50 protein-coding genes and 1 tRNA gene (1 of these 51 running past the window's edge) are annotated in these 57,671 nt (G+C 58.2%); 34 read left to right on the forward strand and 17 right to left on the reverse strand.

What is annotated here, in order from left to right; translation table 11 throughout:
• The first annotated feature begins 835 nt into the window (after nucleotides 1–835).
• The 14 genes from HMPREF2547_RS00015 (at nucleotide 836) to HMPREF2547_RS00080 (ending at nucleotide 16,028) form a co-directional block, all read left to right on the forward strand.
• Nucleotides 836–1,843: a siderophore ABC transporter substrate-binding protein gene (locus HMPREF2547_RS00015; protein WP_070546200.1), complete on the forward strand. Its 1,008-nt coding sequence runs from the start codon at nucleotides 836–838 to the stop codon at nucleotides 1,841–1,843.
• A 39-nt stretch (nucleotides 1,844–1,882) separates the two neighbouring features.
• Nucleotides 1,883–2,830, forward strand: a complete 948-nt coding sequence (locus HMPREF2547_RS00020; protein ID WP_070604323.1) for an ABC transporter permease — start codon at nucleotides 1,883–1,885, stop codon at nucleotides 2,828–2,830.
• A complete protein-coding gene (locus HMPREF2547_RS00025; RefSeq protein ID WP_070604325.1) occupies nucleotides 2,823–3,866 on the forward strand; it encodes an iron chelate uptake ABC transporter family permease subunit in 1,044 nt (347 codons plus the stop codon). The genes HMPREF2547_RS00020 and HMPREF2547_RS00025 overlap by 8 nt, the downstream gene beginning before the upstream one ends.
• Nucleotides 3,863–4,621 carry an iron ABC transporter ATP-binding protein gene (locus HMPREF2547_RS00030; protein ID WP_070604326.1) on the forward strand — a complete coding sequence of 253 codons (759 nt, stop codon included), beginning with the start codon at nucleotides 3,863–3,865 and terminating at the stop codon, nucleotides 4,619–4,621. Before HMPREF2547_RS00025 ends, HMPREF2547_RS00030 begins: the two co-directional genes overlap by 4 nt.
• A 44-nt stretch (nucleotides 4,622–4,665) precedes the next feature.
• The gene (locus HMPREF2547_RS00035) at nucleotides 4,666–5,562 is read left to right on the forward strand and encodes an RNase H family protein (RefSeq protein ID WP_070604329.1); all 897 of its coding nucleotides are present in this window, start codon (nucleotides 4,666–4,668) and stop codon (nucleotides 5,560–5,562) included.
• Nucleotides 5,563–5,656: 94 nt separating this feature from the next.
• Nucleotides 5,657–6,814, forward strand: coding sequence for a hypothetical protein (locus tag HMPREF2547_RS00040; RefSeq protein ID WP_370548640.1), 1,158 nt, complete (start codon nucleotides 5,657–5,659; stop codon nucleotides 6,812–6,814).
• Between the two features lie 120 nt (nucleotides 6,815–6,934).
• Entirely contained in the window at nucleotides 6,935–7,975 is a 1,041-nt protein-coding gene (locus HMPREF2547_RS00045; protein WP_049193446.1) for an HAD-IIA family hydrolase, read from the forward strand.
• Nucleotides 7,976–7,981: 6 nt separating this feature from the next.
• A complete protein-coding gene (locus HMPREF2547_RS00050; protein WP_070604331.1) occupies nucleotides 7,982–8,245 on the forward strand; it encodes a hypothetical protein in 264 nt (87 codons plus the stop codon).
• Nucleotides 8,246–8,250: 5 nt separating this feature from the next.
• Nucleotides 8,251–9,090: a TlyA family RNA methyltransferase gene (locus HMPREF2547_RS00055; RefSeq protein WP_070604380.1), complete on the forward strand. Its 840-nt coding sequence runs from the start codon at nucleotides 8,251–8,253 to the stop codon at nucleotides 9,088–9,090.
• Entirely contained in the window at nucleotides 9,083–10,069 is a 987-nt protein-coding gene (locus tag HMPREF2547_RS00060; RefSeq protein WP_141744314.1) for an NAD kinase, read from the forward strand. Before HMPREF2547_RS00055 ends, HMPREF2547_RS00060 begins: the two co-directional genes overlap by 8 nt.
• Before the next feature lie 58 nt (nucleotides 10,070–10,127).
• Nucleotides 10,128–11,867, forward strand: coding sequence for a DNA repair protein RecN (gene recN, locus HMPREF2547_RS00065; protein ID WP_070604333.1), 1,740 nt, complete (start codon nucleotides 10,128–10,130; stop codon nucleotides 11,865–11,867).
• 25 nt (nucleotides 11,868–11,892) lie between these two features.
• Complete coding sequence (steA, locus tag HMPREF2547_RS00070) at nucleotides 11,893–13,077, forward strand: putative cytokinetic ring protein SteA (RefSeq protein WP_070604335.1); 1,185 nt, start codon at nucleotides 11,893–11,895, stop codon at nucleotides 13,075–13,077.
• A gap of 89 nt (nucleotides 13,078–13,166) precedes the next feature.
• Complete coding sequence (locus HMPREF2547_RS00075) at nucleotides 13,167–14,153, forward strand: copper transporter (RefSeq protein WP_070604336.1); 987 nt, start codon at nucleotides 13,167–13,169, stop codon at nucleotides 14,151–14,153.
• Nucleotides 14,154–14,249: 96 nt separating this feature from the next.
• Complete coding sequence (locus HMPREF2547_RS00080) at nucleotides 14,250–16,028, forward strand: GmrSD restriction endonuclease domain-containing protein (RefSeq protein ID WP_070604338.1); 1,779 nt, start codon at nucleotides 14,250–14,252, stop codon at nucleotides 16,026–16,028.
• A 628-nt stretch (nucleotides 16,029–16,656) separates the two neighbouring features.
• Here the strand turns inward: HMPREF2547_RS00080 and HMPREF2547_RS00085 are convergent.
• From HMPREF2547_RS00085 to HMPREF2547_RS10930, 6 genes are all read right to left on the reverse strand, one after another.
• Nucleotides 16,657–18,573 (reverse strand): Z1 domain-containing protein, encoded by a 1,917-nt coding sequence (locus HMPREF2547_RS00085; RefSeq protein WP_070604340.1) that lies wholly within the window; start codon nucleotides 18,571–18,573, stop codon nucleotides 16,657–16,659.
• An 18-nt stretch (nucleotides 18,574–18,591) separates the two neighbouring features.
• Nucleotides 18,592–19,635 carry a restriction endonuclease PLD domain-containing protein gene (locus HMPREF2547_RS00090; protein WP_070604342.1) on the reverse strand — a complete coding sequence of 348 codons (1,044 nt, stop codon included), beginning with the start codon at nucleotides 19,633–19,635 and terminating at the stop codon, nucleotides 18,592–18,594.
• Nucleotides 19,636–19,642: 7 nt separating this feature from the next.
• A complete protein-coding gene (locus HMPREF2547_RS00095) occupies nucleotides 19,643–20,734 on the reverse strand; it encodes a DNA cytosine methyltransferase (RefSeq protein WP_070604344.1) in 1,092 nt (363 codons plus the stop codon).
• A 308-nt stretch (nucleotides 20,735–21,042) separates the two neighbouring features.
• On the reverse strand, nucleotides 21,043–21,996 hold the full coding sequence (locus HMPREF2547_RS00100) for an alcohol dehydrogenase catalytic domain-containing protein (RefSeq protein ID WP_246819578.1): 954 nt from the start codon (nucleotides 21,994–21,996) through the stop codon (nucleotides 21,043–21,045).
• 159 nt (nucleotides 21,997–22,155) lie between these two features.
• On the reverse strand, nucleotides 22,156–22,428 hold the full coding sequence (locus HMPREF2547_RS10925) for an HAD family hydrolase (protein WP_353797132.1): 273 nt from the start codon (nucleotides 22,426–22,428) through the stop codon (nucleotides 22,156–22,158).
• A gap of 9 nt (nucleotides 22,429–22,437) precedes the next feature.
• Nucleotides 22,438–22,620: an HAD family hydrolase gene (locus HMPREF2547_RS10930; protein WP_070604349.1), complete on the reverse strand. Its 183-nt coding sequence runs from the start codon at nucleotides 22,618–22,620 to the stop codon at nucleotides 22,438–22,440.
• 265 nt (nucleotides 22,621–22,885) lie between these two features.
• On the opposite strand from HMPREF2547_RS10930, the gene HMPREF2547_RS00115 reads away from it, so the two are divergent.
• On the forward strand, nucleotides 22,886–23,509 hold the full coding sequence (locus tag HMPREF2547_RS00115; protein ID WP_141744315.1) for a hypothetical protein: 624 nt from the start codon (nucleotides 22,886–22,888) through the stop codon (nucleotides 23,507–23,509).
• A gap of 179 nt (nucleotides 23,510–23,688) precedes the next feature.
• On the opposite strand, the gene HMPREF2547_RS00120 is transcribed toward HMPREF2547_RS00115, so the two are convergent.
• The 3 genes from HMPREF2547_RS00120 to HMPREF2547_RS00130 form a co-directional block, all read right to left on the reverse strand.
• Nucleotides 23,689–25,323: a TROVE domain-containing protein gene (locus HMPREF2547_RS00120; RefSeq protein WP_070604352.1), complete on the reverse strand. Its 1,635-nt coding sequence runs from the start codon at nucleotides 25,321–25,323 to the stop codon at nucleotides 23,689–23,691.
• 193 nt (nucleotides 25,324–25,516) lie between these two features.
• Nucleotides 25,517–26,311 carry a hypothetical protein gene (locus tag HMPREF2547_RS00125; protein ID WP_141744316.1) on the reverse strand — a complete coding sequence of 265 codons (795 nt, stop codon included), beginning with the start codon at nucleotides 26,309–26,311 and terminating at the stop codon, nucleotides 25,517–25,519.
• A 601-nt stretch (nucleotides 26,312–26,912) separates the two neighbouring features.
• The gene (locus HMPREF2547_RS00130) at nucleotides 26,913–27,641 is read right to left on the reverse strand and encodes a hypothetical protein (RefSeq protein ID WP_141744317.1); all 729 of its coding nucleotides are present in this window, start codon (nucleotides 27,639–27,641) and stop codon (nucleotides 26,913–26,915) included.
• Between the two features lie 588 nt (nucleotides 27,642–28,229).
• Here HMPREF2547_RS00130 and HMPREF2547_RS00135 point away from each other — a divergent pair.
• Nucleotides 28,230–29,345, forward strand: a complete 1,116-nt coding sequence (locus HMPREF2547_RS00135; protein ID WP_070604358.1) for an esterase/lipase family protein — start codon at nucleotides 28,230–28,232, stop codon at nucleotides 29,343–29,345.
• Nucleotides 29,346–29,400: 55 nt separating this feature from the next.
• Here HMPREF2547_RS00135 and HMPREF2547_RS00140 read toward each other — a convergent pair whose 3' ends face one another.
• Nucleotides 29,401–30,141: an LURP-one-related/scramblase family protein gene (locus tag HMPREF2547_RS00140; RefSeq protein WP_070604360.1), complete on the reverse strand. Its 741-nt coding sequence runs from the start codon at nucleotides 30,139–30,141 to the stop codon at nucleotides 29,401–29,403.
• A 43-nt stretch (nucleotides 30,142–30,184) separates the two neighbouring features.
• Entirely contained in the window at nucleotides 30,185–30,703 is a 519-nt protein-coding gene (locus HMPREF2547_RS00145; protein ID WP_070604382.1) for a type 1 glutamine amidotransferase domain-containing protein, read from the reverse strand.
• A 267-nt stretch (nucleotides 30,704–30,970) separates the two neighbouring features.
• Between HMPREF2547_RS00145 and HMPREF2547_RS00150 the strand changes: the two genes are divergently transcribed.
• The 13 genes from HMPREF2547_RS00150 (at nucleotide 30,971) to HMPREF2547_RS00210 (ending at nucleotide 45,484) form a co-directional block, all read left to right on the forward strand.
• Nucleotides 30,971–32,602, forward strand: coding sequence for a CTP synthase (locus tag HMPREF2547_RS00150; protein WP_070604363.1), 1,632 nt, complete (start codon nucleotides 30,971–30,973; stop codon nucleotides 32,600–32,602).
• Nucleotides 32,603–32,650: 48 nt separating this feature from the next.
• Nucleotides 32,651–33,304, forward strand: a complete 654-nt coding sequence (locus tag HMPREF2547_RS00155) for an NUDIX domain-containing protein (RefSeq protein ID WP_070604365.1) — start codon at nucleotides 32,651–32,653, stop codon at nucleotides 33,302–33,304.
• On the forward strand, nucleotides 33,301–34,239 hold the full coding sequence (locus HMPREF2547_RS00160; RefSeq protein ID WP_070604367.1) for a site-specific tyrosine recombinase XerD: 939 nt from the start codon (nucleotides 33,301–33,303) through the stop codon (nucleotides 34,237–34,239). Before HMPREF2547_RS00155 ends, HMPREF2547_RS00160 begins: the two co-directional genes overlap by 4 nt.
• 64 nt (nucleotides 34,240–34,303) lie before the next feature.
• Nucleotides 34,304–35,179 (forward strand): ParA family protein, encoded by an 876-nt coding sequence (locus tag HMPREF2547_RS00165; protein WP_070604369.1) that lies wholly within the window; start codon nucleotides 34,304–34,306, stop codon nucleotides 35,177–35,179.
• Nucleotides 35,180–35,182: 3 nt separating this feature from the next.
• Entirely contained in the window at nucleotides 35,183–36,025 is an 843-nt protein-coding gene (locus tag HMPREF2547_RS00170) for a segregation and condensation protein A (protein WP_172954612.1), read from the forward strand.
• Nucleotides 36,026–36,178: 153 nt separating this feature from the next.
• Complete coding sequence (gene scpB / locus HMPREF2547_RS00175) at nucleotides 36,179–36,793, forward strand: SMC-Scp complex subunit ScpB (RefSeq protein ID WP_049189939.1); 615 nt, start codon at nucleotides 36,179–36,181, stop codon at nucleotides 36,791–36,793.
• Nucleotides 36,794–37,208: 415 nt separating this feature from the next.
• Nucleotides 37,209–38,369, forward strand: a complete 1,161-nt coding sequence (locus HMPREF2547_RS00180) for a PDDEXK family nuclease (RefSeq protein ID WP_141744318.1) — start codon at nucleotides 37,209–37,211, stop codon at nucleotides 38,367–38,369.
• A gap of 209 nt (nucleotides 38,370–38,578) precedes the next feature.
• On the forward strand, nucleotides 38,579–39,901 hold the full coding sequence (locus HMPREF2547_RS00185) for an adenosylmethionine--8-amino-7-oxononanoate transaminase (protein WP_070604384.1): 1,323 nt from the start codon (nucleotides 38,579–38,581) through the stop codon (nucleotides 39,899–39,901).
• Between the two features lie 26 nt (nucleotides 39,902–39,927).
• The gene (bioD, locus tag HMPREF2547_RS00190; RefSeq protein WP_070429687.1) at nucleotides 39,928–40,617 is read left to right on the forward strand and encodes a dethiobiotin synthase; all 690 of its coding nucleotides are present in this window, start codon (nucleotides 39,928–39,930) and stop codon (nucleotides 40,615–40,617) included.
• A 342-nt stretch (nucleotides 40,618–40,959) separates the two neighbouring features.
• Nucleotides 40,960–41,811 (forward strand): pseudouridine synthase, encoded by an 852-nt coding sequence (locus tag HMPREF2547_RS00195; protein WP_049193586.1) that lies wholly within the window; start codon nucleotides 40,960–40,962, stop codon nucleotides 41,809–41,811.
• Nucleotides 41,812–41,862: 51 nt separating this feature from the next.
• On the forward strand, nucleotides 41,863–44,160 hold the full coding sequence (der, locus tag HMPREF2547_RS00200; protein WP_070604386.1) for a bifunctional cytidylate kinase/GTPase Der: 2,298 nt from the start codon (nucleotides 41,863–41,865) through the stop codon (nucleotides 44,158–44,160).
• A 156-nt stretch (nucleotides 44,161–44,316) separates the two neighbouring features.
• Nucleotides 44,317–45,324 carry a PASTA domain-containing protein gene (locus HMPREF2547_RS00205; protein WP_070546174.1) on the forward strand — a complete coding sequence of 336 codons (1,008 nt, stop codon included), beginning with the start codon at nucleotides 44,317–44,319 and terminating at the stop codon, nucleotides 45,322–45,324.
• Between the two features lie 86 nt (nucleotides 45,325–45,410).
• Nucleotides 45,411–45,484 (forward strand) — tRNA-Pro (locus tag HMPREF2547_RS00210).
• Between the two features lie 98 nt (nucleotides 45,485–45,582).
• Here the strand turns inward: HMPREF2547_RS00210 and rraA are convergent.
• Nucleotides 45,583–46,056, reverse strand: a complete 474-nt coding sequence (gene rraA / locus HMPREF2547_RS00215; protein WP_016422839.1) for a ribonuclease E activity regulator RraA — start codon at nucleotides 46,054–46,056, stop codon at nucleotides 45,583–45,585.
• 189 nt (nucleotides 46,057–46,245) lie between these two features.
• On the opposite strand from rraA, the gene secA2 reads away from it, so the two are divergent.
• From secA2 to HMPREF2547_RS00240, 5 genes are all read left to right on the forward strand, one after another.
• Nucleotides 46,246–48,525: an accessory Sec system translocase SecA2 gene (secA2, locus tag HMPREF2547_RS00220; protein WP_070604373.1), complete on the forward strand. Its 2,280-nt coding sequence runs from the start codon at nucleotides 46,246–46,248 to the stop codon at nucleotides 48,523–48,525.
• A 238-nt stretch (nucleotides 48,526–48,763) separates the two neighbouring features.
• Nucleotides 48,764–49,189, forward strand: a complete 426-nt coding sequence (odhI, locus tag HMPREF2547_RS00225) for an oxoglutarate dehydrogenase inhibitor Odhl (RefSeq protein ID WP_016422837.1) — start codon at nucleotides 48,764–48,766, stop codon at nucleotides 49,187–49,189.
• Between the two features lie 70 nt (nucleotides 49,190–49,259).
• Nucleotides 49,260–50,018 carry a transcriptional regulator FtsR gene (locus HMPREF2547_RS00230; RefSeq protein ID WP_016422836.1) on the forward strand — a complete coding sequence of 253 codons (759 nt, stop codon included), beginning with the start codon at nucleotides 49,260–49,262 and terminating at the stop codon, nucleotides 50,016–50,018.
• A gap of 45 nt (nucleotides 50,019–50,063) precedes the next feature.
• Entirely contained in the window at nucleotides 50,064–50,663 is a 600-nt protein-coding gene (locus HMPREF2547_RS00235; RefSeq protein ID WP_048734014.1) for a bifunctional nuclease family protein, read from the forward strand.
• Between the two features lie 388 nt (nucleotides 50,664–51,051).
• The gene (locus HMPREF2547_RS00240; RefSeq protein WP_172620271.1) at nucleotides 51,052–51,555 is read left to right on the forward strand and encodes a MerR family transcriptional regulator; all 504 of its coding nucleotides are present in this window, start codon (nucleotides 51,052–51,054) and stop codon (nucleotides 51,553–51,555) included.
• Nucleotides 51,556–51,700: 145 nt separating this feature from the next.
• On the opposite strand, the gene HMPREF2547_RS00245 is transcribed toward HMPREF2547_RS00240, so the two are convergent.
• From HMPREF2547_RS00245 to HMPREF2547_RS00265, 5 genes are all read right to left on the reverse strand, one after another.
• Entirely contained in the window at nucleotides 51,701–53,299 is a 1,599-nt protein-coding gene (locus HMPREF2547_RS00245; RefSeq protein ID WP_069359511.1) for a vWA domain-containing protein, read from the reverse strand.
• A gap of 97 nt (nucleotides 53,300–53,396) precedes the next feature.
• Nucleotides 53,397–54,314: a 3-methyladenine DNA glycosylase gene (locus tag HMPREF2547_RS00250; protein WP_069359512.1), complete on the reverse strand. Its 918-nt coding sequence runs from the start codon at nucleotides 54,312–54,314 to the stop codon at nucleotides 53,397–53,399.
• On the reverse strand, nucleotides 54,311–55,525 hold the full coding sequence (locus HMPREF2547_RS00255) for a hemolysin family protein (protein ID WP_048734025.1): 1,215 nt from the start codon (nucleotides 55,523–55,525) through the stop codon (nucleotides 54,311–54,313). The genes HMPREF2547_RS00250 and HMPREF2547_RS00255 overlap by 4 nt, the downstream gene beginning before the upstream one ends.
• Nucleotides 55,522–56,907, reverse strand: a complete 1,386-nt coding sequence (locus tag HMPREF2547_RS00260) for a hemolysin family protein (RefSeq protein WP_016422831.1) — start codon at nucleotides 56,905–56,907, stop codon at nucleotides 55,522–55,524. Before HMPREF2547_RS00260 ends, HMPREF2547_RS00255 begins: the two co-directional genes overlap by 4 nt.
• A 3-nt stretch (nucleotides 56,908–56,910) precedes the next feature.
• A protein-coding gene (locus HMPREF2547_RS00265; protein ID WP_222865657.1) for a DEAD/DEAH box helicase crosses the window boundary here: on the reverse strand, nucleotides 56,911–57,671 show its 3' portion. 574 nt of this gene lie beyond the right edge of the window; 761 of the gene's 1,335 nt are visible here — the last part of the coding sequence; the start codon falls outside the window, past its right edge — the gene reads right to left on this strand; its stop codon occupies nucleotides 56,911–56,913.

A 57,671-nucleotide genomic window follows, 5' to 3' on the forward strand; every position in this document is an offset into this window, starting at 1 on the left:
CGCCGGCATAATAATCTTGTTTGTGGGTCGTGGTAGCCAGTTCCCGTGTGGGGTGGGCTGCTGCGGCCCACTTTTTGTTACCCACGAGTAAACGGGATTAAATAGGGGTTGGTCTGCTCGGTAGCGGAAGGCGGGCTTACCGGTGTCTTGAGGCTTAAGGGGGCAAAGGGTGTCCGGGTTAATGGACACAGGCGTGTCCGCTTAGAGGATCGCCCGGTTGGCACCTTTCGCTGCTTACCCCAATGTGAGTTACTGACTGCCTTTATGGCTGTCATTGGCGGGTGAATGCGGGGTTAGTTCCTGGGTCTATGGCAGCGGCTGTGGGCTAATTAAAGTTACTGACTGCGTTTATGACAGAAATAGCGCGAAAGATCGCTTGAGAGTGTCATAAACTCATACAGTTTCACGTTTGCAGCCCGTATTTATGCCTGCAGCCTGTACTCACACGTATAGCCTCCAATCGCGTGTACAGCCCGTATTCAAGCGCAGCCCATTCTCGCAAGCAAAGCTCGCAAGCTCATTGTCAACTAGGCCCAACTACGCCCAGCGAGACCCAAACATACGTCGATAGTGCACATGTTACCTTCCGTAGGGCACAAGTTACCCCCGTTAGCGAACGCTGCAATTGTGCCTTTACCAGCACAAATTAGCCAACGCTAAGCCAAGTTCGAAATATGCCCTAAATATTGCGTAATTTCATAACGTATTTACTTGTTAAATAGGGAACCCTAAGCTAATGTTTCACAGGTAATGATTACCTAAGTAAGTGATTGGGTAACGGCGTCTAAGTGGCGTTTGTTTAACAATCCTACTGTGACCGAAGGGATGCCTTTAAGTGGCGCGTTCTAACTCCGGCCGTATTCGCAATATCGTAGTTGCATCTGTTGCGAGCCTTGGACTTGTTCTTGGTGCTTGTTCTACTGATGCCGGTAACGAGGATAAGTCTGCAGCTGCAGGCAACGGGTCTACTATTACCGTTACTGATAATCATGGTGAGCAGACCGTACCTGCCGAGATTGACTCTGTTGTGGCCACGGATAACCGTTCCTTCGAGATGCTCGATCAGTGGGGTATTAAGCTGGCTGCAGCTCCTAAACCGATTATCCCGTTCACGGTTTCCGACTACAAGGACAATCCTGACGTTCAGGACATCGGCAATCACCGCGAGCCGAATCTCGAAATTGTTGCTGCTGCTGACCCGGACCTGATTGTGAACGGTCAGCGTTTCGGTCAGTACTACGATGACCTGAAGAAGCTCGCTCCGAACTCCGCGATTGTGGAGTTTGAGCCGCGCGAGGGCAAGCCGCTGGACGAGGAGCTCAAGCGCCACGCTAAGGGCCTGGGCACCATCTTCGGTAAGGAGAAGGAAGCCGATCAGCTCATCGCAGACTTTGACAAGGCTCTGGAGCGCGCTCGCAAGGCTTACAACCCGGACGTGAAGGTCATGGCGCTGAACTCGTCGGGCGGCACCCTCGGTTACATTGCTCCGACTGTTGGTCGTACCTTCGGCCCGCTGTTCGACCTGATTGGCATGAAGCCGGCGCTGGAGGTCGACAAGGCCAGCGATGACCACCAGGGTGATGAGATTTCCGCCGAGTCCATCGCTGAGGCAAACCCGGACTTCATCATGGTGCTTGACCGCGATGCTGGCACCTCTGTCCGCGGTACCGATGAGTACCGTTCGGCACAGTCTGTGGTCGAGGAAGCCGCTCCGCTGAAGAACGTGAAGGCAGTCAAGGAGGGCAAGATCTACTACGCCCCAGAGGACACTTACACCAACGAGTCCATCATCACGTACACGGAGATTCTGAACGGGCTTGCCGACGCCTTCGAGCAGGCCTAATAGTTCCCTGACCAGTCACAGGAGTACCTCACCAACTCTATGCAGAAGTTACTGGATTCCCGGCTAGCCATCGGGATTGCCTTTGTGGCAGTCCTGGTGGCTATGTCGCTGTTTGTAGGCCAATACGACATCCTGGGCGCCGACGACGGCTGGGAGATGTTCGCCACTACGCGTATTCCGCGCACCATTGCACTGGTGCTCTCGGGTGCCGCGATGGCGATGTGTGGCTTGGTCATGCAGCTACTTACGCGCAACAAGTTTGTCGAACCCACCACCACGGGAACCACGGAGTGGGCTGGTCTCGGCCTGATTTTCGTGATGTATTTCTTTCCTTCGGCCTCGATACTTGGCCGGATGGGCGGGGCAATCATCTTCGCTTTCATCGGCACGGCAGTGTTCTTCCTGTTCTTGCGCCGTGTCGCTTTGAAGTCAAGTCTGGTTGTGCCCATCGTGGGCATCATGTTGGGTGCGGTAGTCAGTTCGATTTCGACTTTCTTTGCGTTGCAGACGGACATGCTGCAGTCGCTAGGCGTGTGGTTCGCAGGCTCTTTTACTGCCATTTATAAAGGGCAGTACGAATTCCTGTGGCTGGTCGTCATCGTGGTTGCAATCGTCTTCGTATTTAGCGATCGGTTAACGGTTGCGGGGCTTGGTGAGGACATTGCCACCAACGTCGGTCTGAACTACAAGCGAATCGTGTTCCTGGGCACCGGCCTGATTGCCATTGCAACGGGCCTGGTTACGGTAGTGGTGGGCAATCTGCCCTTCCTGGGCCTCGTTGTCCCCAACATTGTCTCCATGTTCCGTGGCGATGATCTGCGCTCCAATCTGCCCTGGGTATGCCTGGTGGGCATTGCCATTGTGACGGTCGCGGACTTGATTGGCCGCGTCATTATCGCCCCGTTCGAGATCCCGGTATCGGTAATTCTCGGCATCCTGGGTGCTGCCATTTTCGTCTATCTGATTGTGGAGCGGCGTCGTGCTTAATCTCAGTTCAACTACAGCTAGAACCAACCAAGTTGGCCCGCAAACGACGTCGTTTAGCACGGCCGCCGCTGCGCGCAGGTACTGGATTATCATTGCTGCGCTGGCGGGCCTGGCGGTGTTGTTTACGGCGGGCCTGCTTGCGTGGGACAACCCGTTGCCGTTCGGTACGGATGGTTTTTGGCTGATTGCGCGCCGGCGTCTTGATGCCGTAATTGCCATGATCGTGGTTGCCTGCTGCCATGCCGTCGCGACGGTGGCGTTCCAGTCGATTGCGAATAACCGAATTATTACGCCGTCGATTATGGGTTTTGAGGCGCTGTACGTGGCTATCAGTACCGCTGCAGTGTACTTCTTCGGTGCGACCGGCCTGATGAAAGCTGGCTCGGTTGGCGCGTTTGTGCTGCAGCTCGCGCTGATGGTGGGGCTGTCGCTGGTGCTGTATGCGTGGCTGCTGACCGGGCAGGGCGCGGATATGCACAGCATGCTGCTGGTGGGCATTGTCATCGGTGGCGGACTGGCTTCGCTGTCGACGTTCATGCAGCGCATGCTCACGCCTTCGGATTTTGACCTGCTGACGGCGCGGCTGTTCGGCTCTGTCAACAACGCTGACCCGGAGTTTTTCCCGGTGGCGATTCCGCTCGTGATAGGGGCGATCGTGGTGATCGCGTTGCATTCGCGGGCCCTCAACGTCATGTCGCTCGGCCGCGAAGTCGCGACGAATCTGGGTGTGAACTACCAGGTTCGGTCCATCACTGTGCTGGTCGCGGTGTCGGTGCTGATGGCAGTATCGACGGCTATGGTCGGCCCGATGACATTCCTCGGTTTCCTGGTCGCGACCATTGCGTACCAGGCTGCGGATACCTATGACCACCGCTTTGTGCTGCCGATGGCGGCGCTGATTGGCTACGTCACGCTGGCCAGTGCGTATTTCATCCTCAATCACGTTTTCTATGCCCAGGGCGTGGTGTCCATCATTATCGAGCTGGTTGGCGGTTCGATCTTCCTCTACGTCGTTTTGAAGAAGGGACGGCTATGATTCTCCTCGACAGTGTAAGCAAGAGCTATACCAGCGAGGTGTCAATTGGCCCCGTTGACCTGGAAATTCCAACCAACGCAATCACGGCTCTGATCGGCCCGAACGGCGCGGGCAAGTCCACGCTCTTGACTATGATTGGCCGCCTCCTTGCCGTCGATTCCGGTGACATCAACGTCGGTCCATACAACGTGGGCAAGACCAAGTCGAAGGATCTGGCGAAGGTGCTGTCGATTCTGCGCCAGGACAACCACTTCGTCACGCGTCTCACCGTGCGCCAGCTGGTCAGTTTCGGCCGCTTCCCGCACAGCCAGGGGCGCCTGACCGCTGAGGACGAGCGCATCATCTCCCAGTACATCGAGTTCCTCAATCTTGAGGCGCTCCAGGGCCGCTACCTCGACGAGCTCTCCGGTGGGCAGCGTCAGCGCGCGTATGTCGCAATGGTGCTCTGTCAGGAGACGGATTACGTGCTTCTCGACGAGCCGTTGAACAATCTGGATATTTCTCACTCGGTCGACATCATGTCGTACCTGCGCACTGCAGTGCGCGAGTTGGGTCGCACCATGGTGGTGGTGTTGCATGACATCAATTTCGCGGCTCGCTACGCCGATTACATCTGTGCGGTCAAAGACGGCCAGATTGTAGAGCACGGCCCAACCGCAGAGCTGATGCGTTCGGAGGTTCTGAGCCCGATCTTCAACACTCAGATTGACATCGTCCAGGGCCCGCACGGCCCGGTCGCCTGCTACGGCTCTTAAGGCAATTCCTGGCCGGTCCCACGCAGCCGATACAATCTAGCCTCATGACTATTACTGCTGCCGTTGACGGTTCCGCCTTGCACAACCCCGGACCTGCCGGGTGGTGCTGGTATATCGACGACAGCTGCTGGGCCGCCGGCGGATGGAAAGAGGGAACCAATAACCGCGGGGAGCTCACCGCTCTTGCCGAGCTGCTCCGCGCCACCGCGCACATCCCCGACGAGCCGCTTTTCGTACTGTGTGATTCGCAGTATGTGATTAACTCCGTCACTAAGTGGATGCCGGGATGGAAGCGCAAGGGCTGGAAGAAGCGCGACGGTAAACCTGTCCTCAACGTCGACATTTTGCAGGACATCGACCAGCTGCTCGTTGGCCGCAATATTCACCTCGAGTGGGTTAAGGGGCACTCCGGCCACGACATGAACGAGGCCGCTGATCAGCGCGCCCGCGCCGCCGCCACTGCGTATCAGAAGGGCACCGCCGTACCCGAGGGGCCAGGGTTCGCTGGCGCGGGTAGTCGCGCGCAGACGAATGCGGCGCCGACAAAAACCGCGCCCGCCGCGCCTAGTTCCGAGCCCAAGACGCCCAAGGCTGCAACCTTCGAGCAGGAAGGCCTCTTTGACCTCGCCGTCGACACCACCGTGACACCCGAAGACGCCGCCAAGGAAGCGCTCACCATTTTCCGCCGCGCCGCACATCGCGCTGAGCAGGGTAATGCCCGCGCACTCAAGGCATTGCTTGACGACGCCCTGGGCGCCAACCTCGCCGTGCCAGACGGGCTTTCGGATGCCGAGCATGAGCTCCGCGTCGAGGGAACCACCGCCACCGCGCAGTTCACCACTGACGACTGGGTGGGCCTGGTTGTCTGGGATTTGTCGGAGGCAGTGGGGAAGGCCACAGGTTCCGCACGTTTGCTGGGCTGGAATGTGGGCAGGTCTTAGCAGTAGTATGAAAGTTTGGTCTTTTAGGTAGACCACCAGGCAATCCGAGGTTACTGGTAGCCTGAAAACACATAAATTCTTTTACTCATTACATATAAGGAGCTCCGACTTCATGGCTGAGCACGAAGGTCCTCGTTCCGGCGAAGGCCGAGGAAATCGCGGAAACCGCGGGTCTAACCGTTCCCATGGTCGTGGCGAGGGCGGCTTTAACGGGCGCAACCGCAACGATCGTCGTGGACAGGGTGGTGGCCCAGGTGGTCGTGGCCGTGGTGGTCACGGTGGTCATGGCGGTAACCGCGATTCCCGTGGTTCGCGGGGCTTCCGTCGTGATGATCGCGATGATCGTGACTTTAACCGCGGCGACCACAATGAGCGCGGTGGCCGTGGCGGTCGTGGTTACAATCGCGATGACCGCAATGATCGTCGCGGCCCGGGCGGGCGCGGTGGCCAGGGAGGTCGCAACTTCGACCGTCGTGGTGGCAAGCCACGTCGCTCCAACCGTGGTGGCCGCTTCCAGGATGAGAAGCGTACGCACCGCACCGGCCCGCAGCGCCCAGGCTTCCGCGAGGAGCGCATTGAGGCCCGTAAGAACGAGCCGAAGCTGCCAGATGACATTCGCGCAGACGAGCTCGACCCGAGCGTGCGCCAGGATCTGAAGAGCCTGGCTAAGGACAACGCCGACAAGGTTGCTCGTCACATGATTATGTCCGCAATCCTGATGGCTGAAGACCCGCAGCGTGCCCTGGAGCACGCCCGCGCAGCGAAGGACCGCGCTGGTCGCGTCGGTGTCGTTCGTGAGACCGCTGGTGTTGCCGCTTACCACGCAGGTGAGTGGAAGGAAGCTTTGGCGGAGCTGCGTGCGGCTCGCCGCATCTCCGGTGGCCCGGGCATGCTCGCGGTCATGGCGGACTGTGAGCGCGGCCTCGGCCGCCCAGAGAAGGCCATCGAGCTGGCTCGCTCCGAGGAAGCCAAGCAGCTGGACAACGAGTCCAAGACTGAGCTGGCTATCGTCGCCGCCGGTGCTCGCCGAGATATGGGCCAGATCGATGAGGCTCTGGTTGAGCTGGAGACCCAGGATCTGAACCCGGACCGCGAGGACTTCGAAGCAGCTCGTCTGTTCTACGCCTACGCTGATGCGCTGGTGGAGGCCGGTCGTAAAGATGATGCCAAGGTGTGGTTTACCCGCTGCGCCAAGATCGATGTGGACCAGATGCTCGATGCTCGTGAGCGCATCGAAGAGCTGAGCAAGTAATCAGCCCAGCTGCCGGCTCGCAACATCAGCCACCGCTAACGCACCGCTGGCGCAATCGGGCTGCGCATCTACAATTCGTCGTAAAGCGTTCCTATTTCGTAAAAGGAGAAATGAACCCCCATGGCTTCTGTCGCTTCTTCCTATGATGCCGCTCTGCTGGATCTGGATGGCACGATTTACGAGGGTGGCGCGGCGATTCCGAACGCGCTGGAGGGGCTGACTGAGGCGGCGCTGCCGATGGTGTTTATTACCAACAATGCCTCGCGCGCGCCGCAGACGGTGGCGGATCAGCTCAATGGGCTGGGCTATGACGTTCACGCGGACGATGTGATGACGTCGGCGCAGGCGGCCATTGAGATGGCGGCGGAGGTCATTGAGCCGGGCTCGAACGTTTTTGTGTTGGGTGCGGAGTCGTTTAAGCAGTTGGCTCGTGAGGCGGGGTACAACCTCGTGGATTCCGCTGATGACAACCCTGCGGCGGTGTTCCAGGGGCTCAACCGTGAGATGACGTGGAAGCAGATGTCGGAGGCGGCGCTGGCGGTGTCGCGAGGTGCGCGCTTCCTGGTGTCGAATTTGGATACGACGCTGCCGTCGGAGCGCGGTTTCCTGGTTGGTAATGGTTCGGTCGCTGCGGCGATTTCTACGACCACGGGCGTGGCGCCGCTGTCGGCGGGTAAGCCGAAGCCGCCGATGTTTATTAAGGCGGCGGAGCGTGTGGGCGCGAAGAATCCGCTGGCGATTGGGGATCGCCTCGACACCGACATCGCGGGCGGAAATGCGGCAAAGATGGACACGTTTATGGTGGTCACAGGCGTTTCCACGCATATGGATGTCGTTGCGGCGCCGCCTGAGCACCGCCCGACGCTCATCGGTGCTGACATGACTGCGCTGAATCGTGAGCTGGATCAGGCACGTCCGGCTCCGCAGGCTGGTTTCACCGCGCGTTACGACGACGCGGAGGCCGGTGTCATCGTTCTTTCTGGCGGTGACATGGAAGATCTTCGGTTGGTGAACCCGGCGGAGGCCGCGGTGGCGGCTCTGCTGACGGTCGTAGATGTGGTGTGGAACTCTGAGGCTGGTCGTGCTGGCGCAGTCGAGGTCGCGCAGGTCCGCGCGGAGGGCCCGGCTGCTGAGGCGGCGCTGGCTGCCTGGCGGAAGTGATAGCCGATGAGTGAGGTTGCACCGAAGCCGGGGCAGGGCGCTGGTCCTGTGCCGGGGCCGAAACCCGGCCCTGCATCTGTACCGAGCCCTGCGCCTAGCCCGGCGGCGATGCCCGGCGCGCGTGAGGTAACTCCGGAGGACGTCCGCGAGCAGGTGGCGGCCGCACTGTCAGCACCTGCCCCGACGCCGCAGGAGAGAGTCGCGCAGTTTGAGCGGGCGCATGAGATTTTGTATGAGGCCCTGGGCTCGTCACGCAGGGAAGGAAAGTGAACGCGGTGGCAAAGAAAGCTCCTAAGCGCAGGCTCGATGCGGAGTTGGTGCGAAGGAAGATTGCTCGCTCCCGTGAAGCGGCAGTGGACATGATTAAAGCCGGCCGAGTAGAGGTCGGTGGTTTTGTCGCCTCTAAGCCGGCGACTGCGGTGACAGGGGACGTGTCCATTCGCGTCAGTGGTCTGGAAGAAGACGAGAACTGGGCGTCGCGCGGAGCACACAAGCTGCTCGGCGCGCTGGAAGCTTTCGAACCGCAAGGGCTGGACTTGAAGGGCCGGAAAGTGCTGGATGCCGGTGCCTCCACGGGGGGTTTCACCGATGTGTGCCTGCGCCGCGATGTCGACACCGTCTACGCCGTCGATGTCGGCTACGGTCAGCTGATTTGGCGCTTGCAGGATGACCCGCGGGTGGTTGTGCTCGACCGAACTAATGTCCGCACGCTGACCCCCGAGATTCTCGGCGGCACAGCCGATGTCATGGTCGGCGACCTGTCCTTTATTTCTTTGAAGCTGGTGCTGCCAGCGATTGTCTCCTGCCTCGACGAGGGCGCTGACCTGCTGCCGATGGTCAAGCCGCAGTTCGAGGTGGGTAAGGAGCGCCTTGGCTCCGGTGGAGTCGTGCGCAGCGATGCACTGCGTCAGGGAGTTGTCCAGGAAGTCGCCGAGTACGCCCGCACGCTGGGGTTGTCCTTCCGCGCGGCTGTGGCCAGCCCACTGCCGGGTCCTAGTGGCAACGTGGAGTTCTTCCTGTGGCTGGTGAAAGACGGCGGTGCCAGCGACATTGGGGACGAGACTATGGCTGCGGCTATTGCCAAGGCCGTCGAGGAGGGGCCGCACAATGACTAGCTCAACGACCAGCTCACCGACCAGCGCGAAGACTCACTCACGGGATAGCAAGCCCAAGACCAGCGCCGGCAAGCGCGAGATTCTGCTGGTCCCGCACACCGGCCGTAGCGCCAACCTGGAAATGGCCGCTGAGGCTGCCGAGCTGCTTGAGGCCGCGGGTATCGACATCCGCGTGCTGGCTGGTAAGAACCCGGAGGCACTGGCCGCGCACCCGACGCTCGGCAAGTACCCGCGCTACTGGCATTCCCCGCAGGCGGCGTCGGGATGCGAACTCGTCCTCGTCCTCGGCGGCGACGGCACCTTCCTGCGTGCCGCAGACATTGCACACTCCGCTGACCTGCCGGTGCTCGGCATCAACATGGGGCATGTGGGCTTCCTCGCCGAGTGGGAGCAGGAGTCTATGACGGAGGCGATTAGTCGCGTCATCAAGCGTTCCTGGCGTATCGAAGACCGCATGACCATCCGCGCCACCGTCCGTGACACCACCGGCCGCGTGATCGGCTCCGGGTGGGCGCTGAACGAAGTCAGCATCGAAAACGTCAACCGCCGTGGCGTGCTGGATGTCATCTTGGAAGTCGATGGCCGTCCGGTGAGTTCCTACGGCTGCGATGGTGTACTGATTTCCACGCCGACCGGCTCCACCGCGTACGCCTTTTCCGCAGGAGGCCCCGTACTCTGGCCAGAGCTCGACGCCATGCTGGTCGTGCCCAACAACGCCCACGCGTTGTTCTCTCGCCCGCTGGTGATCTCCCCGCATTCGACCATTGCCATTGAGACCAACCACGACACCGCCGAGGCGGTCGCGGGGCTCGACGGCTTCCGCAACATCACCATGCCGCCGGGCAGCCGCATCGAAATCGAGCGCGGCGCGCAACCGGTGCGCTGGGTGCGTCTGGACGATCAGCCGTTCGCCGATCGTCTGGTGCACAAGTTCCGCTTGCCGACGTCCGGGTGGCGCGGCCCCGCCGAAGCCCAATAGCCCCTAAACACGGCAAACGAGACCCCACACTTCAAGGGAAGGACTGATTGCAGGCGCCATGCTGACTGAGATTTCCATCCGCGACCTCGGCGTTATCCCGGACGCGACGCTTGAATTCAGCCCAGGCCTGACCGTACTGACAGGTGAAACCGGTGCGGGTAAGACCATGGTGGTCACCAGTCTCAAGTTGCTCTGTGGCGCGCGTGCCGACGCCGGCCGCGTGCGCACCGGCGCAGACAAGGCGTTGGTGGAAGGTCGCGTGTCCACCGAGCACCTCTCGGAGGAAGAGTCAGCGACCATCGATGCTGTGGTTTCTGAACTCGGCGGCGAACGCGATGAGAATGACGAGTACCTGCTTGCCCGTCAGGTCTCCGCGAAGGGCCGCTCCCGGGCGTGGGTTGGAGGCCGCAGTGCCTCGGCTGCGGCGTTGGCGGATGTCTCCACCCGTCTGGTTGCCATTCATGGCCAGAATGATCAGCTGCGCTTGCAAAGCGCTGATGAGCAGCGTGCGGCCATCGACCGCATGGATGCCGACACCATCGCACCAACGCTGGAAACCTACCGGCAGCAGCGTGCACACTGGCGCGCCCTGGCCAAAGAACTGGAAGAGAAGACCTCCAAGCGCCGCGAACTGGCCATGCGTGCCGACCAGCTCAGCTTCGCCATCGAAGAAATCGATGCGGTCTCACCCGAGCCGGACGAAGACCAGGACCTGGCCTCCCAGATCCGCCGCATGCAGGATCTGGATGGTCTCCGCGACGCTGCAGCCGTGGCGCTTGCCTCCATTGATGGTGCCGCTGCCGTGAGCACGACCGGCATGGATGCCGCCACCGAGGACTCCGGCGCAGCCGAACTCCTCGGCGCCGCCGCGAACGAGCTCGCCGCCGCAGACGACGATGAACTCACCGAGTTTTCCAACCAGCTCAATGAACTGACCAGCCAGCTCTCTGAGATCTCCGCTGGCCTCGGCGCGTTTCTCTCCGGTCTGCCGGAGGAAACCGAGTCCCTGGACAAGCTCATGCAGCGCCAGCAGGAGATCAAGAACCTGACCCGCAAGTACGCCCCGGACATCGCAGGTGTCTTGGCCTGGAGAGATAAGGCGGAGCGCAAGCTCGCCACGCTGGATGTCTCCGGCGAAGCCCTGGACAAACTCACAGCGGAGATCAAAACCGCGGAGAAGAAACTCGGCGCCACCGCGCGGAAACTCTCCAAGGCCCGCGCAAAGGCCGCGAAGCACCTGGAACAGGCCGTGACCAAGGAACTCAAGGGCTTGGCCATGCCGCACACCTCGCTGGTGGTGGAGATCACCAAGGCCGACACCTTTGGCCCCGCAGGCGTGGACAACATTGAGTTCAAGCTCCGTGCCCACGAGGGTGCCGAGCCGCGCCCGCTGGCTTCCTCCGCATCCGGCGGTGAGCTTTCCCGCATCATGCTGGCCTTGGAAGTTGTCCTCGCCGAAGGACAGGCCGGGCACACGATGGTTTTCGATGAGGTCGATGCCGGTGTTGGTGGGCGCGCGGCTGTGGAAATTGGCAAGCGCCTGAAGCAGTTGGCGGTGAATAACCAGGTGATCGTCGTCACGCACTTGCCTCAGGTGGCGGCGTTTGCGGATACCCACTTGGTGGTCAGCAAGGATGCGCGCTCGGGTGCGGTGTCATCGAAGGTGACGAGCCTGGGCGATGAGGAGCGGATCGACGAGCTCGCGCGGATGATGGCGGGTTTGGACGATTCGGACTCCGGACGCGCGCATGCGCAAGATCTTCTGGATCAAGCTCGGCGCGCCTTCGCGGCCAAGTAGCTGCACTTATGTTTGACTAAGTGCCATGAGTCTGTTCTCTCGGAACGAAAAAGATCTTCCTGGCATTTCGGGGACTGTGCGGGACGGTTCCCGCCTGGAGCGTGCGCTGAAGCGCATGGGCGAAGGCGACATCGTGGTGATCGATGCGCCGGATATCTCGCGTCCACTGGCACAGCAGTTGATTGATGCGAAGGTCGCCGCAGTGGTGAACACCGACGCCTTCACCACGGGTTTTGTGCCGAATTACGGCCCGCAGATGATGCGCGACGCCGACATCGAGATGGTGCAGAACGTCGGCGACGAGGTCTTCGAGAAGCTCAAGGACGGCAAGAACGGCAGGCTTGACGACGGCAAGCTCTACCACGGTGACCGCCTGATTGGACAGGGCGACGAGGTCGACCAGGACGAGCTCGAGCGCGCCTTCGATGAGGGCCGCACCAGCATGGTCGACCGCCTGGAGGCGCTCTCCGGCAACTTGGTGGAGTTCGCCAAGACCGAGTCCCCGCTGTACATTGATGGCCTGGGCATTCCGGACGAGACGGAGCCGCTGCGTGGCCGCAAGGTCGTTGTGGTCAGCCCTGGTGAGGGACACCGCAAGACGTTGGAAGATCTAAAGAACTTCATCCGCGAGTACGAGCCGCTGCTCATCGGCGTCGATGCAGGTGCCGACACGCTCTTCGACCTGAAGTACGAGCCGGACTACATCATCGGCGATCCGGAGAACATCAACTCCGAGGCGCTGCGGTCCGCCGGTTGCGTAATTCTGCCGGCCGACCCGGACGGTCACGCGGTAGGCCTTGAGCGTATCCAGGATCTCGGCATTGGCGCCATGACATTCCCGGCGCTGTCCGATTCCGCCACCGACCTGGCGCTGGTCTTCGCCGCGCATCACGAGGCCGACATGGTCGTCTCCGTTGGTGCCCCACAGAACATCGACAGCATCTACCACGCTGAGAACCAGAGCGGTGTGCCGTCGGCGTTGCTGTCGCGTTTGAAGGTCGGGGAGAAGCTTGTCGACGGTCGCATGGTCGCCGACCTCTACCAGGTCAATAGCCGTGGTTTCGGTGTGGCCTGGGCAATCCTGGCTATCTTTGTCGCTGTTGCGGTGATTTTCGCTATTGCTGGTACCTCTGGCGATGGTTCTGTCAGCGAGAATCTGATTGATACCTGGAACTCCATTGCACTGTGGTTCCAGGGGCTGTTTAAGTAGTTTTAGCAGTATTTAGAGCACTATGAGCGCCTAAAGTTTTCGGCTGTCAGAGCTGATTGAGGCGTCGGCGAAAGGAAAAGGGACGGGCGATGGCGAAGAAGCGCAGGAGCGGGAAGTTTACAGCCGGTGTGACAGGCGCTGCCCTCGGTGTTGCGGCAGGTGCTGCGCTGGGTGCTTATGTGCTAAACCCCGCTGGTGCTGGCATTGATTTTGGTACTGGTGCCGCCTCTGAGCGCGATGAGGCCGTCGCACGTGCCGATGCGCAGCAAGCGCGTGCCGATGAAGCCAACCGCATCATCGAGCCCATCGTCGGGGAGATCGTTAAGGACTCTCTAAAAGACGTGCCGGTCCTTGTTATCGCGACTCCTGACGCTACGGATGAGCAGCTTGCGGGGGTTTCCGAGACCCTGCGTGCCGCTGGTGCTCCGGATGCTGGTGTGCTGAAGCTGACCGATAAGTTCCTCACTGCCGCTGGAGCGGATGAGCTGAAGGACACGGTTTCTACCTCGCTGCCGGCTGATGTGCAGCTGGACCCGGAGCGCCGCGAGCCGGGCCGCCAGGCTGGTCAGGCGTTGGCTCCCGTGTTGGAGTTGGATAAGGATGGGGGAGAGCGAGCCTCTGCTGCTGACCGAAAGCTGTTGCTGGAGGCTCTGAAGGGTGGCGGTTTTGTCGAGTATGAGGAAGGGACGCTTCGCCCGGCTGCTGGCATTGTGATTGTTGGCAATCACGGCACGGTGTCACGCGCTGCGATTGATAAGGGCGAGGACCCGGAATTCGGTGCGGGCCTGGTAGCGGATCTGGCGGTGGCGCTTGCTGAGGGCTTTGGTGCTGGTGACGATGCTGCTGGTCACGTAGTGGTGGGGACTGATGTTGCTGGAGCTCCGGAGGGGGATGTAGCTATCGGAAGCAAGAACGCCTCACCAAGTAATGAGGCTGGGATGGATTGGCGGGATGGCCTGTTTGGGGCGCTTGAGAATCGACAGCACTCTGCAGTCGCTGTGAAAACCGTTGGAGTCGTTTCAGACTCGGCAGGGCAGATAAGCGTAGTATCGTTCCTAAACGAAAGTTATAAGTAGGAAGAACTTTCAGGAGCATCTAAGATATATCTAGGAAATGCTGTCAGATAAAAGCAATAATATAAGACAAACATTTTCTACTAGAAAGGAAAACAAGTGAAGATTGATGCAAATGATCGTACGGTAGATTCTATCTTTGAAAACGGTCAACACTGCATTCCGTGGTATCAACGCCCCTATGCATGGGGGGATCAAAATATTGATGACTATTGGAAAGATGTGATTTTATCAGCCGATCAACATTTCCTTGGATCGATTGTCATAATTGCGCTTGACAATAAGCAGCATGAAGTAGTGGATGGACAACAACGGCTGACTACGATTTTCCTAACATTGAATGCTCTTGCTAAAAAATATAAAGAACTGAATTTTATGAAAGAATTCAATGGGCTGAGCAACTATATTTCATATGTCGATCTACAAGGCGAGCCACAATATAGGTTATATAATGAGCAGACGCAAAAATCCCTTGTATCATATATTTATGATCCCGTATCAGACTCGATGAAGTCGAGTATCGCTGAACCAGGTTTAGAGGTCGCAGCATTTCGAAAGATATTAAAATATATTGATAATGCTCTGCAAGAAAGTGGTAGCGAAGATGATGATAAAAGGGCGATTCTAAACAAAATTAGGGACAAGGTTCTTTCGTCGACATTTGTATATGTTACTGTTGAAGATCGCTACAACGCATTTAATATTTTTGAGACATTAAATGATCGAGGGCTTAGCCTGACGTCGACTGACTTGGTTAAAAACTTACTTTTTTCACACATACCTAAATCGCAGGAAAAAAGTGAATTATCGGTATGGGAAAGTATCTGGGAAAGTCTTGCAGAGGCGGATAAAGCAGGGGCGGCGCCGATTAAAGGGCCGGAATTCCTATACTACTTTTGGAATTCTCAAGGCAAGGATAAAGACCCAGACATTGATGTGATTACGGAAAAGCGCATCCGACGAAGCGTTGACTCGTATATAAAAGCTTGCACCGATTACGGCGCTGCTTCGCAAGATTTGATAGGCGATATGGCACGTTACGCCAAAATAGTTGAATGTCTATCAATAGTTGCGGCATCCAAGGGAGCCTCCTATCCATGGAAGACGCTTATTCAAACGCACTATCCCAAACAGGAATATCGGGAAGATAAGTTCGAAAATCCATCTGCCTATATCTGGGGTATTTTGACGATGCAGGCCAAGCAGCCTCTGCCTCTTTTGCTGGCGGCCGTTGAACGGTATCTAAAAAGAGACATTAGTAATAAGATGTTTTCCGATTTGCTTAAGAGTATGCGCGATTTGCAAGTCAGGTGGAGTATTGCACAGGTAAGTTCGACATCAAAGAATCGTGCCCTTTATCGCAAGTATTCGTGTCTTTTGAGTTCTGCTTCAAATAGAGGAGAATCACATAAAGTAATCCAAGATTTTATCGTAGATGCTCACAAAGCAAGCCCTCCTGACGGAGCTTTTAAGACTGGCTTAAGAAAGCTACGGTATGCAGATGATCTTGTTAAGGATAAAGATAAGATTGTGTATCTTCTCACCACAATATATAAAGCAAATCAAGCAGGTTACGATTTTTCGGAGGCGGCTTCAGTCGAGCATATTGAACCTCAGCATGGACATTCGTCGAAGTCGAACAAAAATGTATGGGTCTACAAGCTCGGTAATTTGGCATTCTTGCCGTCGAACGTGAATAGCAGCCTAAATCACCAAGATTTTGAATCTAAGTCCTCAACTATTGCAAAGTATACTTTCGATGGGGATTCCGTACTTCTGCAGGCACTAAGGAATAAGGTCTGGACCAATGAAGATTCAAATTTGAGAACTGAGGATCTAATTTCAAAGGCTACAGATATTTGGAAGCGGAATTTGTAGGTAGACCTGTTTGGTCAATACCTAAGTTCGGATGATTATTCACTTTTTTGGGAAGGCGAATTTATCGTTCCATAGAATTGTTGTGGCCGGCTTGGCTTTTAATTAATTAAATGACTGATGGCCAGAAAGCCATGGGGTATTACCCAAATGGCGCTCTAATTCTTTGGAGGGTAGGTTCAGGCGGTAAATGCATATCTAATTATCGACCAGGAGAAGTAGTGAAGCCAACCCGCCGAACGAAATACAGTGCCATCAAACCGACTAACGGGCGGATTCTAGTTCGGCCAGTGGCTTGCCGGAGAATTGTGACTCATCTTCGCCTAACGCGCGGGCTTAATGTACAGAATCGCTCACGGCTGTTTAACGTCTGTTGATGCCGGCCTCTATCCCCGTGCACCAGCATCAAATACGTTGGTACATGGGGGGCGCCATTGGGATTATCGAAACCGTAAGATTATAAGGGCACGCCCGAATAGCGATTGCCCAAATATCGGGGATGACCGCAACGTGCTAACAAAGACCAAAGCAGTAAGGTCAGGGCTGAGTATCTGGGGGTATGCCGAAACGTTTGAGACTATATCTGCGAGAGTCTCCGCGTTCGCCACCGACAGTATCCGTATTACTGCATTTATTTATATGAAGAGGTTGCTTTTTTACTTGCCAGCCAGTACTGGCGACCTTCAGGCATCTTAATGTTAGGTACCCAAATAGGGTCGCGAGACCAGGAGCCGACTTCTGGATCTGCAGTCTCTGCTACGCCTTCAATTCGGTACAGAATCAACAACGGACGAGTCTTCTCTTCCCTGGCAAGCTTCTGATCATTGGGGGATAGGAGTGCACCAGTTCCGAAGTGGACCTTACGGTTTAGGCGGAGTACTACACGGACGTTATAGTGTGGGTTTCGCTCAGAAAACTCCTCTAACGCAACCCTGAAGGTCGCAAGATCTAGGTCGCCGTCGAGAGTTTCGAAATATCGTGTGAGTAGGCTTGCAGCCTTCGTGGAAATTTCGCAGTCATTCCCCAATCGTTTTTCCATCCCCAAAAGCTTTTCATCAAGCTCTTCAAAATTTGGTATGACCGGGTCCGCTGCAAAGTAATTAACGCCACCGACCATATTTCCAACGATCCTATTATCTAGGACATTGGCTCTGGTAGGTGCAACCTTATCGCCAAGCACGACACGAAGCTCGTTAATATCAAGCCCCTGTGCCAACTGCTGCTTTATCATTTCATTACCCTCATGGGTTTCTTTGAAATTTTTTGCGATTTGAGCTGGCATAAATAAGCGCATTGAGGGAAGGTGGCGTTTATATCCAAACATACGAGCATGCTGCCAAAGGGTGTCTGCGTGAGGTTTTTTAGTGTCCCTGACATAAAAAACTGTTTGCAACCAATCAAAAGTCAGTCCACGGCCTAGTGAATTTCCGCCAGTAATGAAATTGTATCCATGTTCCCAATCTCCCACAGCGGTTTCATTTCGAGCGTTAATAATTGGATAACTGAACGATGATTCTAGTGTTGGTAAAATCTTTAGAACTTCATCGAATGCAGGAGCGTCTGGATACGTTTCCTGCAACTGGGAATAGCATTTTTCCAACTCCTGCCGAATCTTTTCCTCGTTTATATTCGAGAGTGTTTCCTCGACAATCTTCTTCATTGCGAGTTGGTACTTGTCATGCTCAGGAGTTTTATGACTTGGGTGGGAAATCATATTGCAAGTATGTTTCCCTGAAAGCGCAAACATGCTACAGGTGACTAGGTGAGTTTGGACGGCAGTTCGCAAATAAAGCTCTTCAGATTTGGCTGATTCGCTAAAAATCCTAGTAAACGGGTTAGGGTATTCATCGAAGAATACCGATCCGCCGACATAGTTTTCACCAGGCATGAAATAGAGTGACTTCTTGGCGGCCCAGCCAGAGTCCTCTCCTTGTAGTAGGATGGCTTGTGGTGTACCTGTGACCTGCATAAAGATGCATCCGGTAGCAAGATTGCGCAGATCGGTGAGCTGCTTGTTAATCCTCGATACATCGTCGTTGTTAACCTTGGTATTTTGACTTGTCGCATCTCCCTCATCGTCAATAATGAGGACTGGCTTTCCTTGGAGAGACTTCGTCTGACGGAATACCTCTATCCAGTTATCGAGCACGGATGGGATTTTACCCATGACGATAATTGATGGCATGGGTACTGTCCGGTGTTGGTTAAGAAGAAACTCGTTAGTTAAATCAGCCTTGCAAACTTGCACTCCTGTGAGAGATTGAAAGACTCGATTATAGGTTTGGTCTACTAGTCGAGTATTTGGCGACGTCAAAACGATAACTGTTTCAAACTGTTGGTCTAAGGCTTCTGCGATGATGCCTAGCATATGAGAGGTCTTACCGCTTTGGACGTCGCCATAAAGCAATACCTGTAAGTCGCTAAGGTTATCGTAATCTTCGAGAACAGTATCGACAAAGTTCTGTCGAGTAACTTCAACTGCATCTTGTAGGCTTTGGGGCTTTAGCGTAGATTGGTATAGTTCGAATTGACTTTTTTGAGTTTTCATTTTTGAGAATCCCATTCCTTATTGTTGGATATTTGAAAGGTCAAAAGACCAAACGTCAATTTCGGAGTGATAGCGCATTGTCATTGTTTTGCGCCCAAAGCGTTCAAGAGTGCTTTCATTTGCTAGTTCGCCGAATTCAATGGCTCCGGCTTCGATTAGGCGAGATTTCATCCAAGTACCAAAGGTTGAGAGTTTACCCTTGCTTCGGAGGTTTTTGCCATCTGCGCCGGAGATTCGGCATTCAAATTCCCAGCCATCATCGGTCACCACAGTAAAGGAAGTGCCGGTCTTGGGGTAGCCTTCGGTGCGAATACCTTTGTCTACAATCAATTCCCCCTCAAACCAGCTTCGGTTTAGTCCAGTGGTTTTATTCTTCCTCTTTCCATCGCCACCCATGTGCGCATTTAAGCTGCTCTTCGGATTGACCTTGAGGGGAATCTCGAAAGTGTATTTGACTGGTGAAGCCATCACATTCGCTACATATGATGTAGAGACTGCCTTGGCTTCATCTACATCCCACATGGGAGAGCGCTCGTTGGTGATAATTGGTACATCGACCTCATGCATGGGCCGCATTAAAGGCTCGATGACATTATTCCAATAGCTGTTAATCTCTAGAGGAGATTCCTGGATATATACTCCCAACTCGAATGTTTCTGAATATTTCGGAACAATGCCCGATAAGTTTGAACTTCCGATATAGGCAGAATCGAAACCTTCGTGTTCGAATCGGTAAAGTTTTCCATGGTACGAAGCCTTTGGGGTTAGGTATACGCCACCACGACCCTGCTCTTGTAGTAGATTATGCAGAGCCTTTGCATGCGTCACCTGGGACTTTGTCATGCCCTCGCTCGCGTGCATACCGCATACAAGCCGAAGTTCGACTTCTGAATGAGCCTCAATTTGCTCTTGAAGGTATTTGAGTGACGTTTCACTGATATATCCTACAGCGATATCAATCGCGTGAGCCTTAGATATTTGTTGCAGAAACACATCACTTAATGGGTAATCTGCCTTGGCGTTAACCGAGTTATTTACGAGATTGACATCGATGGAGGACATCTATTTATTAGTTCGCTTCCTCGTCTGCCAATAGCAGACGCTCCTGGATTGTCATAGCTTGCAGCTGGTCAAACTGTTCTTCCAAGTCTACCGGCTCATAGTCTCCCGTGAAGAGTGGCATGAGTCGTTTGCCGATAGCATGCATTCCTTGTGGGGGTACTGCATTGCCAATCTGGCGTCGTACTTCGGTGTTAGATCCTAGAAACTCAAAGTCATCAGGAAAGGACTGGATGCGTGCGCGCTCACGGTTGGTAAGTGCGCGTGGCTCGGTAAAATGGTAGCCCCATGTGCCACCGCCACCTCCAGCAATAAGTGTCTTCGAGGGCTCGTCACGGTGAAGGCGGCGGTAAACGTGGCTAATCATTCCCTTGACGTAATACGGGTCGTCTTTAGGAATGTCGGCGAAGTTTCCTCCTTCTGGAATTCTCTTCAAGATTTCACGGGTACGAGGCATTTGTCGCATATGGTTGTTGTTAAAGGGGACGTGCTCAACGCCTTCGAGTGCTTCACCTGCGGTCACATATGGTAAATCTCCTCTTGGTCCGTGCGTGGGAGCGGGGTGCTTGAAATCGAAGCCGGTATCACGCCTAATGCCGACGATTAGGACTCGTTCGCGGAACTGTGGGACACCGTATTCGGCAAAGTTATATAGCCGTGGTTTGACAATGTAGCCTGGTTCTACTGCTTCAAGGTCCTCGACAATAACCTGAATGGCCTTTTTCTTATTCGCAGTTAACAGCCCCTTCACATTTTCCGCGATAAAGGCTTTTGGTTGTTTTGAAGCTACGAAGTCACGGAAGTTTTGGTATAAAGTGCCACGCTTTCCATCCAGGCCAGGTCTTTTCCAGATCATGGAAAAATCTTGGCAGGGGAATCCGCCCGTGACCAGGTCGGCATTGGGAATACTGGGATCGTTGAATGGGTCAATTTCAGTAATGTCGCCCAGGACAATGTGGTCCCCCAGGTTGTGTCGGTAAGTGTCAACCGCCTCTTTGGAGAAGTCGTTTGCCCAAACAGTTTCGTACCCTACTTCTTTCAGGCCCTGATCCATTCCACCACAGCCTGAAAAAGTCGAGACTATCGTTGGCTTATTCATCATTCTAAAGCTTCCTTCGCGTCGAGCGTGCCCAATTGGCACTGAGACATAGGGTAATCGGGAAGCCGGACTAAGTGGTAGTTGATGCCGCACACGATTGCCGCAAATCCATAAAAGAGCCTGGTCAACAAATTATAATGGAACGTATGTGTGAAAAAGATTGGTGTGGGTTGGGGCGTACAGGCCGTTTCAAACCGGAGCGTTAGTGCTAGGGGCGCTTCCTGTGATCGGACTCGGAGACAAATCGTTTGCGGTTGAGAACAACTAAATAGAGATTGTCGGTTTGATAGGGGGATAGTCCTATTGCTCAACTATTTTTGGTGCAGAGTTGCCCTCAAGAATATTCCTGGCGTAGCCCGTACCTCTACTGGCACGTCCTCCAGTGCAATTGGCTCCGACACAACGGTGTCCCAATCAATCTGGGAATCTGCTATGAACTCCACAGTCTGCTCCAGGTGCCGTGGCTCGTAGTTATGGACACCGGCGATGGCGCGCCAGCCACGGACGAGCCACTCCGGATCGAGGGCATAAGTCGGGGAAGCGGCGACGCTTCCGGCCAGCACCGCGCGACCGCCGATGTCGAGGCTATTGATGCAGGTAGCGCCGCCGAATTCGCTGCCGGAGAATTCAAGGGTGATGTCGAAAGACCCTAGTTCGAAATCGGCGCCAGCAGCTGACGGGGCGGGCACAACCGCACCCAACTGTCGTGCCCATTCAAGGCGTGTCTGATTGCGGTCAACGGCCACGACCTCGGAGGCGCCACCACGAACAGCTGCCTCGACCGCGATGAGCCCGAGCATGCCAATGCCCATCACCAGAACCCTCTTACCTGTAAGAGCCCCAGCCTGCTCCATACAAGCCATCACAGTGGCGCCGGCGCAGGTGGCGATGGAGGTCGCGACATCGGGAAGCAAGTCGGGGACTACTACCACTGGTTGATGGTTGCGCAGCACAATGTGGGAAGCATAGGTACCCGAAAGAGGCCAGTCGCTATCGAAAGCCTCGTGACCAGTCTTTTTAAACTTCCGGCACTTGGCGGTCATGCCTTTTCTACACCGGTCGCATTCCATACACGGAGCGGTGACAGAGAACACCACACGCTGGCCAACCTGCAAATCTGGATTGCGGGTGGTGCGGACGACTCCGACTCCCTCGTGGCCGAGAACGCTAGGGCAAGGTGCGCTGCGGCGACCGAGCACGGTGTGACGGTCAGAGCCACAAATCGTAGCAGTGGTGATTTCTACTAAGGTTTCGCCTTCTTGCAAAAGCAGGGATAGGAACTTCTTGCATGCGAAAGTCGCTACCGCCGTGCCCGACGAGCGCTTGGGCCATTTCCACCGATGCAGTAGAAGCGGAAGGCGTTCGGGGACTCGGAGTTGTCATCAGCGTTGTGTACTTACTTGGTCAGGTTTAAAGTCCAGGGCCTACTTTCCGACGATGTCCAGTAGGTTCGCGGAGGAATCCAGAACGTGATCAGCACCGAGGGACTCGAACTGTTCGCGAGTCAGGTGGCCGGTGAGCACACCGACGCTGGTGACGCCAGCGGCCTGGGCGGAACGAACATCAGCTTCGGTGTCACCAGAGCTAATGATGGCGGACTTGTCGGTCACATCGAGCTTCTCCATGGCAGCCAGAATCTGGTCGGGCTCGGGGCGGCCGTGCTCGACTTCGTCACCGGCGACAACGGTGTCGATGATTCCGCTGTCTCACCCCATAGCGGAGACAATGATATCGACGATTTCGCGCGCAAAGCCCGTCGTCAAGCCGACTTTGATGCCCTTGTTGTGGAGAGTGCCTAGCATGTCTTCGACGCCTGGCAGTGGGGTTGGGGGATTGTCCTTGTAGGTGCGAGCAAGCTCGGCGCGGAAGAACTCCCAGGCGTAGTGCAATCAGCTGAGGGAATGTGTTATCAGAAAGTTTTACCCTGAGCGAATTCCGGAGGCGTACAACAAGTTCGAACAAGCGCTACTCCGCGTCGTTAACAAGTATGAGTTCAAGAAGTTCTTGGTAATTCTGCGGTCGACAGGCTTTATCAAGAAAAATATGATTACCTCCAGCAACGCGGTCAACTTTGCATATGCTTTGTTCCTAATCATGCGTGCGGACAACCGACCGGATCCGGAGGTTAGTAGCGTCGTTAGGCGATGGTTTGTCATGACGCAGTTGACGGGCAGAGCGTCAGGCAGTTTCGAGTCGACTTTCGAGCGAGACCTGCGTGCAATCGACCAAGTCGGGGCAGCCGCAGCGTTGAAGGAGCTTGAAGAAGGCGAGCTGGGAGAAAGCTTCTGGGCAGTAACACTCCCGCAGCGTTTCGATTCTTCGAGCGTGAATAACCCGCAATTCCGAACCTTCATGGCTTCGCAGGTGAAGGCACAGGCAACGGCGTTCTTAAGTAAGCACGCGCTAGTGAGCTCGATGATTGAAGTCCAAGGCGACATTCATCACCTGGTTCCGAAAGACTATCTTCGCAAAAACGGCGTCAACGACAAGCGCGATTACAACCAGGTGGCCAACTACGCGTTTGCAGAGACTGCAGTAAATATTCGAATCGGCAACCGCATGCCCTCTGAATATTTGGGCGAGGTGTTCTCCCAAATTGAGTCCGGTGAGCCGACACTTGGCGAGATTACGTCCCGCGAGGACCTTGACCGGAACTTAGAAATCAACGCCATTCCGGAGTCGCTGGTTGACACAACTGTTGAGAACTACCACGACTTCCTGCAGAAGCGCCGCTCTTTGATGGCAGCGAAGCTCCGCGAATACTACGGGGATTTGTAATCAATCTTTGACGGAGGGGTATTTGGTGACCTGCCCCGACAGGTAAGTTTTTAGGGAACGCGTTACCAGGAAAATCATCCGCATATTGGGGTGAGCGAAACAAGAAATTTCTCGACCTCCATCACTTACTCGCACAGAGAAACGCAGCGAACGCTCGCGTGGGCGCTAAAATCCTGGCACTAAAACCCGCGAGAGAATTCAGAAATAAGATTTGGCACCGCGGCGTCGAAACCGACAACATCGAGCATGCCGGCATCGTCAGGATTAGCGATGCTGAATTTAGTGGCAGTCATACCAGCAACAACCAACTTGGCGTCGATTCCAGATTCCTTGCGGTAACGCTGCAGTGCCTGGTGTGGGTGCATCTTGCCGGCCCAAGTCTCGTTGTCGGTATAGATAACGAAGGTGTCTACTTCCAGAGAATTCTCCAGTGCATAAAGCATTGGCAATGAGCAGTCTGTTCCGCCGAAGGGAAGCCCATCAATATAATCTAGGACATCGTCAAGCCTTTGACATGGGGAAATGTCGAGAGGGGTGACGACATCTCGCAGGAACCCCTTAGTGAGGCTGTTTGTGGTAAAGCCTAAAACCATTGACTCGGATTCGGTGGCAAGTGTCACAAGGGAAAGCGCTGCAGACGCATCGCGAGCCGTTAGTGGTGTACCGCCCAGTGGCCAATGCATAGATGCCGAGACATCTAGGCTAAGTAGGGTTCGCTTATTGGCAGGTTTAACTGCGCCGAAGGATAAATAGAACGCTTCATCCAGCGCATCAGATATGCGGGCCGTTGGCTCCCATTCCGTCGTTCCTTGGAAGGACCGTCCCTTGGCGTAGGTGCGTTGAGCAGACAAAACAGACACAGGGTGAATGCGAGCTTTGCGTAAGCGCTCCGCATCCGTAATTTGCGAAACGACATCGCTTGTCCGTCCGCCTAAACCAGGAAGTAGCCCTAATCGAGTAAGCCTCGGGAGCTGGCGAATCAGTGCTGTTTGCGGAACATCTGTATCAAGCAAGGCGGCCCATACGTCGGGCTCGTTTAGGGCTGCATCCGGCAGCATTTCCCAGCTGAGTCCATAACCACGCACAAGGGCAGCCCACTCGCTGGAAGTTGTCGCGTGGCTTGCCTTAGCAAAACCCTCGATTATTGTGGGGATGTTCTCGGATGAAGTGTCACCAGTGGAATCGCTAAAGGAGGTAGAACTGGAGCCACGCACAATCCAATCAAACGTTGCGCGGAGGCTCTCGTCGCTTGTCGAAGGGTGAGCTAAGCGTAGAAGATCACGGTGCGACCAGCCACCACGATTGCGGTATTTGACCACTTGGTAGGCGAGATCATCAGCGCGCTTCGTGGAATACCAACTTCCAACTGCGCGGCGCAGGCCACGACCCCAGCCTCGGAACTTCTCTACATAGGAGACGAACTGCAGCAGAGCCGAGCCTGTTCGTGCGACACGTGGCAATGCAGCTAGCGCTGCCTGGGAAGACTGGGGAACCGATGCAGCAAAGGCTAGTGCAAAGAGCGCAGGCTGCTGCTTTGGGGCCGCGCCGCTGACGGATACATCGACAATCGTGTCGACCAAGGTTACTGGGTCGTTGACCGCCATACGCTGGAGGATTTGAACATTGTCGAACGCAAGGTGTCTTGCATTTGCGTAAAAAGTGCCACCTTCGACACCAAGAATGAGGAAACGACGCAGTCGAGCTTTGTCATCGAGCTCGAAGGTAAAGCCCCCGGCAGAGTTTTGCACTTGCTTTTCGCTAGCTTTTACCTGTTGGGGAGTGTTTGAGAAACTAAAGTTTTGCAGAGAGTCCACGATGTCGTCTCCCCGTTTCCGCAATTGCATCTAAAAAGAATGGGGTGTGAAGCGGGCGTGTAAATACCGTCCGAAAACGCCCGACCAATCAGGGTCAGGCTAATCATTATAGTTTGATAACCGAACGGCTCCGGCCCACTTCACAAGTTCTATTTTGTAGGAGGATTGTGCACTAAGTCAATCCGGTTTGGTATCAAAAGTGCTCGAGATTGTGAGTGTGGTTGTGGTTTTCTGACGCGGAAGGGTTAGCGGACTCATCAGCAGTTTCCGAAAGCACCGCCAACCGTTCATCCATGTGGTCGACTAATTGTTTTAGGTACCAATTTGAACGGTTCGTCGGATCAGCCAGCGATTCTCGAAGCTGTTCCACCCAGTCCAGGATAATTTTCATGCCAATGGGGCCGAGTGTGGGAGCATATGCCACCGGATCGAGCTTATAATCCCAGGCCTCTGCTAGACCGTCATAATTTATAAACCACTGAGCTAGTTCTGTGGGCGGCACCTTTGCAGCTGCGACAACTCTCGGGTGGATATCCAGAATTAGGTCTGCGCAGGCACCACCTATCTCGCAGCCGTCCCAGTCGTCCGCTAATTTGGCAATTTCGAGTGCGTCTTCCACTGCCTTGTTCGTGACATGAAGAATTTCTTCAAAATTAGGCCATGGTGCGGGGTCTTCGTTACGTTCTCTAGAGTCGACGGCATGATTGAGGGCGGATTCAATGTGCTCAACAGCCTTAGAGATTATTTCGCCCTGACTTATCTGGTCGTACTCCAGATGCCCATCTTTCGGTGGGGAGATTAGTTGATGAACCACCTCAGCAAACTGGTCGGCTCTGAGCAGTCGTGGCAAATTAAAAGGTGGCGGGGATGTTTCGTTGGACATGTTTCTTTTTCCTGTGGAATTTTTTATGGGTAGCTCAAGATGAGAAATGTGGGCCAAACGCACCGTCGTTAAGCGAAACATTAAGAGCGGTGATGTTTGCGCCATCTAGCGAGGTGTAGGCCCGTTAATATCGCGTCATCTAATTCAACATCGCGCGGCATTCTTTTTCTGAATATCCAGAGTTTAAGCAATTAGACCAGTCAATTTGTCCTTGAACCCATGGGGACGGCTCGTTGTTTTGTGGCTCTGGGGCAGTGTTTGTAGATGGGCCGTCATAGAAATTGTTGGCGCAATACTGTGTCCAGCCGGTAGTACCGTCTGTAAACCAGGTGGTGCCTTGCTCATAGAGGCCCTGCGAAGATTTGGCGCAATGCGAAATCGTCTTGTTTATAGCTGTTGGCTCGCCATTGGGCGCGCCGGTGTAACCAGTGGGTTTGGAACTTTCCGTCGTTCGGGTTGTGGTAGTCGACGGGGCAGGGGTCTTGGTGGTGGATTGCGTCGTCGATTCCGTACTGCTTTCTGGGCTGGTGACAGCTTTGGTAACTGTAGTCGGCTCCGGTGCTTTTTCTGGTTCTCCGTTGGAGCAAGCCGAAAGGCATAGTGCAGGAATTGTAAGTGCAAGGGCGAAAATATGTCGTTTGTGCATGTGAAATACCTTAATGTAAGTGCAGGCGAAAAGGTGTTTTGTTTGTTGTACGGGCCAGCGTCATCTATCCCGGATCTGCCACCTGCGTGGCCTCCATGTTTGTGGGCGCCAATTAGATGGAAAGAACCGAGTTATCCACCAACTCCGTGGCCACCAGCGACGAGGAATTACGTCTGAATACCCGGGGTGTTCTGACACGAGAGTTCGAATCTCCTTGTCGTCAACACCGAGGTCGTGAAGTTCGGCTATCAACGCCTCAATTTCCTTCCTGCGAATATCGGGATCCCATGATCCTGGCAGTTCGAAGTAATCCTGGAACAGGCGTTTTACCTCATCGGTGATTCGGGCATCGTCAACGACTCCGTGGCATTGGCTCGCCTTATCCAATATTGACTCCGCCAATGTGCGACCTCCCTGGCACGAAGGGGAGTATGTCATGGGGAGCATTTTGAGCTCGTAGTAGCAATCCGGTTCCAATAGGTCTGGGTTTATTGCCACACCAGGTTCGGGCCACAGGTCTTCTTCGAGACTGGGGCGTTCTGCCAGCATTGTTGCGACGCCGAAGCAGACGTGTGCACACGACTTCCTTGTACGGAAGTCATCGCACTGACATGAAGTGCAGCCAGGAAAAGTGAACCCATCAACCTGGACCTCAAAATCATCGACGGTGATGCGGTAGACACCAGCTGCAACCTCGACCAACGGGGATTGCGCTGAAAGCTTCTGTGCCGACTCGATGACATCTTCTGCGAAAAACGCCCTAATAATTGGCGAATCAAACGTGGTCATGCACTGAACGGTAGTAAGAAGGCCGGATTGGGAATTAGGTCTATTAGAACGACTGTTCTCGTTTTCGTCCTTGGGAAGCCAGCAGTTTCCCAGGACTTGGCTGCGTCGCAGCCTGCATTTACACGCCAGTATGTCGGTGCTAGTGGTCATTGTGGCCGCGAACTCATTGCTGTTCATAATGTTTGAGCATGCGGGCATTCATGATCCGTTAGTGCCGGAGTATTCAGGTGCTGGAATCGCATTTTCCTTGCTTTCCCTCAGCTGGGTCCTGAATCGGTACTTGAGCAAGTTCCTGGCCCTGCAGGTCTCGAGCTATTTTGCAGTTGCTGTCGGCGCTGTATGCACGGGATGGAGCGGAAGTCACTCGCGTTTCGGACTGTAACCGAAATCACTCTAATAACCTACGGAGCTGTAGGTGAATCGCGTTATAGTTATATTTAGATTACATTTTATTAACCCCTTTGAGGGGCTTTAGTTGGCCGCTTTTCAGGGTACGATTGCGATTCATAGCCTGTTTTTTGCTCTTGCCCATGCCGTAGTTCTTATTGGAACCGTTTTACTATTCACTGCTCTAGGCAAGGAGTAATCATGGGCACTCAACGAGCATTTGCAAAGCTGGCACGGTCAGCCACGGCACTGTTGGCTGCAGCTGGTGTCGCTCTGGTGGCGGCTCCCATCGCGGCTGCCGCACCGGCTTCGGCAACTGATAATGATCAGGTCCTGTCCTGGACTGAAATGGGTGAGTGGGGTCCAAAGGCAAATGATTTCCCCACTGTCATGGTCAACCAGGGGATGACGGAAAACATCAGCCCAGAGGGCACGAATGTGCAGTGTGTTCCTGCTCCTGGTGAGAATCCGGTGGTCATGATCCACGGCATGAACTCGAACGCCTACCAGACCTATGCCCGCATGGCACCGGAGCTAAAGGCAATGGGGAAGTGTCTGTACGCATTTAACGTCGGCAAGCTAGGCCCTGATGAGTTTTCGGTGCTGGGATCTATTCCAACCATGCGCAACATGACCCCGCTGGACACCGCCTTGGCTGAGCTGACTGCAAAGATTGACACCCTCAAGGCTGAAACTGGTGCTACCTCCGTCGATATTGTTGGTCACTCTGCTGGTGGTACCTTGGCTGCCGCTTACGCCAAGCAGGAGCAGGGCCGGGGTGTAGGCACGGTAGTGTCCCTGGCGGGCGTCCTGCACGGCACATCGCTGCTCGGTATCTCCTATGGTTTGGAGCAGCTCGACCAGTTCGACAATGCTGGCAATAAGGCTTCGGGGTATATTGTCAGCCCGAGCCTGGTGGATCTGCTGCAGCATAGCGAGTTCATGGCCAAGATGAATGAAGGCGGTCTGGAGCAGCCACGTGTCAACTATGTTGCAATTTCTACCCAGGTTGATGAAGCCGTCACTCCAATGGCTGCAAGCCAGTGGCAGGCACCAACGTCCAACAACATTCTGCTGCAGGATGGGTGCTCTGCGGACCTGTCGGGTCACATCGGACTGACTTTCTCGCCACGGGCAATTGGGCTGGTAGCTAACGCGCTGGGGCGCAATGTTGAGGTTCCATGTGTACCGGTAACCGCCGTTGTGGAAGGCGGCATCAATGACAATGCCGGTGTTCGCCCAGAACATGTCAATGCCGTTTCTGATGGCATCACGGAAATCGACGGACGTATTGCTCAGGCTGCGGAATCGCGGTAGCGATAGTCGCGAGCAGTAGCTCTTGATAAAAGGCGCGAGCCGACAGTGAAATCAGCTAGTCGGATTGCGCCTTTTTCGCCATCAAATCCAGGGCAATGGCGGCACCAATGATCGCCACGCGCAATTGTGGCGGCAAATCATCTTTGAGCTGGAGCATGTAACGCTCATTGCCGGATAGGAAATTTGTAAACCCCGACCACTTTCGTGACATCTGGGCGACTCTGACGTCGTTGATCATAAAAGTGGCGTCGTAATGCCAGACGTCGCCGTCGACCTCGCAATTGGCAAAACCGGGGATGGAAATCTCCAGTCGCCGCTTAAAGAACGCAAACTTCTGCTGAATAGTTGCCAATAGGCGCGATGAGTCTGCTCCAACCTGCTGCTTGCCTTCAGAGGATGTCGCCTGCGGGTCGGGGTAGTAGACCTCGTAGCTGTCAAGGGCGAAATCGGTCGGATCGGTAATAACAAACACCGGAGTGCCGTCTGGTTCGGACACTGTCAGACGACGAGAGCCCATAAACATGCGGCTCAGCGTGCCGCCAGTAGTTTCAATCTTGCCGACGCAATTGCCCTCGGTATCCAGGATGTCGAAATCATCCGCCATGAAGTTTCGAATCTGCTGGATAACGATAGTGTTGTGCGAGAGCAATCCCTGGTAGTGCCCTTGCTGTGGCGGAAGCTGTTCAGGTGCGGGAGGTTGCTCAGCCGCGGAGGGCTGCTGAGCGGAAGTATCTTCCGCATCATTTTGTGGGATCTGATTCCACAGTGACTTTGGATTATCCCAATACGAAGTCATGGCAACAGCCTTCCTTTGATGAGTCTTGGGGCAGGCGAGTGGGTTAGAAGTTCTCTACGAGCGCCTTGTTGAAAGCCTCAAGGTCAGCCGGGGTGCGGGAGGAAATCAGGTTGCCGTCAACGACAACTTCCTCATCGACCCAGTTGGCGCCAGCGTTCACCAGGTCGGTCTTGACGCTGATGTAGGAGGTAATCGTGCGGCCCTTCAGCGCATCCGCGTCGGTGAGAATCCAACCGCCGTGGCAAATCACGCCGATTGGCTTGTTAGCTGCGGCGAATCCCTTCACTAGGGCCACGGCATCCTTATCGATGCGAATCTGGTCAGCGTTAATGGTGCCGCCCGGCAGGATCAGAGCATCGTAATCATCGGCAGAAACGCTGCTGGTCAGCTTATCGACTTCCACCTTCGTGCCATTCTTGCCCTCAATGGAGCCTTCTTCGGTGGAGATAATGTGCACGGTCGCACCGGCGTCCTTCACGGCCTCAGCCGGGCTCGTCAGCTCGGAGTCCTCAAATCCGTTGGTGGCCAATACTGCAATGGTCTTATTCGCTAAATCAGTCATGGCCCCGAGGGTAACGGCATCGTCGCGTTTCTGCATTGATGCACCGCAGGCATGGTTCGGGCCGGGGGGGTAGCCCCGATTCCGGCAACGCACCGCAACCGCAGCTGAAGTCTTGATTGGCTTCACGCACTGCAACCGTGGCTGCAGCTATGGACGTCGTCAAGCTTTGTGGAAAACCCGAGAAAGTTACCCAAATATGAAATAAACATCCGCCATTGTGAAAAGTCGCTTGCGTTCATACCCGCGTAGGCGATATTCTGAAGTCCCGTGGTTACGAAATACATCATCGTTACAGGAGGCGTTGCCTCCTCCCTCGGCAAAGGCTTAACTGCGGCTTCGCTCGGCCGCCTGCTCACCTCGCGTGGTCTGAAAGTGACTATGCAAAAGCTCGATCCCTACCTCAACGTGGATCCGGGCACCATGAACCCCTTCCAGCACGGCGAGGTCTTCGTCACCGAAGACGGCGCAGAGACCGACCTCGACCTGGGGCATTACGAGCGCTTCCTCGACCGCAACCTCTCCGCCGGCGGCAACGTCACCACCGGCAAGGTCTACTCCTCGGTCATCGCCAAGGAGCGCCGCGGCGAATTCCTCGGCCAGACCGTCCAGGTCATCCCGCACATCACCGACGAGATCAAATCCCGCATCGTCGCTATGGGCAATGCCGACGCGAACGGCGAAAAGCCCGACGTGGTCATCACCGAAATCGGCGGCACCGTCGGCGATATCGAATCGCAGCCCTTCCTGGAAGCCGCACGACAAGTGCGTCACGACGTCGGCCGCGAAAACGTCTTCTACCTACACGTGTCGCTGGTTCCATACCTCGGCCCCTCCAAGGAACTGAAGACCAAGCCCACTCAGCACTCGGTGGCTGAACTTCGCTCGATTGGCCTGGTTCCCGATGCCGTCGTTTTGCGATGCGACCGCGACGTCCCCGACTCCCTCAAGAACAAGATCGCGTTGATGTGCGACATCGACCGCGAGGGCGTGGTGTCCTGCCCGGATGCGCCGAGTATCTACGACATCCCGAAGGTTCTCTACGACGAGCACCTGGACACCTTCATCATCCGCCGCCTGAACCTGCCGTTCCGGGACATGGATTGGGTCGTGTGGGGAGACCTGCTTGAGCGCGTTCACAACCCGAAGGGCGAGGTGACGGTGGCGCTCGTCGGAAAGTACATTGATCTGCCGGACGCCTACCTGTCCGTCGCGGAAGCTGTGCGTGCCGCCGGTTTTGCTCACCGCGTGAAGGCGAACATCCGCTGGGTCGCCTCCGATGACTGCGAAACCCTCGAGAGGCTGAAGAAGAATATGGCCGGCGTGGACGCGATCGTCATCCCCGGCGGCTTCGGCGGTCGCGGCATCGAAGGCAAGATCGCGACCATCCGCTACGCCAAGGAAACCGGCACGCCACTGCTGGGAATCTGCCTGGGCATGCAGTGTGTCGTCATCGAGGCGGCGCGCACCGCAGGCGTTGAAGGTGCGTCCTCGACCGAGTTCGACGAGAACGCGGCCGAGCCGGTCATCGCCACGATGGAGGAACAGCTCCAGGCCGTCTCTGGAGAGGCTGACCTGGGCGGATCCATGCGCCTGGGCTCCTACCCGGCGAAGCTTGCCGAAGACTCCGTTGTCGCCGGCCTCTACGGCACCACCGATGTCACCGAGCGCCACCGCCACCGCTACGAGGTCAACAACGCCTACCGCGCGCAGCTCGAAGAGGCAGGCCTGGTCATCTCGGGTACCTCGCCGGACGGCAAACTCGTCGAATTCGTCGAATACCCCACGGACGTGCACCCATACCTCGTGGCCACCCAGGCGCACCCGGAGCTGAAGTCACGCCCCACCAACGCCCATCCGCTTTTCGACGGCCTCATCGCCGCAGCCCTCAAGCGCAACTAGCCCTGACTCCGCGAGGGCCAATCCGGCCTACCTATTAGAGTGAAGCTCATGGCGCACCAATTTGACGTTGTCGATTCCGAGATTGTTCTCGAGGCACCTATCATCGCGGTCCGCCGCGACCAGGTGCGAATGCCGGGTGGGAAAGTATCCGCCCGCGAGATCGTGGAGCATTTCGGCGCTGTTGCAGTCGTTGCCGCAGATGAGGATAACCGCCTCTACCTGCTGAATCAGTGGCGGCAGGCGGCAGGGAAGCGCCTGGTGGAGTTACCGGCCGGGCTTCTCGATGTCGCGGACGAGGACCCACTGGAGGCCGCCAAGCGGGAGCTGGTTGAGGAAGCCGGACTGGAGGCCGAGTCCTGGTCCCTGCTTACCGACATGTTCAGCTCGCCCGGCTTTGCAGAGGAAGCGGTTCGGATTTATCTGGCCCGGGGTCTCCGTGCCGTCGATAAGCCGGAAGCCCACGATGAGGAAGCGGACATGACTGCGTCGTGGGTTCCGGTCGAGGAGGCGGTGGCGATGGCGCTGCGCGGAGAGATCCTCAACGGCATCGCGCTGTCCGGCATTTTGCTGGCGGCGGAGGTGCTGCTGCGGGATGCGACGCCGCGCTCGGTCGCGGAGCCGTTCGACATTCGACCGACGGCTCTGGCGAACCGCCGGACGGAGCAGCTCGGCGCCGGCGCGGACCTGAAACGCATCCGATGAGTTCGATTGATTCGCTAGTCGACGCCTTCGTGACCTACCTCGCGGTGGAAAAGGGCCTGTCGGCGAATACGCTCGCCAGTTATAAGCGCGACTTGGAGAAGTACTGCACCTACCTGCGGGAGATTGGGCGGGTGGAATTGGCGCAGGTCACCGAGCAGGATGTGACGGAGTTCCTGGCGTATCTCGCGCGGGGAGATAAGTCGGCGGGCAGGCCGGCACTGGCCCCGACCTCGGTGACGCGGTCGCTGTCGGCCGTGCGGAGCTTCCACAAGTTTGCGGTGGGTGAGGGCGCGTTGGATGTGGATGTCGCCAAGCGGGTGGCGCCGCCGAAGCAGCCCTCGCGGTATCCGAAGGCGCTCAGCGTTGATGAGGTCACCCGGCTTATCGAGTCCATCCCCGACGATGAGACCGCTGACGTGACGGATTTGCGCAACCGTGCACTGGTGGAGTTTTTGTACTCGACAGGAGCGCGCGTTTCCGAGGTCACCGGCCTGGATATCGATGACGTGGACCGCGAAACCAACCTCGTGCTGCTGCGCGGCAAGGGCGGCAAGGAGCGCATCGTGCCCGTGGGATCGCCGGCTATGGCGGCGCTGGATGCGTGGCTGACACGCGGGCGGCCGAGCTGGGTACGGGCGAACTCCGGGCCGGCGCTGTTTATTAACTCGCTGGGGCGCAGGCTGTCTCGGCAGTCGGCGGGAAATACACTGACGGAGCTAGGCGAGCGCGCCGGGCTGAGCGTGAGAATCTCCCCGCACACCCTGCGCCACAGTTTCGGCACACACCTCATTGAGGGCGGTGCCGATGTGCGCGTGGTCCAGGAGCTGCTTGGGCACGCCTCGGTGACGACGACTCAGATTTACACCATGATTACCGCGGAGAATATGCGACGAGTCTGGGCGGGGGCTCACCCACGGGCTGAATACTCGCGGTAATATGTGGCGGTAATATATCGCGCAGTAGAATTGATGAGAAATCTTCAAGGAAGAGGGATTGACTGTGGCTGAAGAAGGGTTGTTTGAGGCCGATCGAGTTGAACTCGGTCTCACCGGTCGTCCGGCACGTGAGCTGCCGGAGCCCGCACCCCTGAACAGTCACGGCCCTGCAGTCATCCTGGCAATGTGTAACCAGAAGGGTGGCGTGGGTAAGACCACCTCGACCATTAACCTGGGTGCGGCGCTGGCGGAGTTCGGTCGTAAAGTCCTGCTCGTTGACTTGGACCCGCAAGGCGCACTATCCGCCGGTCTTGGTGTTCCCCATGAGGAACTCGACCTGACCGTCTACAACCTCATCGTCGATGACACCACCGACGTTCGCGATGCCATCCACCACACCAAGGTCTCCGGCCTGGACCTCGTTCCGGCCAACATCGACCTGTCGGCTGCGGAGATTCAGCTTGTCAACGAAGTCGGCCGCGAGCAGGCCCTCGGACGCGCGCTGCGCCCAGTGATGAATGACTACGACTTCATCATCATTGACTGCCAGCCGTCGCTAGGCCTGTTGACTGTCAATGCGCTGACCATCTCCGAGGGCGTCATCATCCCAATGGTGGCGGAGTACTTCTCCCTGCGCGGTCTGGCACTACTCACCGACACGGTGGCCAAGGTCCGCGACCGCCTGAACTTCAACCTGGAAGTCTCGGGCATTTTGGTCACCATGTTTGACCGCCGGACCCGCCACGCCAAAGAAGTCATGGAACGCCTCATCGAGGTCTTCGGTGACAAGGTCTTCGACACGGTCATCACCCGTACCGTCCGCTTCCCGGAAACCTCCGTCGCCGGCGAGCCCATCATCACCTGGGCACCGAACACCCCAGCTGCGGCACAGTACCGCAACCTGGCCCGCGAGGTCATCGAGCGCAAAGGCCGCAAATAATAGGTGACTTCCCCGGATAGTTACACTCCCGAACCGTCGTCAAGCGAGGGCGTGCAGGAAGAGATCACCGGCTTCCGCGTCGCGCTCGCGAACTTCAACGGGCCTTTCGACCTGCTGCTGCAGCTAATCAGCAGCAAAAAGATGGACGTCACCGAGGTCGCGCTGGCGGCGGTCACCGACGAGTTCATCTCGTACACGCGCAGCCTCGACGCAGTCAGCGACCTCGACGAAATCACCGAATTCCTCGTCGTGGCAGCGACGCTGCTCGACCTCAAGACCGCACGACTTCTGCCGCGTGGCGACGTCGACAGCGAAGAAGACCTCGAACTGCTAGAAGCACGCGACCTGCTGTTCGCCCGACTGCTGCAGTACCAGGCGTATGGCAAGGTAGCCGACCAATTCGAGGAGTGGCAGAAGACCGCGCCGCGGCGCTATCCGCGAGCTGTGGGGCCGGACAAGCAGTTCGAGGAGCTGCTGCCGCCCGTGCGCCTGGGCATGACTCTCGGGGAGTTTGCCGAGTTTGCGGCCGTCGTGATGCGGCCGAAGCCGCCGGAGGAAGTTGGCGTCGGACACATCCACGGTGTGCCCGTGTCCGTGCCTGAGCAGGCGGGCAAGATTCTGGACTCGCTGCGGCTGGCAGGCGAGGGGACCTGGCTGACGTTTACGCAGCTGACCTCGGAGTGCCGCGTGTCCATGGAAGTTGTCGGACGGTTCCTGGCGCTGCTGGAGCTCTACCGAGCCAAGGCGATCGGTGTGGAGCAGGAGGAGGCGCTGGAGGAAATCCACGTGGCCTGGACCGGGCTGGACGTGGACCCGGCCGTCGTGGCGGCGGCGAACTGGGAGTAGGTGGCTGGGCTGGCTGTTGGGCGTGGGCTGTTGAGCGTGGGCTTGGTCGGGCGTGGGCTTGGTCGGGCGTGGGCTTGGTTGGGCTGGCGCTAACAGCTGATTAGCGCCCGGCCAATTAGCGCCCGGCGCGGGAGGTTGCGTAATCTGACGCGCATGAGCGAAACCAGTTCCGCACCATCCGAGCAGGCCGTGGAGCCCGTGTCTGCTTCTTCGGCGCAATTGCCGCCCATTGACCCGTTGCGAGCAGGCGTGGAGTCGATTCTGCTGGTAGTCGATACGCCGGTGGCGGCGGAGGATATGGCGCGGGCGCTGGATGTTTCCGCAAGTGATGTCCGTGACGTGCTTCGCGAGATCGAGTACGAATACCGTGCACGTCGCAGCGGCATTGAGCTGCGTGAAACGGATGAGGGCTGGCGCTTCTACACGGCTCCCGCGCACGCCAGCGCGGTGGAGCGATTCTTGCTGGATGGCTCGCAGTCGAAGCTCTCACGTGCAGCTATGGAGACGCTGGCAGTGGTGGCTTACCGACAGCCGGCCACGCGTGCGCAGGTCTCCGGTGTACGCGGTGTCAATGTCGATGGGGTGATGCGCACGCTGGTCGCGCGCGGTCTGATTGCGGAGTCCGGAGAGGACCCGGCAACCGGTGCGCATTTGTACGTTACGACGACGCTGTTCCTGGAGCTTTTGGGGATTGATTCGCTGGACCAGCTGCCTGATTTGGCTCCGCTGCTGCCTGAGGTCGACTTGATCGACGAGCCGTTGGACTAGGTGGGGTTCTGGGGCGGTTGGACAGGGGGCCTAGCTGGGCCGCGGGGCTGCGGGGCTGCGGGGCTCGCTCCATCGGCTAACCCACTTCACGACACGCGTGTCACCTCATGCCACCTCCACAGCTGCCACGAGGTGACGTGGGTGTCGTGAAGTCGCATTCCGGGCTGGGTATGCTGCTCGCTACAGCTCACTGCGAGCCTTTGCACCCACCACACCCACACCGCACACCACACCCACCACACACACCACACGCATTGTGGATAACTCCCGAAAACTGCAAACTATCCACAGTCGATGCCAAATCGATGCCTCCTGAGTCTCCGTGTGAGCCCAAAAATGAGAACGTAGCACTCGCAAGCACTCGCAAACACTCACAAACCCACAAACACTCACATCACCACCCACCAACCAGCAGTTGCCTGGACCTCAGGAGCGCAATCCGATGCCGCAGTGGATCTACGACGCCGACGACATCATCCGTACCGGCCAGCAGCGCGAATGCGCCCGCCCCAGCACATTCGCAATTTCCCGAATCGGCCAGCACTCCGACCGAGATCTCCGCCAGCGAGCCAAAAGCGGCAGCCTCCTGTGGCTCGCACACGGCGCGTACGTGCCGGTCGACAGGTGGCTCACCCTAAACAGCACCGAACGTTACATCCTGGAAATCAAAGCGCTCGTCCATCGCGGCACCACCACCGTAGTCACCCGCGATGCCGCCGCTGCTCTCCACGGTTTACCTCTACTTACGCACAACACTCCCATCGCAATCGCCAACTCCGGCCGCACGCGCGGGCAATCGCGAAGCACACCGAATGGCCCGTACCAGCCGCACAAACGCCTCATCCGCGTCTCCGGCCGGATTCTCCCCGAGGACATCGTAGAAATCGATGGCCGCCTCGTCACCGATGTCCCAAAGTCCGTCATCGACGTCTGCCGTTCCCGCACTCCGCACAATGCACTAGTGCTTGCCGACGCCGCCCTCCAGCGCCACACCGACACCGAGGAGCTGTTGGCCACGTTGGCTGCATATCCGCGTGCTCCGGGAAATGCACAGGCCAGGAGATTGTTGGGGCAAGCGACAGCGTCGTCGGAAAGCATTGGGGAATCGCTCACTAAAGAAGCAATCGTCCAGGCGGGGCTAGCTGCTGTCGACGATTCTCGGGCTCCGTTGCTTCAGCAGGTTTCCTTTCGGGATGATCGTGGCTTCATCGCACGCGTGGACTTTTACCTGCCCGAACTTGGGCTGGTCGTCGAGTTCGACGGCCGTATGAAATACACCGACGGTGGAGTCGCGGACACGCAGGTGGCAATCGCAAAGGAGCTGGAGCGCGAAAAGCGCCTGAAGAACCTCGGGTTGAATGTCATCCGGATCGTCTGGTCACAGCTTTTCGACGGCTCCGCCGTAGCCACCTTGCGGCAAGCAGCCGCGGAAATCCGGCGTCACCTAGCAAATGGTGGTAGTTGCTATCGCGGTAACTACGCCTTCGCGCGGCAGCCCATCACGATCACAGGTAAGGCGGCCGAGTTGGCCATGCGTCGCCGACGGGTGTGGAGCAAAGCGGGGCGGCTGTACTAGGCGGCGTCGGCACCGCTCTCGGCCCGCTTCCACAGGCCCTAAGTCCACTTCACGACACGAGTGTCACCTCATGCCACCTCCACAGCTGCCACGAGGTGACATGGGTGTCGTAAAGTCACTGAGACTGTCTGTAATCCTTGCGAGAAGCTCCACCACCAACCCCGAACGGCGTTCAAGTCTGGCGCTGTACAGGTATTATGCTGAGTATCATGACAGCCTCGGAAACCGCCCAGCCGCACACCCCGCCAACCATCGCCGACCTCGCCCAATTCGACGCCGACCACATCTGGCACCCATACGGCCCCATCCCGTCGCCGGTCGCGCCCAAGCTGGTCGAGTCCGCCGAGGGCGTCAACCTCCACCTCGCCGACGGCCGCACCCTCATCGACGGCATGAGCAGCTGGTGGGCCGCTTGCCACGGCCACTCGCACCCGAAGCTGATCGCAGCCGCGAAGAAGCAGGCCACCACGATGTCGCATGTCATGTTCGGCGGACTCACACACCGTCCGGCCATCGAACTGGCGGAGAAGCTCCTAAAGCTCGCAGGCCCCGGCTTCGATGCCATTTTCTACTCCGACTCGGGTTCGGTCTCTGTCGAGGTGGCGATTAAAATGGCGCTGCAGTACCAGCAGGCCAAAGGCCATCCCGAGCGCACCCGCCTGGCCACTTGGCGCGGCGGCTATCACGGCGACACTCGCGCGCCCATGACCGTCTGCGACCCCGAGGGCGGCATGCATTCGCTGTGGACGGGGCAGTGGACTCCGCAGGTCTTCGCCGACAAACCACCCGCCCGCGGCACAACCGAGGAGGAGCGCGCACGCTATCTCGCGCACTTCGATTCGCTTATCGACGACTCCGTCGCCGGCATCATTATTGAACCGGTGGTCCAAGGCGCTGGTGGCATGCGGTTCCATGACCACGAGCTGCTTGTGGGGCTCCGGAAGCTGTGTGACAAGCACGGGATTCTGCTCATCGCGGATGAGATCGCCACCGGCTTCGGCCGGGCCGGTGACCTGTTCACGACGCAGGCGGCCGGGATTGTGCCGGATATTATGTGTGTCGGCAAGGCGCTGACCGGCGGCTTTATGAGCTTCGCAGCCACCCTCACCACCGCCGACGTGGCTCGCACCATTTCCAGTGGCGCAGGCGGAGGCATCATGCACGGCCCGACCTTCATGGGCAACCCGTTGGCCTGTGCCGTGGCCTGCGCGCAGCTCGACCTGATTGCAGAAGGGCAGTGGCGTGAGGATGTCCCGCGCATCGAATCCCGACTTCGCAACCAGCTCCAGCCCTTAGCCAGCAGCGATGCCGTGGCCGATGTGCGGGTTCTTGGCGCAATCGGGGTCGTGGAGATGCAGCGCCCGGTGGACATGGGCTTGGCCACGGCAGCGGCTGTCGATGCCGGGGTGTGGCTGCGGCCATTCGGCAAATTGGTGTACACCATGCCGCCGTACATCAGCACCAATGACGAGGTCGACCGTATCTGCGAGGCCATCGCCGCCATCGTCGCCGCCGAGGAAGAACGCAAGTAGCGCAACCAAAAGGAGCACCAACCACCATGAGCATCGTCCTTGTCACAGGCACCGGTACCGATATTGGAAAGACCATCGGCACGGCAGCACTGGCGGCGGCACTTCGCGAGGAGGGTAAGGAGGTGCACGTCGTCAAGCCAATTCAGACCGGTTTTCCGGGCCCAAATGGCGGTGATTTGGACACTGTCGCGGAGCTGACGGGGATCGACAACCTGCATGGCTTCGTGCGTTACCCCGAGCCGATGGCGCCGGTGGCGGCGGCGCAGCGCGCGGGAATGCGCCTGCCGAACGCCACGGAGATCGCTGAAAAGATCAAGCTTATCGACGGGCCGAACCGCGTTGTCCTCGTGGAGGGCGCGGGCGGCTTGCTGGTGCGGCTCGGCGAGGACTGGGCGCTGCCGGAGCTGGCGGCGTTGTTGCCGGGTAGTCAGATGGTGGTCGTGACGCGGTTGGACCTGGGTTGCCTGAACGAGGCGGAGCTCACCGTCGAGGTGGCGCGGGGCCGTGGAGTCAATGTCACGGCGCTGGTGGGCGGTTCGTTGCCGGCGGAGGTCGACCCGATCATTGAGACGAACCTGGAGGAACTGCCGCGCATCACCGGGGTGCCGCTGCTGGGGTCGGTGCAGGCGGGAGCTGGCGCGCTGGACCGGCAGGAGTTTGTGGCGAAAGCTACGCAGTGGCTGCCGGGCGTGCGAGAGTGGGCCGCAGCGCTGTAAAAGACGTTGTAGGTGGAGGCCGCGCGGGACGTCGTTAAGCTGGCGTTTTGCGAAAAACGTGCTAAGGTGGCTAGACGACAAGGCGCGAGGCTTTCTCTGTAATTCTCTTTATTAACCTGCTTCCACCGGCCAATTTTGGGCCCACGGGGGAGAGAACAGCGTCGCCTGGCGCTGACGTTCTAACAAACAGAACATTCTCCAACGCTTGAAAAGGATGTAGGTCAAGTGGCTAAACCCGCTCGCCGAGAAGGCACACCGGCACACAAGAACCGTAAGAATCAATCCAACCGCGGCTCCACTAACGCCCAGCGCAACCGCAGCCGTCGCGACAGCGGCGCGAAGATGGAGACCTCCAACGTCCACGCGAAGGACATCTACGTATCCAACGCTCGCCCGGCGCGCCACCAGCATGTGGACGACAACCGCCGCGGCTCGGGCAAGCGCGTGCACAGCGAAGCAGGCGAGGGCGTGCGCCTGCAGAAGGTATTGGCACAGGCAGGCGTGGCGTCGCGTCGTATGGCGGAAAAGCTTATCGACGAAGGCCGCGTCGAGGTCGACGGCAAGATTGTGACGCGGCAGGGCGTGCGGGTGGACCCGAACACGTCTGTGATTCGCGTTGATGGTTCCCGCGTCATCGTCAATGAGGACATGCAGTACTTCGTCCTGAACAAGCCGCGTGGTGTGCAGTCGACCATGCACGATGACATGGGCCGCCCGTGTGTGGGCGACATCATCGGTGAGAAGATCAGCGCTGGTCAGCGACTCTTCCACGTGGGTCGCCTGGATGCGCCCACCGAGGGCCTGCTGCTGCTCACCAACGATGGTGAGCTGGCCAACCGCCTGATGCACCCGAGCTACGAGGTCACCAAGACCTACATGGCCACCGTTGTCGGCGAGGTCGATGCCAAGGTCATGCGTGAGCTGGAAAAGGGCATTGAGCTTGATGACGGCATCGCTAAGGCGGACATGGCGCAGATCATCGATGTCTGGCAGGGCCGCTCCATCGTCCGCATCGAGCTGCACGAGGGCCGCAAGCACATCGTCCGCCGGATGCTCAAGACTGCGGGCTTCCCGGTCGAGCGCCTGGTGCGCACTAAGATTCACACTGTCCAGCTGGGCGAGCAGACCCCGGGCGCTCTCCGCGCACTCAACCGGGCTGAGCTGACCTCCCTCTACAACGCGGTGGGGCTGTAAATGGCACTAGTGAAAAAGAACGAAGAGAACCAAGGAGCTGAAGGAGCCCACATGAGCGAGCAGAACACTGACGACATGCTGTTGGTTGCCATTGACGGCCCTTCCGGCACTGGCAAGTCGACTGTCTCCCGGATGGTCGCAACCGAGCTGGGTGCAAAGTACTTGGACACCGGCGCAATGTACCGCGTGGCCACCCTGTGGGTGCTGCGCCAGGGTATCGACCCGACTGATGAGGAAGCCGTGGCCAAGGCGACGGCCGCCCTGCCACTGGAAGTCTCCGATGACCCGAACTCCACTGCGGTCCTCCTCGACGGCGAGGATGTTTCCGGCGAGATTCGCGGCCCGGAGGTCACCCGCAACGTGTCGGCGGTCTCCGCGATTCCGGCCGTGCGCACCAACCTGGTCGCACTCCAGCGTTCGCTGGCCGCATCGGCTGTGCGCTGTGTGGTGGAAGGCCGCGATATCGGCACGGTCGTGCTCCCGGACGTTCCGGCGAAGATCTTCATGACCGCCTCCGCAGAGGTCCGCGCTCGCCGCCGCTACGACCAGGACATCGCTGCTGGTCGTGAGGCTGACTTCGACACCGTGCTTGCCGACGTCATCCGCCGCGACGAACTCGACAGCAACCGTGCGACCTCTCCGCTGAAGCCAGCCGAGGACGCGTTCATTCTGGACACCTCTGAGATGGACATTGAAGAGGTCGTGGAAAACGTCCTCGATGTCGTTGAGGCCGGCTACCCGGGGTCCACTATGGACTGGGACGATGTCGACAACGAGGAGTTCGAGGACGCTGACGACTCCGAGGACGACACTGCCGGACACCTGGTCGCAAACGTGGGGAGCGAAAACGCGCCGGGCACCGCAGGTAGCCACACCAGCGCAGATGAGTTCATCGACCGCACGATCGCTGACCACGAGACGATCATCTCCGAAGCCATCGAGCGCGCCGAAACCGGTCAGATCGACGACGATGCCGACTGGGAAGAACTGGAAAACGCCTTCGCAGCGCTTGGCGTCAGCGACGAGGAGGAAGAAGCTCTTCCGACCGTAGCCATTGTGGGACGACCGAATGTTGGTAAGTCCACCATGGTTAACAGATTCATTGGCCGTCGTGAAGCAGTTGTCGAAGACTTCCCGGGCGTGACCCGTGACCGCATCTCCTACCTGGGTGAATGGGGCGGACGTCGCTTCTGGGTGCAGGACACCGGCGGCTGGGACCCGGACGCCAAGGGTATGCATGCGGCGATTGCTCGTCAGGCGGAGACCGCCATGGAGACCGCCGATGTGATTGTTATGGTCGTTGACACCACCGTCGGCATCACCGCCACGGAAGAGGTCATGGCCCGTCGCCTGCAACGCGCGGAGCAGCCAGTTATTCTCGCTGCCAACAAGTTTGAGTCGGATTCGCAGCTTGGCGACGTCGCGGAGTTCTGGGCCCTCGGGCTCGGCGAGCCGCACCCAACCTCGGCCCTCCACGGTCGTGGCAATGCCGACGTGATGGACGAAGTCGTGGCTTCCTTCCCGGAGGTGCCGCGTGCGAAGTCGCTACCGACCGGGCCGCGTCGCGTGGCATTGGTGGGCAAGCCGAACGTGGGCAAGTCCTCGCTGTTGAACAAGCTCTCCGGTGAAGATCGCGCAGTGGTCAGCGACGTGGCCGGTACCACGGTTGACCCGGTGGACTCCCTGGTGCAGATGGACGAGGCGCTCTGGCGTTTTGTGGATACCGCTGGTATCCGCAAGAAGACCAAGACCGCCAAGGGCCACGAGTTCTACGCCTCGCTGCGTACTCGCTCGACGATTGACAACGCCGAAGTCGTCATCTTCCTGGTCGATGCTTCCGAGCAGATCACCGAGCAGGACCAGCGCGTGCTGCGCATGATTCTCGACTCCGGTCGCGCACTTGTGGTCGCCTACAACAAGTGGGACCTCATGGATGAGGACCGTCGCGACCTGCTCGAGCGCGAAATTGAAGAGCAGCTCGCACATGTGCCGTGGGCTCGTCGGGTGAACATCTCCGCCAAGACTGGTCGCGCTGTGCAGAAACTGGAGCCGGCCATGCTGGAGGCCGTGGAGTCGTGGGATAAGCGTATCTCCACTGGTCGCCTGAACACTTGGTTGCGTGCGATTATGCAGCAGAACCCGCCACCGCTGCGTGGTGGCCGCCAGCCGCGCGTGCTGTTTGCCACCCAGGCATCCTCGCGCCCGCCGGTAATTGTGCTGTTCACCACCGGGTTCCTGGAGCACGGCTACCGTCGCTTCCTGGAGCGCAAGCTGCGTGAAGAATTCGGTTTCGAGGGCTCACCGGTGCGCATCGCGGTGCGTGTCCGCGAGAAGAAGAAGCGCCGCTAGGACCTGCTAGGAAGCACCGTCAGGTAGTTCCGTTCAGGCCTGCTAGTCGCTCGAATTGAGCTGAGAAAAGCCCAAAATGTGATTTAGGCGATTGCATTTTGGGCTTTTCGTTGGCATTTTAGAGTTTCAGTAAATTAGCGATAAGGAGAACTGACAATGGTCAGGCGCGGCAACAACCGTGACGGCTCTCAGCACGATGGCCGAGACAACAGCTACGGACGCGATTCCTCAAGCGCATACGGCGATGACTCCGCGACTCGCTACATTCCGCGGGACGAGGGATACCGCGGATACAACCCAGATGCCGACTTCGCGGGCGAGCAGCCGACCGAATACTTCGGTGGCGACTCCTCTGAGACACAATTCCTGCAGCGTGGCGATGAAACACGTTTTGAGAACTCGCGAGGTGCCGGAGCCGGTGCAGGTGCTGGTGCCGCCGGTGCACAAGGCAGTGGCGCACAGGGTAGCGGCCAGTACTGGGCCCCGCTTTCTGAAGAAGAACGCGGCTATGGTCAGGCGGGCCAGCAGGCAGGTGCAACCCAGCAGTACTCCGCAGGCGGCGCAGGCGGTTACGGCGACATGAACAACGGCAACAACCGCGGTAATAACCGTGGCAACAGTGGCAATGATGACTCTAAGAAGGGCTGGGGCAAGCCTGTCGCCATTGTGGCCATCGCCGCCATGGTGGCCGTAGTCGCGCTGGTAGCCCTGGTCTTGTCCTTTACTTCCGGAACCGAGGACAAAAACGACAATACGGCGGAGCCGACGCAGGAGACGTCGTCAAGCCCGACGCCGACGACAACCTCGCCGGAAGAAACCACGACAAGCCCAACCGATCGTTTGGACCCGTCGGGCACGATTAACGACACCCGTGAGCGCCTCGAGCAGGAGCTGGACCAACTTCGCGAGTCGCCGCCAGCTATCCCTGGCCCCGGTGAGCGCAGCAGCGGTTGGGGCACCATCCCGCAGGGCGTGGTGGGCAAGAGTCCGGCATCGGTCGAGGTGGAATTGCGTACCAACGGCTACCAGAATGTGACCGTCGTCGACGCCGAGGGCAATCCGACCAACTCTGTGGCTGCGATTATGGGCAAGGTCGCCTCGATCGATCCGCCGGAGGGACAGATGGCGGAGACATCCACTCCAGTGACCATCTACCTGCAGTAATGCGGTAGGCAGGGCAGGGGTCTGGGGCGATTTTCGCCTTCAAACTCCAATGATGTAACCTATAGCTCGTTGCACTTTCGTGCACGCGGGCTGTAGCGCAGTTTGGTAGCGCACCTCACTGGGGGTGAGGGGGTCGTCGGTTCAAATCCGGTCAGCCCGACAAAAATAGCCGCCGTCTTCTGGAAGATTCCGGGAGGCGGCGGCTTTGTTTACGGCTATTGCTTACGGCTTTTGTTTGCCGTCTAGCGCGCGATGCTACTAGCGCACGACAATACCGTCGGAGTCAGCGTAGAGCGTCTCGCCCGGAACGAAGTCGATGCCGCCGAAGGAGACAACGACGTCGCGCTCGCCCTCGCCGGTCTTGGTGGACTTGCGCGGGTTGGTGCCAAGCGCCTTGCAGCCGAAGTCCATCTCGCCAATCAGCTTGGAGTCGCGAATCGCGCCGTTGACGACCACACCAGCCCAGCCATTGTCCTTGCCGAGCCCCGCAATAACGTCACCGACCAGCGCCGTGTGCACAGAAGCGTCACCGTCGATGACAAGCACGCCACCCTCCGACGGTTCGGAGAGGACCTTCTTCAGCAGCGCGTTGTCCTGGAAACACTTGACCGTGGAGATCTTGCCGCAGAACTCCACGCGACCGCCGAGGTTACGCATCTGGGTATCGCAGGAACGCACGTCCGGGCCGATCTCGTCAACCAGGTCAGCGGTGGGGATGAATTCGATTGCCATAGGGGATTCAAGTCCTTCCGAAAATTCTCGCATCAAGTGTTAAACCCATTGTTTCAAACTCAAGATGTGACTAAAGACATATGGTGCAAATTCGCTGGCGGCGATTGACACTCCGAAGGCCGGCCCAGATTGATTACTCTGGTGAGTCAGAACGCGCCGACAACCACACGCGCGCAGGAAGGGTAGAAGATGGCTGGGTTTAATTGGTTTTGGAAGGCTCTTAGCGGCAAGCAGGGGCGCAACCAAAAACGCAGCGTAGGGCTGGTGGCACGCGCCGCTGAGCTCGAGTCGCAGGTACAGGCGCTTTCCGACGTCGACCTCGCCGACTTCACCCGCCAACACGCCACCGACGCACCGGAGCTTTTAGCCGCGCTCCGCGAAGTCTCCCAGCGCACCCTGTCCATGCGCCCCTTCGATGTGCAGCTGCAAGGCGCACTGGCGCTCATGGAGGGAGACGTCGTCCAGATGGCCACTGGTGAGGGCAAGACCCTCTCCGGCGCCCTGGCTGCAGCAGGGTTCGCGCTGCGTGGCCACCGCGTGCATTCCGTGACCGTCAACGACTACCTCGCAGGCCGCGACGCGCAGTGGATGCAACCGCTGTTCGGGTTCCTAGGGCTCTCGGTGGCGGCTATTTCGCCGCAGGATGGTCCGGGGGAGCGTCGTAAAGCATATGCGGCAGACATCGTCTACGCCGCCGTCAACGAACTCGGCTTCGACGTCCTGCGCGACCGTTGCGCGCCGACCATTGCAGACCGCGTGCAGTCGCCCGCTGATGTCGCCATCATCGACGAAGCCGACTCCGTGTTGGTCGATGAAGCGCTGGTCCCGCTCGTGCTTGCCGGCAATGAGCCGGGCACAGCACCGACCGGACAGATCACCGACGTGGTGCGCCGCCTGCAGCTCGGCGACGACTACACCGTCGACGAAGGTCGTCGCAACGTCTTCCTCACCGACACCGGCGCCGCACGCGTCGAACGGCTGCTTGGCATCGGCTCACTGTACGACGCCGAGCACGTCGGCACCACTCTGGTTCAGGTCAACGTTGCACTGCACGCCCACGAGCTGCTGCAGCGCGATGTCGACTACATCGTGCGCGACGGCAAGGTCCAGCTCATCGACGCTTCGAAGGGACGCGTGGCGGAACTGCAGCGCTGGCCGGACGGTCTGCAAGCGGCGGTAGAGGCCAAGGAAGGCCTGCAGGTCTCGGAGGGCGGTCGCATCCTCGACTCCATGACCATCCAGCAACTCGTCGGCCGCTATGACATCACCTGCGGTATGACCGGCACCGCCACCTCCGCAGGAGACCAGTTCCGCGAGTTCTATGGACTCCACGTCTCCGTCATCGAACCCAACGTCCCATGCATCCGCGACGACGAGCCCGACCGCATCTACGCCACCACCGACGACGCGTTCGCCGCGCTTGTCGACGAGGTCGTGGAACTCAACGGCACTGGTCGACCAATACTCGTAGGCACCCGTGACGTGGCGGAATCGGAACGACTAGCCGATGCGCTGGTCCTGCGCGGCATCGAATCCTCGGTGCTGAACGCGAAAAATGACGAGCTGGAGGCCCAGGTCATCGCCAATGCTGGCGATATTGGCCGCGTGACGGTGTCCACCCAGATGGCCGGACGAGGAACCGACATCCGCCTCGGTGGGGCAGATGAATCCAACCGAGATGCGGTGGTCGAACGCGGTGGACTATGCGTTATTGGCCTGGGCAAGCACCGCACTGACCGACTGGACAATCAGCTGCGTGGCCGCGCCGGGCGCCAGGGCGATCCGGGCTCGTCGGTGTTCTTTGTCTCCCTGGATGATCCGGTGATTTCCGAGGGCGCTGCTGGCGAGACGCTGAGCGTGCTGCCCGAGGACGATGGCCGCGTTCGCGATAAGAGGGCCTACCAGTTCATCGACCGCGCACAGCGAGTGACAGAGGCGACCATGCTGTCGATTCATGCGACGACGTGGAAGTACAACAAGCTCATCGGTGACCAGCGCGAGATTCTGGATGAGCGCCGAGAGAAACTGCTGACTACGAATGCTGCCTGGGAAGAACTGTCCAAATTGGCATCGGCGCGGGCCAAGGAAGTCGAATCCGTAGTCGGGCGCGATGTCGCCGAGGATGCTGCCCGGGAAATCATGCTGAGCCACCTGGATCGCGGATGGTCAGACCACCTGGCGGATCTGGATGACCTGCGGGAGTCGATTCACCTGCGCGCGCTGGCTAAGGAAAGCCCCATTGATGAGTTCCACCGCGCCGCCATCGGCGCCTTTAAGAGCCTGGTGAACAATGCCGTTACCGAGTCGGTGCAGACCTTCCAAGAGGTCGAAATCGACAGCGAAGGCGCACATCTAGAGGACACGGGTCTTGCTCGCCCGAGCTCGACGTGGACGTACATGGTCAACGACAACCCATTGAGCAATGGTGGCGGCTCGGTCGTCGGCTCAATTGCAGCGATGTTTAGGTAAGCCGTAACCACAGGTTTGGTAACAATTTGAAAATATTTCTCAGGTGACCGGCCTAGGTACACCCACAGAGAAAGCTCTCAGATGTCGGTATTTACGCATATCAATCATGTTGTACATACCCTGCTGGTGAGCTGCGTCACAACATGGTTGGGATTAGATAACAACACGAAAGCGGTTGGGGCGCTATTATCTAAAAAGTAACGAGTAAATCGCCCAAGGTTATCCCGGAGGGAAAGATATGACTAGCAATAGCGGCCAGCCAGAGGCATCGGTCGAGACCACCTCGGTCTTCCGTGCAGATTTGCTGAAGGAAATGGAGTCCGGCTCTAACACGGACTCCACGGTCTCCGGTGTTGAAGGACTTCCGGCGGGCTCGGCACTCTTGGTTGTCAAGCGGGGGCCAAACGCAGGTTCGCGTTTCCTGCTCGATCAGGCAGTCACCACCGCTGGTCGTCACCCGGACAGCGACATCTTCCTCGATGATGTGACTGTTTCCCGTCGTCACGCAGAGTTCCGCAAGAACGGTGACTCCTACGAGGTCGTCGACGTGGGATCGCTGAACGGTACCTACGTTAACCGCGAGCCGAAGAACTCCGCGGTTCTGGCTAATGGTGACGAGGTTCAGGTCGGTAAGTTCCGCCTCGTCTTCCTGATCGGTAACTAGTTCGACATCGGTTAATGTCGACGCCTGTCGGCATTAACCCCTTATTTTTGTAAAGGCTCGGAAAAGACCAGTGGCAGCAGTACGCAAATCAGCAGTTTCGCAGCCGACTTCGTCGGAAAGCACTGCGAAGCAAGCACGCTCGGTGGGCAAGAAGAAGACCATCGGTGCTGTGCTGAAGGAAGTCAAGGTTGAGTTCCCTGATGTAACGCTGTCCAAAATTCGTTTTCTCGAGTCGGAGGGGCTGCTGTGCCCGTCGCGTAGCTCCTCGGGTTATCGTCGCTACAGCCAGGCGGACATTGACCGCCTGCGCTACATTCTCACCGTTCAGCGCGATAACTACTTGCCGCTGAAGGTTATTAAAGAGCAGCTCGACGAAATTGATGCGGGCAACGCTGGCGGCGACGGGCTGGCATCGGTCACTCCACTGGTGACGGCGGATCAGTTCCGCGAAGCCGCAGTGGTCTCGCTGACGCAGGCGGAGCTGGCAGAGCGCACCGGCGCTAGCGAGAAGTTCATCACTGAACTGGTTCGAGTCGGCCTGATTACTCCGGACACGCTGAACATGTTCGATGGCGATGACCTGCTCATCACTGAGACGGCGGTCAAGCTGGCTGAGTTTGGTCTGGATGCCCGCCACCTCAAAACTGTGCGTACCGCTGCGGCCCGTGAGGCAGATTTGGTGTCGCTCGCTGCTAGTCCGCTGAGTAAGTCGCGTGCGGCTAGCGGCAAGCAGAAGGCTGTGGAGATGGGCCGTGAGATGACTGCGCTGATGGTCACGCTGCACGGCACTTTGGTCAAGCGCCAGGTCAACAAGGACCTGGGGAAGTAGTCGGTAGTCCCGCGTAAATAGCGGCTCGCTACAATTATCGCTGTTATGGACGAAAAACTCGTAGAAGTCAAGTTTCTAGACTGGATGGCGCATCCTCCTGAGGACGATCCAGTGCTGCTCCTGCATGCCGAAGAGACCAATCGGATTATCCCGATTTGGATTGATTTGGCGACGGCGACGGAGTACTCCGCCCGTGAGACCGGCGCTACGCAGCGTCGCCCGGGCATGCATGAGGTCTTCGTCGATACGCTGGACATGGTGGGGCAGAGCGCCCTGCGCGGCCAGATTACGGGCGTGCATGAGGGCGTTTTCATCGCCAGCCTGGTGCTCGAAGGTGGCGCAGAGATTGATATGCGGCCCTCCGACCTCATCCTTATCGCTAGCGAGCTTGAGGTTCCGCTGTATGTCGCGCGTGATGTGCTCGACGCCACGTCGGTAGCGGCGCGTCTCGTCGCAACCAATGGCGGTTCGCTTGCCGACGAGTCGGAGACCGACTCCGTCGAGGCATCGGTGTCGGAGTTTGCGGAATTCCTCGACAGCATTGATGCTGACTACTTCGCCGAGCCGCATGGTGATGCGGAGGACAAGAAGTCTGATGGTGAAGCCGACGGTGGCGCCGATTCAGCTTCCGATGGCGACCGTTAAACGTGTGACTGGAGTGAACAACTGGCTACTTTTGGGGTAGTTGTGACGCTTATTTCCTCCGGCGTGTCGCTGAATGACCCCATAAAAGGGGTAACTTTTCGTAAGTTATGGTTTCATCCCGTTCTGCGGTTTTTCTCCCGGGTTGTGCTTGAGCTGGGGAAACTATGACTCCAAACTCTAAACCTTAACTTTAGGTTTAGAGATTCGGCGTGTCGTCCTGTGATGTATTGACAGCCGATTAACCTTGGCGAAAGATAAATAACGGCAGTGAAACTACCTCGGGAGAATTTATATGGTCGACGACAACAGCGGTTCGCTCTTTGGCGACAATGAGCTCCGTGCGTCGGACTCGCAAGAGCCACGCGCGGTTCAGGAATCCCTGTTCGACATGGGACCGGACGAGCAGGTTGGCTACCGCGTTCCCATCGCATGTCAGGTAGCGGGCATTTCTTACCGCCAGCTGGACTACTGGGCACGCACCAAGCTGGTGGAGCCTTCTATCCGTACCGCCAAGGGCTCGGGTACCCAGCGTCTGTACTCCTTCCGCGACATCCTCGTTTTGAAGATTGTCCGCGGACTGCTGGACACCGGTATTTCCCTGCAGAACATCCGTCTGGCTGTCGACCGCCTGCGCGACCTCGGCGTCGATGACCTGGCTACCATCACGCTGGTTTCCGATGGTCGCACCGTCTACCAGTGTCGCTCCAATGAAGAGGTCATCGACCTGCTCAACGGTGGCCAGGGAGTGTTCGGCATTGCTGTCCCGGGCATTATGAAGGAACTGACTGGCACCATCGCCTCCTTCCCGTCCGAGCGTATCGACGGTACTCAGGAGAACCCAGGTACTGGCATCGACGAGCTGGCTGAGCGTCGTCGCCGTCGCATCTCCTAACAGCCAACTGTATGGCTGAATAGCGGCGTCGCTGCTATGGACGCCGCTCAAATAGCCGAAACAAGCTAAACAAAAACCGCCTTCCACAACTGGTTCCGTTTTTCCTCTCCCGAGGTTGGACCAGATGGAGGCGGTTTTTTGCTACTTACTCCGTACCGATAGCCGCAGCCAACTGAGAGGCCAGGCCATCGCCGTAGTCGGCCGCAATGCGCAGAGAGCCAGTGGTCATATTTGCCACTTCCTGCAGCTCGGGGCTGGAGCTGTCGCCGTCGGGAAGCACGATGACCTCAATCGTTACCGGGCGGTCTGGGCTAATGAGTTCCTTGATCCTCTCGACGGACTCGGCGGCATCGGCGCCCGAGGCATCGCGACCCGAAGTGAGCACGACGAGACGGTTGGGCTTGTCCGGGGAGTAGGTGTCGCGGGCGGCCTGGTAGGCATCGATAAGCGCTGGCCAGAACTGTGCCTCACCACCGGCCGGAAGTTCGGCCAGCGAACCCTTTACGGCGTCCGCGCCGTTGTTGGCCTCGTCATCGGGCGCGGGAAGTTCCGCGAGGCGGTTCACCTCGGGTGCGAATGTCCACAGGCCGTAACGGCCGCCAGGCGCCGCATCGATAGCGCCGGTCAGTGCCGCAGACAGCGCCCCGACATCGACGCCCTCGGAGGTGTCAGCGAGCAGGAGTGCCGAACCCACCGCAGTTGCGGGCTGTTGCGCGTCCGGCTGCTCCAGTGCTGGCGGCAGCGCAAAAGAATCCGTCTGAATCTGCGAGAGCACTCCAAAGTTCTCCGCTACTTCAGGGCTGAAAGTGCTCTCAGCAGCTTCGCCGTCGGCGCCATGATCTGCTGCGAAGTTCCGGAAGTCCTCGGCCGCGCGAGCCGTGTTCTCGTCAATCTTGCCGCCGGAGCCAAAGGTGACAACTGGCGCGTGCAACTGGGGTGCATCCGCAGGGGAGACCAGCTTCAGCCCCTCGCCGGCCATCTGCAGCATGGGCTGGGTCGCGGCCACGCCGTCGAAATCAGCGACGTTCTGGCTGAGCATGGTCAGCAGAGTATTGGAGGTGTAGACCTCACCCAAGCCCGCGCGTTCGCGAGCGACATCCGGGCCACCGCCAAGTCGAGCACTGATCACCGCAGACAGTGCCGCATCGGAGCCACCGGGGGCGGCCACGCGCAATCCCGCAAGCTCTTCCCAAGTGGCGTTGTTCAGCTGGTCAGCACGATTGGTTGTGAAGGCCACGCCGCTGGCAATCGGCGGCAACCACGTCTTGGGGTTGTTGACCTTGACCTTGTCCGAGTTCTTCGCCTGGTCCACGAAAGAGATATCGGCGGGAATCCAGACGCCCGGAGTCATAATTCCGGTACCAGCTTCATCCGCAGCGGGGTCCTCCGGAGCTCCCTCACCAGCTTCAGCACCGCCAGCCTCAGTCAGGGCGTTCACAACCTCCTGCGAGCCCGCCACCGTAATCTGTGGCCGCACACAGAAGTCCCTCACCACGGGATTCGACTCGCCATAGTCCTGCACAAGCTTCTGTGCCGAGCCCACCGCAGCAGGATCAGCGGTCACCACCAGCGTCAGGTCACCCTTCGTACACCGTGCACGGTCAGCATCAATCGACGAATCGTTGCTCTTGCGCAGATTAACCCAGGCAAAAACCGCAGCCACCAGAACAATTACCACCAAGACGGCAATAAAAGGCCCCTTAGCCACTCGATAGTTGTTCTCTCCCGAGGCGTGTCGTCCCATGTCGTTCTAGCCCTTTCTATGCTGAGTGTGCTCGGCACTGTCGACTCGCAGCAGACCTCGTCGTAAAGCACAAACGCGCACGTAACTCCTGCCAACTTTACTGCGTGGACAAGGCGACATCTACCACTTCGAGAAGACGGCCGCGCAGAACATCGGCACGCGCGCTGAGCTCACGCTGGCGGCGGACGTACTCGGCCTTGCCTTCGGGCGTTTCGATGCGAATGGGCGCAAAACCCCAATCCCGCAGATCGTAGGGAGCGGCGCGCATATCCAACTCACGGGCACTGCACGCGAGCTCGAAAGTATCCAGCCACAGGTCGCCGGGGACCGCCTCGCCGAGCTTGGTCGCCCATTTATACAAGTCCATGTTGGCGTGCAGACACCCCATCTGCTCACAGTGCGGCTGTGTCTCGCGCGTCGGGGCAAACTCGTTGAGCGGCACGGCGTCGGGCGTGAAGAAACGGAAGGCGTCGAAGTGCGTACATCGAACCGTGTGGGCCTCGACGACCTCGTCCGTGCCTGCCTGACCCAGCCGCAGGGGCTCCGGGTGACGATGCTCGGGCTGGCGATACACCATCGCCCATTCATGCAGGCCAAAGCAGTCAAAGTGCGCCGGATTCGCGCGCGTCGAACGCAACAGATTGCCGATGTACGCCACCGTCGTACCTCGCTTATCGACGTACGCCGAAACATCCATGCGCGCCGTCCCAGAGGCGGTATCGGTGGGCTCCTTGCGGGCAGGGCTATCGGTAGTGTCGTCCGTGTCGAGGGTAAAGAACTTCAGGTGACTGATGTCTTTGGCCGTCGCACCGGGAAGATCTACGCCGATGCCCGGTGACCAGCGGCGGAGTTGGCCGGGTTTAACGGGGTAGTACTCGAAGATGAAGTCCCAGACCGGGTGGCGCTGGCCGCGACTGCGACGGGACAGGCGGTCGCGGGTCAGGACATCGACGCGGGCGATATGCCTTGCTTTGGCTTCACGCCAATCGAAAGACGAATCGGGCGTAGGCGTCACGGCTGGCGCCCCTGCGTGCTGCCCGGTCGGGTCCGGGGCTGGTTCACGGTCGAGTGCTGCTTTGGCGCACCGCTGCGACGCGGGGAGACCTCGTGGGTCCAGTCGCGCACGACACCGACCTGCTCCTCGATGAGGTCCTCCAGAGCCACGATGCCGATCTGCTCCGCGCCGGAGAAAGCACCAGTCTTCGGAGCGATGCTTGCCGGGGCGTTTGCGCGCAGGTGCGGCTTTGGCATGCGAGCGCGTACAGCCACTGCCATGTGGGCGCTGTAGCGGCGCATGATGCGCAATCCCTCATCCAGCGTGGCATCGATCGGAATCTCAATCATCGGGCGAATCTCGTCATCGGGGATGGCTGTCTCTGGGCCGGAGGCAGGATCCATGACGCGGTCGAGGACATCTTTCACGTGAACATAGCCGCGGTACTCGTTGGGTTCATTGTTGGCTGCAGCGACGGGGAACCGGGAGAATCCAGTTTCGGTGACCGCCGTCTCTAGGTCGCCCACAGTCGGTGCGGTGGGGAGGCGCCGAATTTGCTCGTGCGGAATCAGTACCTCCTCAATGGTGCGCGTGGCCGAAGCCAGTGTGCGACGAAGGCGGACGTGCTCCTCGCTGTCAAGGAGCCCCTCTTGACGAGACTCCGCAATCATCGATGCCAACTCAGTGGAATCGACAGTGGTGTCGAGCTCATCGCGCTGCTCAATGCCGAACAGCTTAAGCGTATGGCGAGCCATCCAGTTAAACAGCAGCAACAGCGGCTTGGTCAAGCGGTAGAAGACCATGTGAACAGGAATAAGCAGCATGGCCATCGTTTCCGGTCCTGCCAGCGCGATATTCTTCGGCACCATCTCACCGAGCATGATGTGCAGCACTGACACCAGCATCAATGCGATGGCAAAGCTCAGCGGGTGCAGCAGCGACTCCGGAATACCCATGGCGTGGAAAGGAGCTTCCAGCAGATGTGCCAGCGCCGGTTCAGAGACCTTACCCAGCAGTAGCGAGGCAATGGTGATGCCCAGCTGTGCGGCGGCGAGCATCATCGACAGGTGCTCAGAAGCATTGATAACTGTGCGTGCGCGCTTCTTTCCCTGAGCCAGCAGCGCTTCCAAACGGTCACGGCGCGCAGCAATAAGTGAGAACTCCGCGCCCACGAAAAACGCGTTGACCAACAACAAGAAGAAAGTCAGGAGGATTCCAAACCAGTCACTCATAGGTTGAACATCTCCTTAGCGCGCTCGTTGGTCACAGGAATCAAAATGGCACGGTCCACGCGGCGGTCATCCATCGCCAGAATGCGGGCGTACCAGCGTCCGGCGATACCCGATTCGAACTCGTCCATGAAGTCGCGTTCGGTCTCTGGCAGCAGGACGACGTCACCGACCTCCGGGATGCGACCGAGCGCAAACATAATCAAGCCACCGAGCGTTTCGAAGCTACCTTCTGGGGCGAAGTATCCGACCTTGGTCGGCAGCTCGTCGGTACGCACAAGGCCAGAGCAGTTCCAACCTTCGATCGCGCGTTTGACTTCCTGCTCGGACTCCTTGTCGTCGTACTCATCCCAGACCTCGCCAAGAATTTCCTCGACGACATCCTCGATGGTGACAATGCCGGCGATGCCACCGTACTCATCGGCGACCAGCGCAATCTGCGAGCCGGCCGAACGCACGGCCTCCAGTACGGCATCGCCGTCCAGCGACTGCGGCAGCGTCGGCACAGGCCGTGCAATCTCCCGCATGGTGGTGGTTGAGCGCTTCGCCGCAGGCACCGCAAATGCGTCCTTGACGTGGACAACACCGACAGTGGCATCGAGGTCCCCGTCAGTAATGGGGAAGCGGGAATGCCCCGATTCGATAGCGACAGCCAGCAGATCCAGCGCCGTGTCATCGACATCGAGGGAGGTAATCGTCGACCGCGGCGTCATTAGGTCCTCCGCCGTCGTTTCGCCAAAGCGTAACGACGACTCGAGTACAGCGGCCTTCGACTCATCCAATGCACCCTGCTCCGCAGAATTACGTACCAGTGCTTCCAGCTCCTGAGGGGAACGCGCTGAAGCCAACTCATCCGCCGGTTCAATACCGAGCTTGCGCACCAGCCAGTTCGCCGTGGCATTCAGCGAATGGATGAAGTAGTGGAACACCCAGTTAAACGCCATCACCGGACGAGCCGTAACTCGCGCTACTGCCAGCGGCTCTGTAATCGCGACATTCTTTGGCACCAACTCGCCATAGACCATCGACAACATCGTGGCCACGATGAGGGCAAGAATCAGTGCGGTCGGTCCCGCTGCAGACTCGCTGAGCCCCATCCAATGCAACATCGGCGTGAAGTACTGTGCCAGCACCGGTTCCGCGAGGAAACCAGTTGCCAGCGTGGTCAACGTAATGCCCAGCTGTGCACCGGAAAGATGGAAGGACAGTCGATTATGCGCCTTGTGAACGGCCTCAGCAGGTGCATCCGCTGAACGGGCGCGGTCGGCGTCAATCGTAGATCGCTCCAGTCCCGTCAGCGCGAATTCAAACGCCACAAAGAGGCCGGTGCCAGCGGTTAGCGCGATAAAGCCGACAACCGCGACAATATTGAGAACAATATCCACTGATTATCTCTTCTTCTTTTTCCCTCGCTTGGGGCGGTGTACGCGACCGCCAGCACGATTCTTTCCGCTTGCCGACGGACCGCCGCGCCCGCGGTAACCGGCACCACCAGCACCGCCTGCCGATTGGCTCTGATCTTGACGAGCCCGGCGCGGACGCCGTGCGCCCAGTTCCTTGACAAATCGCGGCAGTCCCGGAGCGGCGCGCAGCTCTTCAGCTTCAACGCCGGCCCCTGCCAGCAGCTCGCGGGCCTGATCAACCTGGCGGTCACGCACAATCATCGCTACCGTGCCGGAAGCACCTGCACGAGCCGTCCGACCCGAGCGGTGAATATACGTCGCGGAATCCCTTGGCGGATCCGCGTGCACAACCAAGTCAAGAGCATCGATATCAATGCCACGAGCGGCCACATCCGTGGTGACGAGGACATTGATTTCACCCTCGGCAAAGGCCTTGAGGACCGCGCGACGAGTTGCCTGGCCACGATCGCCGTGGAGGAAACCTAACTTGATGTCGTAGAACTGTAGAAACTTAGCCAGCTGCACGACACGCGCCTTAGAGTTGGCGAAGATGACGCACTGATCCTTGCGGGAGGCAATCCAGGCGACCACTTCGTCGGCTTCGTTGTTGTCCTCCACCCGAAGTAACAGATGCCGCATATTGCGCATGGTCAACCGGGAGGCAGTGACCTTGTGCTTCGCAACTTCAGTGCTACTTGCGCGACGATCGCGAATAAGCCCCGCGGCGTCGTCGTTAATCGTGGCGG

This window comes from Corynebacterium sp. HMSC055G02, from assembly GCF_001809065.1.
Taxonomy (GTDB): domain Bacteria; phylum Actinomycetota; class Actinomycetes; order Mycobacteriales; family Mycobacteriaceae; genus Corynebacterium; species Corynebacterium jeikeium_D.

Excerpts from the sequence above, each read along its gene's own strand:
- HMPREF2547_RS00020 (WP_070604323.1), top strand. The coding sequence starts at position 1,883 with ATGCAGAAGTTACTGGATTCCCGGCTAGCCATCGGGATTGCCTTTGTG.
- HMPREF2547_RS00030 (WP_070604326.1), top strand. The coding sequence starts at position 3,863 with ATGATTCTCCTCGACAGTGTAAGCAAGAGCTATACCAGCGAGGTGTCA.
- HMPREF2547_RS00035 (WP_070604329.1), top strand. The coding sequence starts at position 4,666 with ATGACTATTACTGCTGCCGTTGACGGTTCCGCCTTGCACAACCCCGGA.
- HMPREF2547_RS00045 (WP_049193446.1), top strand. The coding sequence starts at position 6,935 with ATGGCTTCTGTCGCTTCTTCCTATGATGCCGCTCTGCTGGATCTGGAT.
- HMPREF2547_RS00050 (WP_070604331.1), top strand. The coding sequence starts at position 7,982 with ATGAGTGAGGTTGCACCGAAGCCGGGGCAGGGCGCTGGTCCTGTGCCG.
- HMPREF2547_RS00060 (WP_141744314.1), top strand. The coding sequence starts at position 9,083 with ATGACTAGCTCAACGACCAGCTCACCGACCAGCGCGAAGACTCACTCA.
- recN (WP_070604333.1), top strand. The coding sequence starts at position 10,128 with ATGCTGACTGAGATTTCCATCCGCGACCTCGGCGTTATCCCGGACGCG.
- steA (WP_070604335.1), top strand. The coding sequence starts at position 11,893 with ATGAGTCTGTTCTCTCGGAACGAAAAAGATCTTCCTGGCATTTCGGGG.
- HMPREF2547_RS00075 (WP_070604336.1), top strand. The coding sequence starts at position 13,167 with ATGGCGAAGAAGCGCAGGAGCGGGAAGTTTACAGCCGGTGTGACAGGC.
- HMPREF2547_RS00085 (WP_070604340.1), bottom strand. The coding sequence starts at position 18,573 with ATGAAAACTCAAAAAAGTCAATTCGAACTATACCAATCTACGCTAAAG.
- HMPREF2547_RS00090 (WP_070604342.1), bottom strand. The coding sequence starts at position 19,635 with ATGTCCTCCATCGATGTCAATCTCGTAAATAACTCGGTTAACGCCAAG.
- HMPREF2547_RS00095 (WP_070604344.1), bottom strand. The coding sequence starts at position 20,734 with ATGATGAATAAGCCAACGATAGTCTCGACTTTTTCAGGCTGTGGTGGA.
- HMPREF2547_RS00115 (WP_141744315.1), top strand. The coding sequence starts at position 22,886 with ATGACGCAGTTGACGGGCAGAGCGTCAGGCAGTTTCGAGTCGACTTTC.
- HMPREF2547_RS00125 (WP_141744316.1), bottom strand. The coding sequence starts at position 26,311 with ATGGCGCAAACATCACCGCTCTTAATGTTTCGCTTAACGACGGTGCGT.
- HMPREF2547_RS00130 (WP_141744317.1), bottom strand. The coding sequence starts at position 27,641 with ATGACCACGTTTGATTCGCCAATTATTAGGGCGTTTTTCGCAGAAGAT.
- HMPREF2547_RS00135 (WP_070604358.1), top strand. The coding sequence starts at position 28,230 with ATGGGCACTCAACGAGCATTTGCAAAGCTGGCACGGTCAGCCACGGCA.
- HMPREF2547_RS00140 (WP_070604360.1), bottom strand. The coding sequence starts at position 30,141 with ATGACTTCGTATTGGGATAATCCAAAGTCACTGTGGAATCAGATCCCA.
- HMPREF2547_RS00145 (WP_070604382.1), bottom strand. The coding sequence starts at position 30,703 with ATGACTGATTTAGCGAATAAGACCATTGCAGTATTGGCCACCAACGGA.
- HMPREF2547_RS00155 (WP_070604365.1), top strand. The coding sequence starts at position 32,651 with ATGGCGCACCAATTTGACGTTGTCGATTCCGAGATTGTTCTCGAGGCA.
- HMPREF2547_RS00160 (WP_070604367.1), top strand. The coding sequence starts at position 33,301 with ATGAGTTCGATTGATTCGCTAGTCGACGCCTTCGTGACCTACCTCGCG.
- scpB (WP_049189939.1), top strand. The coding sequence starts at position 36,179 with ATGAGCGAAACCAGTTCCGCACCATCCGAGCAGGCCGTGGAGCCCGTG.
- HMPREF2547_RS00185 (WP_070604384.1), top strand. The coding sequence starts at position 38,579 with ATGACAGCCTCGGAAACCGCCCAGCCGCACACCCCGCCAACCATCGCC.
- bioD (WP_070429687.1), top strand. The coding sequence starts at position 39,928 with ATGAGCATCGTCCTTGTCACAGGCACCGGTACCGATATTGGAAAGACC.
- HMPREF2547_RS00195 (WP_049193586.1), top strand. The coding sequence starts at position 40,960 with ATGGAGACCTCCAACGTCCACGCGAAGGACATCTACGTATCCAACGCT.
- der (WP_070604386.1), top strand. The coding sequence starts at position 41,863 with ATGAGCGAGCAGAACACTGACGACATGCTGTTGGTTGCCATTGACGGC.
- HMPREF2547_RS00205 (WP_070546174.1), top strand. The coding sequence starts at position 44,317 with ATGGTCAGGCGCGGCAACAACCGTGACGGCTCTCAGCACGATGGCCGA.
- rraA (WP_016422839.1), bottom strand. The coding sequence starts at position 46,056 with ATGGCAATCGAATTCATCCCCACCGCTGACCTGGTTGACGAGATCGGC.
- secA2 (WP_070604373.1), top strand. The coding sequence starts at position 46,246 with ATGGCTGGGTTTAATTGGTTTTGGAAGGCTCTTAGCGGCAAGCAGGGG.
- odhI (WP_016422837.1), top strand. The coding sequence starts at position 48,764 with ATGACTAGCAATAGCGGCCAGCCAGAGGCATCGGTCGAGACCACCTCG.
- HMPREF2547_RS00235 (WP_048734014.1), top strand. The coding sequence starts at position 50,064 with ATGGACGAAAAACTCGTAGAAGTCAAGTTTCTAGACTGGATGGCGCAT.
- HMPREF2547_RS00240 (WP_172620271.1), top strand. The coding sequence starts at position 51,052 with ATGGGACCGGACGAGCAGGTTGGCTACCGCGTTCCCATCGCATGTCAG.
- HMPREF2547_RS00245 (WP_069359511.1), bottom strand. The coding sequence starts at position 53,299 with ATGGGACGACACGCCTCGGGAGAGAACAACTATCGAGTGGCTAAGGGG.
- HMPREF2547_RS00255 (WP_048734025.1), bottom strand. The coding sequence starts at position 55,525 with ATGAGTGACTGGTTTGGAATCCTCCTGACTTTCTTCTTGTTGTTGGTC.